Annotated in this window: 51 protein-coding genes and 1 riboswitch (1 of these 52 cut by a window edge); of the genes, 28 read left to right on the top strand and 23 right to left on the bottom strand. The window is 74.5% G+C overall.

The features are described from left to right. From ACIQOW_RS35755 to ACIQOW_RS35745, 3 genes are all read left to right on the top strand, one after another. Positions 1 to 618: the 3' portion of an ABC transporter substrate-binding protein gene (locus tag ACIQOW_RS35755; RefSeq protein ID WP_401092025.1), read on the top strand. It extends 459 nt beyond the left edge of the window; the window shows 618 of its 1,077 coding nt (coding positions 460–1,077); its start codon lies beyond the left edge, outside the window; its stop codon occupies positions 616 to 618. A 118-nt stretch (positions 619 to 736) separates the two neighbouring features. After that, complete coding sequence (locus ACIQOW_RS35750) at positions 737 to 2,230, top strand: APC family permease (protein WP_401092024.1); 1,494 nt, start codon at positions 737 to 739, stop codon at positions 2,228 to 2,230. Next, on the top strand, positions 2,227 to 3,246 hold the full coding sequence (locus ACIQOW_RS35745) for an acetamidase/formamidase family protein (protein ID WP_401092023.1): 1,020 nt from the start codon (positions 2,227 to 2,229) through the stop codon (positions 3,244 to 3,246). The genes ACIQOW_RS35750 and ACIQOW_RS35745 overlap by 4 nt, the downstream gene beginning before the upstream one ends. A 170-nt stretch (positions 3,247 to 3,416) precedes the next feature. Here ACIQOW_RS35745 and ACIQOW_RS35740 read toward each other — a convergent pair whose 3' ends face one another. The 3 genes from ACIQOW_RS35740 to ACIQOW_RS35730 all read right to left on the bottom strand — a co-directional run bounded on the left by ACIQOW_RS35740 (position 3,417) and on the right by ACIQOW_RS35730 (position 7,591). Next, the gene (locus ACIQOW_RS35740) at positions 3,417 to 3,788 is read right to left on the bottom strand and encodes a BlaI/MecI/CopY family transcriptional regulator (protein WP_401092022.1); all 372 of its coding nucleotides are present in this window, start codon (positions 3,786 to 3,788) and stop codon (positions 3,417 to 3,419) included. 264 nt (positions 3,789 to 4,052) lie between these two features. Continuing rightward, positions 4,053 to 6,794 carry an FtsX-like permease family protein gene (locus ACIQOW_RS35735; protein WP_401092021.1) on the bottom strand — a complete coding sequence of 914 codons (2,742 nt, stop codon included), beginning with the start codon at positions 6,792 to 6,794 and terminating at the stop codon, positions 4,053 to 4,055. Further along, positions 6,791 to 7,591: an ABC transporter ATP-binding protein gene (locus ACIQOW_RS35730; protein WP_401092020.1), complete on the bottom strand. Its 801-nt coding sequence runs from the start codon at positions 7,589 to 7,591 to the stop codon at positions 6,791 to 6,793. The genes ACIQOW_RS35735 and ACIQOW_RS35730 overlap by 4 nt, the downstream gene beginning before the upstream one ends. Positions 7,592 to 8,021: 430 nt before the next feature. Here ACIQOW_RS35730 and ACIQOW_RS35725 point away from each other — a divergent pair, with 430 nt between their 5' ends. Both ACIQOW_RS35725 and ACIQOW_RS35720 read left to right on the top strand, forming a co-directional pair. Continuing rightward, a complete protein-coding gene (locus tag ACIQOW_RS35725; protein WP_401092019.1) occupies positions 8,022 to 8,759 on the top strand; it encodes an MgtC/SapB family protein in 738 nt (245 codons plus the stop codon). Positions 8,760 to 8,914: 155 nt separating this feature from the next. Next, positions 8,915 to 9,595, top strand: coding sequence for a YoaK family protein (locus ACIQOW_RS35720; protein WP_401092065.1), 681 nt, complete (start codon positions 8,915 to 8,917; stop codon positions 9,593 to 9,595). Between the two features lie 193 nt (positions 9,596 to 9,788). On the opposite strand, the gene ACIQOW_RS35715 is transcribed toward ACIQOW_RS35720, so the two are convergent. The 3 genes from ACIQOW_RS35715 to ACIQOW_RS35705 all read right to left on the bottom strand — a co-directional run bounded on the left by ACIQOW_RS35715 (position 9,789) and on the right by ACIQOW_RS35705 (position 12,918). After that, a complete protein-coding gene (locus ACIQOW_RS35715; protein WP_401092018.1) occupies positions 9,789 to 10,445 on the bottom strand; it encodes a hypothetical protein in 657 nt (218 codons plus the stop codon). A gap of 487 nt (positions 10,446 to 10,932) precedes the next feature. After that, on the bottom strand, positions 10,933 to 11,394 hold the full coding sequence (locus ACIQOW_RS35710; RefSeq protein ID WP_401092017.1) for an NUDIX hydrolase: 462 nt from the start codon (positions 11,392 to 11,394) through the stop codon (positions 10,933 to 10,935). Positions 11,395 to 11,415: 21 nt separating this feature from the next. Next, the gene (locus ACIQOW_RS35705) at positions 11,416 to 12,918 is read right to left on the bottom strand and encodes an SDR family NAD(P)-dependent oxidoreductase (RefSeq protein ID WP_401092064.1); all 1,503 of its coding nucleotides are present in this window, start codon (positions 12,916 to 12,918) and stop codon (positions 11,416 to 11,418) included. 318 nt (positions 12,919 to 13,236) lie between these two features. On the opposite strand from ACIQOW_RS35705, the gene ACIQOW_RS35700 reads away from it, so the two are divergent. Continuing rightward, a complete protein-coding gene (locus tag ACIQOW_RS35700) occupies positions 13,237 to 14,676 on the top strand; it encodes a GuaB1 family IMP dehydrogenase-related protein (RefSeq protein WP_401092016.1) in 1,440 nt (479 codons plus the stop codon). Here the strand turns inward: ACIQOW_RS35700 and ACIQOW_RS35695 are convergent. The 3 genes from ACIQOW_RS35695 to ACIQOW_RS35685 all read right to left on the bottom strand — a co-directional run bounded on the left by ACIQOW_RS35695 (position 14,637) and on the right by ACIQOW_RS35685 (position 17,368). Further along, positions 14,637 to 15,590, bottom strand: a complete 954-nt coding sequence (locus ACIQOW_RS35695) for a DUF5995 family protein (RefSeq protein ID WP_401092015.1) — start codon at positions 15,588 to 15,590, stop codon at positions 14,637 to 14,639. The genes ACIQOW_RS35700 and ACIQOW_RS35695 overlap by 40 nt on opposite strands. Positions 15,591 to 15,762: 172 nt before the next feature. Continuing rightward, positions 15,763 to 16,152, bottom strand: coding sequence for a DUF3224 domain-containing protein (locus tag ACIQOW_RS35690; protein WP_401092014.1), 390 nt, complete (start codon positions 16,150 to 16,152; stop codon positions 15,763 to 15,765). A gap of 124 nt (positions 16,153 to 16,276) precedes the next feature. Then, positions 16,277 to 17,368 (bottom strand): PP2C family protein-serine/threonine phosphatase, encoded by a 1,092-nt coding sequence (locus tag ACIQOW_RS35685; protein ID WP_401092013.1) that lies wholly within the window; start codon positions 17,366 to 17,368, stop codon positions 16,277 to 16,279. A gap of 248 nt (positions 17,369 to 17,616) precedes the next feature. On the opposite strand from ACIQOW_RS35685, the gene ACIQOW_RS35680 reads away from it, so the two are divergent. Beyond that, positions 17,617 to 18,576 (top strand): pseudouridine synthase, encoded by a 960-nt coding sequence (locus ACIQOW_RS35680; protein ID WP_401092012.1) that lies wholly within the window; start codon positions 17,617 to 17,619, stop codon positions 18,574 to 18,576. A 131-nt stretch (positions 18,577 to 18,707) separates the two neighbouring features. Here ACIQOW_RS35680 and ACIQOW_RS35675 read toward each other — a convergent pair whose 3' ends face one another. After that, complete coding sequence (locus tag ACIQOW_RS35675; RefSeq protein ID WP_401092011.1) at positions 18,708 to 22,391, bottom strand: SpoIIE family protein phosphatase; 3,684 nt, start codon at positions 22,389 to 22,391, stop codon at positions 18,708 to 18,710. Between the two features lie 220 nt (positions 22,392 to 22,611). Next, on the bottom strand, positions 22,612 to 24,105 hold the full coding sequence (locus tag ACIQOW_RS35670; protein ID WP_401092010.1) for an MFS transporter: 1,494 nt from the start codon (positions 24,103 to 24,105) through the stop codon (positions 22,612 to 22,614). A 120-nt stretch (positions 24,106 to 24,225) separates the two neighbouring features. Here ACIQOW_RS35670 and ACIQOW_RS35665 point away from each other — a divergent pair, with 120 nt between their 5' ends. Further along, positions 24,226 to 24,771, top strand: coding sequence for a winged helix-turn-helix transcriptional regulator (locus tag ACIQOW_RS35665; RefSeq protein WP_401092009.1), 546 nt, complete (start codon positions 24,226 to 24,228; stop codon positions 24,769 to 24,771). Positions 24,772 to 24,879: 108 nt separating this feature from the next. Here ACIQOW_RS35665 and ACIQOW_RS35660 read toward each other — a convergent pair whose 3' ends face one another. The 4 genes from ACIQOW_RS35660 to ACIQOW_RS35645 form a co-directional block, all read right to left on the bottom strand. Next, positions 24,880 to 26,064, bottom strand: a complete 1,185-nt coding sequence (locus ACIQOW_RS35660) for an alpha/beta hydrolase family protein (RefSeq protein ID WP_401092008.1) — start codon at positions 26,062 to 26,064, stop codon at positions 24,880 to 24,882. A 21-nt stretch (positions 26,065 to 26,085) separates the two neighbouring features. Beyond that, the gene (locus tag ACIQOW_RS35655) at positions 26,086 to 26,958 is read right to left on the bottom strand and encodes a hypothetical protein (RefSeq protein ID WP_401092007.1); all 873 of its coding nucleotides are present in this window, start codon (positions 26,956 to 26,958) and stop codon (positions 26,086 to 26,088) included. Between the two features lie 429 nt (positions 26,959 to 27,387). Continuing rightward, on the bottom strand, positions 27,388 to 28,452 hold the full coding sequence (locus ACIQOW_RS35650) for a serine hydrolase domain-containing protein (protein ID WP_401092006.1): 1,065 nt from the start codon (positions 28,450 to 28,452) through the stop codon (positions 27,388 to 27,390). Positions 28,453 to 28,563: 111 nt separating this feature from the next. Next, positions 28,564 to 28,977 carry an HIT family protein gene (locus ACIQOW_RS35645; RefSeq protein WP_401092005.1) on the bottom strand — a complete coding sequence of 138 codons (414 nt, stop codon included), beginning with the start codon at positions 28,975 to 28,977 and terminating at the stop codon, positions 28,564 to 28,566. A 168-nt stretch (positions 28,978 to 29,145) separates the two neighbouring features. Here ACIQOW_RS35645 and ACIQOW_RS35640 point away from each other — a divergent pair, with 168 nt between their 5' ends. Beyond that, on the top strand, positions 29,146 to 29,334 hold the full coding sequence (locus tag ACIQOW_RS35640; RefSeq protein ID WP_188299765.1) for a DUF1508 domain-containing protein: 189 nt from the start codon (positions 29,146 to 29,148) through the stop codon (positions 29,332 to 29,334). A 133-nt stretch (positions 29,335 to 29,467) separates the two neighbouring features. On the opposite strand, the gene ACIQOW_RS35635 is transcribed toward ACIQOW_RS35640, so the two are convergent. Continuing rightward, a complete protein-coding gene (locus ACIQOW_RS35635; RefSeq protein WP_401092004.1) occupies positions 29,468 to 30,163 on the bottom strand; it encodes an MSMEG_1061 family FMN-dependent PPOX-type flavoprotein in 696 nt (231 codons plus the stop codon). Between the two features lie 146 nt (positions 30,164 to 30,309). Between ACIQOW_RS35635 and ACIQOW_RS35630 the strand changes: the two genes are divergently transcribed. The 11 genes from ACIQOW_RS35630 (at position 30,310) to ACIQOW_RS35580 (ending at position 39,998) form a co-directional block, all read left to right on the top strand. Then, positions 30,310 to 30,624, top strand: coding sequence for an antibiotic biosynthesis monooxygenase (locus tag ACIQOW_RS35630; protein ID WP_188299763.1), 315 nt, complete (start codon positions 30,310 to 30,312; stop codon positions 30,622 to 30,624). A gap of 151 nt (positions 30,625 to 30,775) precedes the next feature. Further along, positions 30,776 to 30,903, top strand: a riboswitch (FMN riboswitch). A gap of 226 nt (positions 30,904 to 31,129) precedes the next feature. Continuing rightward, positions 31,130 to 31,885, top strand: coding sequence for a riboflavin synthase (locus ACIQOW_RS35625; RefSeq protein ID WP_401092003.1), 756 nt, complete (start codon positions 31,130 to 31,132; stop codon positions 31,883 to 31,885). Beyond that, positions 31,882 to 32,529, top strand: coding sequence for a nicotinamide riboside transporter PnuC (locus tag ACIQOW_RS35620; protein WP_401092002.1), 648 nt, complete (start codon positions 31,882 to 31,884; stop codon positions 32,527 to 32,529). The genes ACIQOW_RS35625 and ACIQOW_RS35620 overlap by 4 nt, the downstream gene beginning before the upstream one ends. Beyond that, positions 32,526 to 33,818, top strand: coding sequence for a bifunctional 3,4-dihydroxy-2-butanone-4-phosphate synthase/GTP cyclohydrolase II (locus ACIQOW_RS35615; RefSeq protein ID WP_401092001.1), 1,293 nt, complete (start codon positions 32,526 to 32,528; stop codon positions 33,816 to 33,818). The genes ACIQOW_RS35620 and ACIQOW_RS35615 overlap by 4 nt, the downstream gene beginning before the upstream one ends. Before the next feature lie 52 nt (positions 33,819 to 33,870). Next, a complete protein-coding gene (ribH, locus tag ACIQOW_RS35610) occupies positions 33,871 to 34,344 on the top strand; it encodes a 6,7-dimethyl-8-ribityllumazine synthase (RefSeq protein ID WP_401092000.1) in 474 nt (157 codons plus the stop codon). A 101-nt stretch (positions 34,345 to 34,445) separates the two neighbouring features. Next, positions 34,446 to 34,718, top strand: a complete 273-nt coding sequence (locus ACIQOW_RS35605) for a phosphoribosyl-ATP diphosphatase (protein WP_097238956.1) — start codon at positions 34,446 to 34,448, stop codon at positions 34,716 to 34,718. A 56-nt stretch (positions 34,719 to 34,774) separates the two neighbouring features. Next, positions 34,775 to 35,623, top strand: a complete 849-nt coding sequence (gene hisG / locus ACIQOW_RS35600) for an ATP phosphoribosyltransferase (RefSeq protein WP_188299759.1) — start codon at positions 34,775 to 34,777, stop codon at positions 35,621 to 35,623. 184 nt (positions 35,624 to 35,807) lie between these two features. Beyond that, positions 35,808 to 36,248, top strand: coding sequence for a PH domain-containing protein (locus ACIQOW_RS35595; protein ID WP_317620354.1), 441 nt, complete (start codon positions 35,808 to 35,810; stop codon positions 36,246 to 36,248). A 266-nt stretch (positions 36,249 to 36,514) separates the two neighbouring features. Further along, complete coding sequence (locus tag ACIQOW_RS35590; RefSeq protein WP_401091999.1) at positions 36,515 to 37,858, top strand: hemolysin family protein; 1,344 nt, start codon at positions 36,515 to 36,517, stop codon at positions 37,856 to 37,858. After that, positions 37,855 to 38,901 carry a hemolysin family protein gene (locus ACIQOW_RS35585; protein ID WP_401091998.1) on the top strand — a complete coding sequence of 349 codons (1,047 nt, stop codon included), beginning with the start codon at positions 37,855 to 37,857 and terminating at the stop codon, positions 38,899 to 38,901. The genes ACIQOW_RS35590 and ACIQOW_RS35585 overlap by 4 nt, the downstream gene beginning before the upstream one ends. 110 nt (positions 38,902 to 39,011) lie before the next feature. Next, complete coding sequence (locus tag ACIQOW_RS35580) at positions 39,012 to 39,998, top strand: NAD-dependent epimerase/dehydratase family protein (protein ID WP_401091997.1); 987 nt, start codon at positions 39,012 to 39,014, stop codon at positions 39,996 to 39,998. Positions 39,999 to 40,063: 65 nt separating this feature from the next. On the opposite strand, the gene ACIQOW_RS35575 is transcribed toward ACIQOW_RS35580, so the two are convergent. The 3 genes from ACIQOW_RS35575 to ACIQOW_RS35565 form a co-directional block, all read right to left on the bottom strand. Further along, positions 40,064 to 42,103: an AAA family ATPase gene (locus tag ACIQOW_RS35575; protein WP_401092063.1), complete on the bottom strand. Its 2,040-nt coding sequence runs from the start codon at positions 42,101 to 42,103 to the stop codon at positions 40,064 to 40,066. 463 nt (positions 42,104 to 42,566) lie between these two features. Beyond that, positions 42,567 to 43,148: a uridine kinase gene (locus ACIQOW_RS35570; RefSeq protein WP_401091996.1), complete on the bottom strand. Its 582-nt coding sequence runs from the start codon at positions 43,146 to 43,148 to the stop codon at positions 42,567 to 42,569. Next, on the bottom strand, positions 43,091 to 43,360 hold the full coding sequence (locus tag ACIQOW_RS35565; protein WP_401091995.1) for a hypothetical protein: 270 nt from the start codon (positions 43,358 to 43,360) through the stop codon (positions 43,091 to 43,093). The genes ACIQOW_RS35570 and ACIQOW_RS35565 overlap by 58 nt, the downstream gene beginning before the upstream one ends. On the opposite strand from ACIQOW_RS35565, the gene ACIQOW_RS35560 reads away from it, so the two are divergent. Continuing rightward, positions 43,359 to 44,522 carry an acyl-CoA dehydrogenase family protein gene (locus tag ACIQOW_RS35560; RefSeq protein ID WP_188300510.1) on the top strand — a complete coding sequence of 388 codons (1,164 nt, stop codon included), beginning with the start codon at positions 43,359 to 43,361 and terminating at the stop codon, positions 44,520 to 44,522. The genes ACIQOW_RS35565 and ACIQOW_RS35560 overlap by 2 nt on opposite strands. A gap of 74 nt (positions 44,523 to 44,596) precedes the next feature. Here the strand turns inward: ACIQOW_RS35560 and ACIQOW_RS35555 are convergent, their stop codons facing one another. Next, a complete protein-coding gene (locus ACIQOW_RS35555; protein ID WP_401091994.1) occupies positions 44,597 to 45,118 on the bottom strand; it encodes a hypothetical protein in 522 nt (173 codons plus the stop codon). Positions 45,119 to 45,346: 228 nt separating this feature from the next. On the opposite strand from ACIQOW_RS35555, the gene ACIQOW_RS35550 reads away from it, so the two are divergent. The 4 genes from ACIQOW_RS35550 (at position 45,347) to fxsA (ending at position 50,324) form a co-directional block, all read left to right on the top strand. Next, positions 45,347 to 45,787, top strand: a complete 441-nt coding sequence (locus ACIQOW_RS35550) for an Lrp/AsnC family transcriptional regulator (protein WP_045694655.1) — start codon at positions 45,347 to 45,349, stop codon at positions 45,785 to 45,787. Between the two features lie 31 nt (positions 45,788 to 45,818). Next, on the top strand, positions 45,819 to 47,459 hold the full coding sequence (locus ACIQOW_RS35545; protein WP_401091993.1) for an amidohydrolase: 1,641 nt from the start codon (positions 45,819 to 45,821) through the stop codon (positions 47,457 to 47,459). Positions 47,460 to 48,049: 590 nt separating this feature from the next. Next, positions 48,050 to 49,696, top strand: coding sequence for an apolipoprotein N-acyltransferase (lnt, locus tag ACIQOW_RS35540; RefSeq protein ID WP_401091992.1), 1,647 nt, complete (start codon positions 48,050 to 48,052; stop codon positions 49,694 to 49,696). A gap of 55 nt (positions 49,697 to 49,751) precedes the next feature. Further along, complete coding sequence (gene fxsA / locus ACIQOW_RS35535; protein ID WP_401091991.1) at positions 49,752 to 50,324, top strand: FxsA family membrane protein; 573 nt, start codon at positions 49,752 to 49,754, stop codon at positions 50,322 to 50,324. Positions 50,325 to 50,517: 193 nt separating this feature from the next. Here fxsA and ACIQOW_RS35530 read toward each other — a convergent pair whose 3' ends face one another. The 3 genes from ACIQOW_RS35530 to ACIQOW_RS35520 all read right to left on the bottom strand — a co-directional run bounded on the left by ACIQOW_RS35530 (position 50,518) and on the right by ACIQOW_RS35520 (position 53,128). Beyond that, positions 50,518 to 50,892, bottom strand: a complete 375-nt coding sequence (locus ACIQOW_RS35530; RefSeq protein ID WP_188300504.1) for an RNA polymerase-binding protein RbpA — start codon at positions 50,890 to 50,892, stop codon at positions 50,518 to 50,520. 311 nt (positions 50,893 to 51,203) lie between these two features. Continuing rightward, positions 51,204 to 52,817, bottom strand: a complete 1,614-nt coding sequence (locus ACIQOW_RS35525; protein ID WP_401091990.1) for a hypothetical protein — start codon at positions 52,815 to 52,817, stop codon at positions 51,204 to 51,206. Positions 52,818 to 52,933: 116 nt separating this feature from the next. After that, positions 52,934 to 53,128, bottom strand: coding sequence for a hypothetical protein (locus ACIQOW_RS35520; protein ID WP_188300502.1), 195 nt, complete (start codon positions 53,126 to 53,128; stop codon positions 52,934 to 52,936). A gap of 467 nt (positions 53,129 to 53,595) precedes the next feature. Here ACIQOW_RS35520 and ACIQOW_RS35515 point away from each other — a divergent pair, with 467 nt between their 5' ends. From ACIQOW_RS35515 to ACIQOW_RS35505, 3 genes are read left to right on the top strand one after another with little or no spacing between them, the layout of a single operon-like run. Further along, positions 53,596 to 54,021: an ankyrin repeat domain-containing protein gene (locus ACIQOW_RS35515; RefSeq protein ID WP_401091989.1), complete on the top strand. Its 426-nt coding sequence runs from the start codon at positions 53,596 to 53,598 to the stop codon at positions 54,019 to 54,021. 24 nt (positions 54,022 to 54,045) lie between these two features. Then, on the top strand, positions 54,046 to 54,561 hold the full coding sequence (locus tag ACIQOW_RS35510) for a GNAT family N-acetyltransferase (protein ID WP_401091988.1): 516 nt from the start codon (positions 54,046 to 54,048) through the stop codon (positions 54,559 to 54,561). A gap of 48 nt (positions 54,562 to 54,609) precedes the next feature. Next, complete coding sequence (locus ACIQOW_RS35505) at positions 54,610 to 55,674, top strand: serine hydrolase domain-containing protein (RefSeq protein ID WP_401091987.1); 1,065 nt, start codon at positions 54,610 to 54,612, stop codon at positions 55,672 to 55,674. The last annotated feature ends 91 nt before the right edge of the window (positions 55,675 to 55,765 follow it).

Below are 55,765 nucleotides of genomic sequence, written 5' to 3'. Positions count from 1 at the left end.
CGGATCGCGCGGTGGGCGCTGATCGGCAACGACTACATCTGGCCGCGCTCCGTCCACCGGGCGGCCGAGGGGCTCGCCGCCCGGGCCGGTGCCCGGGTGGTGCTGGAGCGGCGGATCCCGTTCGGGTCGGTCAGGGTGGAGCTCGAACCGCTGCTGGACGCGCTGCGCGCCGCCCGCGCGGACGCCCTGCTGCTCAGCCTGATCGGGCGCGACCTGGTGGACTTCAACCGGGCGCTGCGGCGCAGCGGACTGGACCGGAAGCTGGTCCGGCTCTCCGGCGCGCTGGAGGAGAACGGCCTGCTCGCCCTCGGTGGCGACGACACCGGGACGCTGTACGCCGCGATGCCCTCCTTCGCGACGCTGGCCGAGGAGCGCCGGCAGAGCCTCGCCGAGCGGCACCGGGCCCTGTGCGGGCCGTGGGCGCCGGTCCTGGACGCCTACGCGGTGGGCCTGTACGAGGGCCTCCACCTGCTCGCCGGCCTGGCGGCCCTCGGGTCGCTGGCCCCGGACGGCCTGCTGGCCGCCGCGGGCCGGCTGCTGCACCGGGAGGGCGCGGTCCGGGCGCCGATCCACCTGGCCAGGGCCGAGGGCCTCGGCTTCGCCGTCCTGTCGCGGTAACCCCGCGTGACCGCCTTCTCGCCAGGTGGAATGCCGGGACAAAGCCCTTCCATCTGGAAATAGTTGCCTCTACAGTCTCCCCACACACCCCTGAGGGTCGTCACGGAGAGAGAGCACCATGGCCGACACACCCGCGCCCAAGGGCATCGAGAGCTACGGCTACCAGCAGGAACTGCGCCGTTCGCTCAGCTTCACCGACCTGCTCGTCTACGGGCTGGTGTTCATGGTGCCGATCGCACCGTTCGGCATCTTCGGCGGCGTCTTCCAGGGCTCCGGGGGCATGGTCGCCCTGGCCTACGTCCTCGGCATGGTGGCGATGATGTTCACCGCCCTGTCCTACGCCCAGATGTCCAGGGCCTTCCCGATGGCCGGCTCGGTCTGCACCTACGCGGGCCGCGGCATCGCGCCCCCGGTGGGCTTCCTGTCCGGCTGGATGATCCTGCTCGACTACGTGCTGGTGCCCGGACTGCTCTACCTGATCGCCGGCGTCGCGATGCACTCGCTGGTGCCGTCCATCCCGGTCTGGCTCTGGCTGATCGGCTTCGTGCTGCTCAACACCGTGGTCAACTACCTCGGCATCGAGACCACCAACAAGGTCAACAAGGCGATGCTGATCGGCGAACTGGTGGTGCTGGCCCTGTTCGTGGCGATCGGCATCGTCGCCCTGATCAACGGCAAGGGCCGCGGCTTCGACTTCACGCCGCTGTACAACCCGGACACCTTCTCGTGGAGCCTGGCCTTCGGCGCGGTCTCGATCGCGGTGCTCAGCTTCCTGGGTTTCGACGGCATCTCCACCCTCTCGGAGGAGAACCGGGACTCCACCAAGGCCATCGGCCGGTCCATGGTCGCCGCGCTGCTGCTGGCGGGCACACTGTTCATCGTGCAGACCTGGGTCGCCTCGCTGCTGGTCGCCGACCCCGACGCGCTGCTCAGGGACGGCGATCCGGACGGCGTCGCCTTCTACGACACGGCCCGTACGGCCGGTGGCGCCTGGCTCGCCACGCTGACCGCCGCCTCCACCGCCGTGGCCTGGGGGTTCGCCAACTCGCTGGTCGCCCAGGCGGCCACCTCCCGGCTGCTGTACGCGATGGCCCGCGACCGCCAGCTGCCCTCCTTCCTGGCCCGGATCCACCCCACCCGCCGGGTGCCGGTCAACGCGACCCTGCTGGTCGCCGGGGTCTCGCTGGTGCTCGGCCTCTACATGGCCTCCCGCGAGGACGGCATCGCGCTGCTCAGCACCCTGGTCAACTTCGGCGCGCTGACCACCTTCCTGGTGCTCCACGTCGCGGTGGTCGTCCACTACCTGATCCGTCAGCGGAGCAAGGACTACTGGCGGCACCTGATCGCCCCGGTGCTCGGCTTCGCGATCCTCGGGTACGTGGTCGTCAACGCCGACATCGCGGCCCAGCGGCTCGGCTTCGTCTGGCTGCTCGTCGGCGGGATCGTGCTCACCGGGCTGATGGTGACCGGCCGCAAGCCCCGACTGGCGGTCGTCGAGGCCGAGTCCGCGATCGGGGCCGAATCCGGCACCGGCACCGCCGTCGGCACCGGAACCGGCACCGGCACCGCCGCCGCCACGAACGCCACCACCACCGCTCAGGAGAAGAAGTGAGCCTGCCCGAGACCGTCACGCTGTCCCCGACTCCGGAGGACTACTCCTACACGTTCGGCGGCCGCGCCCCGCTGGTCACCGTCCAGCCCGGCACCGTCATCGAGCTGACCACCGAGGACTGCTTCGGCGGCAAGGTGCGCGGCACCGGCGACCTGCCCAGCCAGGTGTGCGTCTTCCCGTACCTCAACCCGGTCACCGGCCCGATCGCGGTGGCGGGCGCCGAGCCGGGGGACGTCGTCGCCGTGCACTTCGTGGAGATCACCCCGGCCAGGGACTACGGGATCTCCAGCACCTTCCCGCACTTCGGCGCGCTGACCGCGACCCACAGCACCGCGATGCTGCACGCGCCGCTGGAGGAGCGGGTCTGGCTCTACGACCTGGACGTCAAGGCCGGCACCTGCCGGTTCCGGGCCCGCAACAGCGAGTTCACGGTGGACCTGCCGCTCGACCCGATGCACGGCACGGTCGGCGTCGCCCCGGCGGCCGGCGAGGTGCTGGCCTCGATCACCCCGGGCGCCCACGGCGGCAACCTGGACACCCCCGAGATGCGGGCGGGCACCACCGCCTACTTCGGGGTCAACGTCGAGGGCGGCCTGATCGCCATCGGTGACGGCCACGCCCGCCAGGGCGAGGGCGAGGTGTGCGGCACGGCGGTGGAGGCGGCGATGCGCACCACCGTGATCGTCGACCTGGTCAAGGGCGGCGGCCCGGCCTGGCCCCGGCTGGAGAACGACGACTTCCTGATCAGCACCGGCTCGGCCCGCCCGCTGGAGGACGCGTTCCGGATCAGCCAGCACGACCTGGTCGGCTGGACCGGCGAACTGCTCGGCCTGGACCAGCTCGACGCCTACCAGCTGGTCAGCCAGGCCGGGCTGGCCCCGGCGGCGAACGTCTGCGACACCAACTACACGATGGTCGCCAAGCTGCCGAAGAACCTGCTCGGCCGGGCCCGCGCCTACGACGGGCTGCACGACCGCCTGCGCGAGACGGCGGGGGCGTACCTGCGGCACCGGTAGCGGGGCCACGCCGGTCGCGCGGGTCCGCCTGGGTCGACCGCGCGGGTCGACCACGTGGGTTCAACCGCGCGGGTCAAGGTACCGGCAAATCTCACGGACCCTCCAGGGTCGGCCCGTCGGCACCGTTCGCCGACGGGCCCGCCGGGGTGTCCGGGGGAGCGGCGTGAGGGTCACCGCGCTTCCGTGGACCTCGGCTGGGCTAGGGCGGCGAGCAGGGCCGAGGCCTCGTCCCCGCTGATCCGGTCGACGAAGTGGAGCAGCGCGCCCGCCCGGTCCTGGCTGGTCTCCAGTGCCTGGTGCATCAGCCGTGCGGTGTACTCCTCGCGGGTGCAGGTCGGTTCGTACATCCAGGCGCGGCCGACCTTGTCCCGGCGCAGCCAGCCCTTGGTGTGCAGGATGTCGGCGACCGTGGTGACGGTGGTGTACGCGACGGCCCGCTCGCGCCGGAGGTCGTCCACGACCTGGCGGACGGTGGCGGGCCGGCCCCAGGCCCAGAACCGGTCCATGATCTCGGCTTCCAGATCGCCGAATCCCCGTAGCACCGCCCTGGTCTCCCTCGCCGAACCGACCACCGGCGCCCTTCGTCGCCGGACCGCGGCCCATGGTACGGCGAGCGCCGGGCACCCGCCCCCGGGTGAAGGGGGCGGGCGCCCGGCGTGTTCCGGATGGTGCCCGGGTGGTGCCCAAGCGGTGTCATCCGGTGGGCGGCGAGTGTCCAAGCCGTGTCCGGGGCCGGCACCGGGCACTCGTACGGGTGTCCTTCCGAGTGCCCGTGTGGCGCCCCGGGCGCGGGCGGCCTCCGCCGGTCAGGACAGCCGTCGCCCGAGCGGGATGCGGGACCGGGTGAACAGCGCCGCGAGCAGCCCCGCGACCACCGGCAGCAGCAGCACGATCAGCAGCAGCTCGCCCCAGGGCGCGGTGATCAGCGCCGGCTTGGCCCCGAACCCGCTCGACCGGGACTTCAGCAGCCCCACCGCCGGCACGAACCCGTTGACCGCCCCGAGCAGCGCGCCCAGCAGGGCGATCAGCGTGCACTGGAGGCCCGCCATGGTCCGCCGGATCCGCGGCGGAGCGCCGACCGCGGCCAGGGTGGCCTGGTCCTGCCGGGAGTCGGCGGCCGCCAGGCCGGTGGCGATCCCGGCCGCGCCGAGCACCACCAGCGCGGCGAAGCCGGTGAGCGCCAGGGTGAGCGCGTCGCTCTTCGGCTGGTACCCGCGCTCCACGTCGAGCATGGCGAAGCGGTCCAGCTGGACGGCGGCGGCCGCGGCGCGCTGCTGCGCCTTGCGGTCGGGCGGGGTGGCGGGCAGCCAGACCGAGCCGGTCGACTGGGAGGAGAGCCCGAGCCGGGGCAGGGCGGCGGGCAGCACCAGGCCCTGGGCGAAGTCCGCGGCGGTCGGGTTGTCCACCAGCACCGCGTCGACCGGGACCTCCTGGACGTCAGGCTTGGGCACCTCGCCCGGCTGCAGCGGGGCGCCGCCGCCGCCGCGCAGGACCATCACGGCCTTCCCGTCGGCCCCCACCAGGGCCCGGTCGAAGACCAGCAGCTTCCCGGCGGCCAGCGCCTGTTCGACGGCCGGGTCGTGGATGGCGAACAGGTTGCGCAGCACGGTCGCGTCGCCCGAGGCCAGGTGCGGCGGGGCGCCGAGGCCGCGCCGCTCCACCGGGCCCTTGAGCTGGACGGTGCTGGAGCAGTTGTCGCAGAAGCGGTAGATCACCTGCCCGAGGTCGCCGCGCGGGCCGAGCCCGGTCAGCTGCTTCTCCAGCTCGGCGCGCTCCTCGGCGAGCCGGGGCCCGTCGGCGTGGCTGGTGAGCTGGACGGCTCCGTACGGCGCCTGCGGCCGGTAGTCGCGCCGGTTCTCGGCGTCGGTGCTGGTGGTGTACACGCCGATGGCGACCGCGCCGGCCACCGCGGCCATCACCGCGGCCACCGCGGGAGCGGTGCGCGAGCGGTGCCGGGCGGAGTCGCGCAGCGCGAGCCTGGGCCCGAGCGGCAGCCGGCCGGCGGCCCGGCCGATCAGGGCGATCAGCATCGGGGTGCAGAGCAGCAGGCCGAACTCGGCGACCACCGAGCCGCCGAGCACGGTGAGCGTCCGGGTGTCGTAGCCGCCGGCGACGGGCCGGTCATGCTGCATCGCGCCCGCTCCGTACATCGCGAGCACGCCGCCGACGGCGACCAGGACCGCCCCGCCCACGGTGACCCAGCGGCTGGGCCCGCGGACGGTGTCCCGGCCGGTGAGCCCGGCGGTGACGCTGCGGCGGGCGGCCTGCACGGCGGGCAGCGCGGCCGCGAGCAGCGCGGTGAACACGCCGATCCCGGCGATCGCGGCCAGCTCCAGCGGGGGCATCGCGAGGTGCCCGAAGCGCACGCCGCCGAACTGCTCGATCCTCGGCCGCAGCGCGACGACCACCGCGGTGCCGAGCACCACGCCGGCCAACGCCCCGGTCAGGCCGAGGACCACGCCGCCGCCGAGCACCACCGCACCGACGTGGGTGCGGCTGCCGCCGGCCGCGCCGAGCAGGGCGAGCTGACGGCGCGAGCGGCGGGCGCCGACCGCGAAGGCCGGCCCGGCGAGCAGGGCGATCTCCAGCAGTGCCATGCCGGTGACGGTGGCGACGACCATCTTGGTGTTGTTGGCGGCCGTCGGGTCGCTGTAGCGGTACGAGTCGCGGTAGTAGGGGACGGCCTGCTCCGGCGGCGGGGCGAGCGCCACCGAGCGTGCGGTGAGGGTGTAGCCGTGGGCGTTGAACCGCTGGACCGCGGCCCAGTCGAGGGTGGCCCCGGCCGGCAGCCGGACCAGCCAGGCGGACCGTCCGGCCGGGCCCTTCTCCGCGGCGGGCCCGCCGGCGGCCAGGGCGGCGGCCAGCGGGTCGAGCAACTCGCCCGGCCTGGCGACGAGTTCGACCCGGCCGAGTTCGCTCGGGTGCTCCACCACACCGGTGATGGTGTAGGTGGTGCGTTCCAGGCCCTGGAGGGTGGTGGCGGTGCCGGGCCTGAGCCCGGAGCGGTCCAGGAAGGCCCGGGTGACGGCCACTTCGTGCGGGGCGCTCGGGGCGCGGCCCTCGACCAGGTCGAGCCGGCCGCGCCAGATCGGGTCGCCGAGGTCGGCCTCGGTGGTGAGGGTGCGGACCAGGCCCTCGGGCGAGGTCGCGCCGGCCTCCGGGCCGGGCCTGGCGGGGGTGAGCACGCTGCCGGGCGGCAGCAGCGAACCGATCAGGGTGGCCGGGTCGGTGCTCGCGCCCTTCTGCTGCTCGGCCGTCGGCTGCTCGCCCGGGCGGGCCTGGACGGAGAAGGCGCCGTCCTGGGCGATCGGGGCCTGCTCGACGAGCTGGCCCGGATCGAGCGAGGTGACCAGGGCGTCCGCGCCGCCCACCACCCGCTCCACCCGTTCGGCCGGGGTGAGCTGTCCGCTGCGGTGGACCACGTCGGCGCCGGTGACGCCGAGGACGGGCAGCGCGATCATGGCGGCGATCAGCGCGCTGCGGCCCTTGGCCCGCAGTGCGTCGCGGCGGGCGATCCGCAGGGTGACCCGCCAGGCTCCGAGCCTCACTGCGCCACCTCGCCGGCCACGCCGGACAGCTGCGCACCCGCCGGGTAGGCGGAGGAACGCCGGCCACGGCTCTCCGAGGCGACCGCGCCGTCCCGCAGGTGGACCACCCGGTCCGCCCAACTGGCGTGCGCCGCCTCGTGGGTGACCATCATCGCGGCGGCCCCCGCGTCGCAGCGGGCGCGCAGCACGGCGAGCACGGCCTCGCCGGTGGCCGAGTCGAGGGCGCCGGTCGGCTCGTCGGCGAGCACCAGCCGGCGCTCGCCGATCAGCGCGCGGGCGATCGCGACGCGCTGCTGCTGGCCGCCGGACATGTCGTCGGGGAAGCGGTCGGCGAGTTCGCCGATGCCCAGCTCCTCCAGCGCGGCCACCGCCTCCCGGCGGGCCCGGCGGCCCGGGACGCCGTCGAGTTCGCGGGGCAGGGCGATGTTCTCGGCGGCGGTGAGCGCCGGGATCAGGTTGTAGTCCTGGAAGACGTACCCGATCGAGCGCCGCCGCAGGTCGGCGAGCTTGCCGCGGCCGAGGCCGCCGAGTGCGACGCCCTCCACCAGGACCTCGCCGTCGCTGGGCTGGTCCAGTCCGCCGGCCAGGGTCAGCAGGGTGGACTTCCCGGAGCCGGACGGGCCCATGACGGCGACGAACTCGCCCGGGTGGACGGCCAGGTCGATGCCGCGCAGGGCGTGCACCTCGGCGGCGCCCCGTCCGTGCACCCGGGTGACGTTGGCCAGGCGCAGGACGGGCGCGGGCCGGGTCGGATCGGCGTGGGACACACTTCCCCCTCGTGAGCTGCTCAACTGCATATGTCGGTGAACTATATATGCCGGAGGACGTGACGCAAGCCGGGATGGTTCCCGGTGGGCGGGGGAGTGGCCGGCGGGCGGGGGAGTGGCCGGTTCGGTCAAACTTCTACAAAGCTGTCGAGGAAAGGGAGCCAACCCGGTCCGGGCCGTTCGGGGGCGGTCTATGCTCGGGACGGCTCGCGGAACCGGGTGGGCGCCCCGCGCGCACGCCGGGTCGCGGAGCGGAGCGGGGGCGGACCCTCGGCCCCGCACCGCCAGGCCGCCTGGCGTCACGTCATGTCGTCGCGCGGCCGCACGGGCCGGCCGGCGCCCTGCGCGCCTCCCCGCCGGTCGCGACGGCGGTGGCCATCATCGAGGTCGTCCGGGCCGGGTGGGACCACCGGCCGCGCGTCACCGTCCGTACCCCTCCTCCCGTGAAGGAGGTGCCGTCGTGCACACCCTGACCACCGTAGACTTCCTGGTCCGGCTCGCCACCGGCGTGGCCTGCGGCGCGCTGATCGGCGTCGAGCGCCAGTGGCGGGCCCGGATGGCCGGCCTGCGCACCAACGCCCTGGTCGCGGCGGGCGCCACCCTGTTCGTGCTGTACAGCGAGGCCGTCGGCGACGCGGCCAGCCCCACCCGGGTCGCCTCGTACGTCGTCTCCGGCATCGGATTCCTCGGCGGTGGCGTCATCCTGCGCGACGGCGCCGGGGTGCGCGGCCTCAACACCGCGGCCACGCTGTGGTGTTCGGCCGCGGTCGGGGTGCTGGCCGCCTCCGGCAAGCTGGAGTTCGCCGTCCTCGGCACGCTCGCCGTGCTCGTCGTCCACCTGGTGCTGCGCCCGGCCGGCCGGCTGCTCGACCGGGCCCCGCAGTCCGGCAGCGACCCGGACTCCACCAGCCGCGCCACCGTCCACCTGGAGTGCGACCGCAAGGCCGAGAGCCACATCCGGGCCCTGCTGCTCCAGGCCCTCGCCGCCTCCGGGCTCGCCCCGACCGGTCTGCGCGCCCGCCGCACCGACCAGGGCGACGCCACCAGCCTGCGGGCCACCGTCGCGATCACCGGGCAGGTCGCCCCGGCGCTCGAACAGGTCGTCACCAGGCTGTCGTTGGAGCCGGGCGTGCGCGACCTGCACTGGCACCTGGAGGACGAATCGGAGGACGACGGCGGCAGCCCGGCGCTCGCCTGACGGCGCGGAGCGGCGGGATGCCGTCGCCCGAGACCCCGCCCGAGACCCCGCCCGAGACCCCGCCCGAGACCCCGCCCGAGACCCCGCCCGAGACCCCGCCCGAGACCCCGCCCGAGACCCCGCCCGAACCGTTCCGCGAGCCGCCTGGAGGGCCGATGTCCACCCCCGATCCCGAGCACGGGCCGCTGGTGCCGATGCTGCTGGTGCTGACCGTGGTCACCGGAGTGGTGGACGCGGTCAGCTACCTCGAACTCGGCCACGTCTTCGTCGCCAACATGACCGGCAACGTGGTGTTCCTCGGCTTCGCCCTGGCCGGCGCGGCCAACCTCTCCGCCACCGCCTCGCTGGCCGCCCTCGCCGCCTTCCTGCTCGGCGCCCTGGCGGGCGGCCACCTGGCCCGCCGACTGCCCGGCCACCGCGGGCACCTGCTGACCGCCGCGGTCGCCGTCCAGTCGGCCCTGGTCGCGGCGGCCACCGTGCTGGCGGCCGTGGCCGGCCACGTCTCCGACCCGGCCCGTTACACCCTGATCGGGCTGCTCGGCTTCGCGATGGGCGGTCAGAACGCGGTGGTCCGGGCGCTGAAGGTGCCCGATCTCACCACCACCGTGCTCACCATGACCATCACCGCCCTCGCCGCCGACCGCACCGGCCCCCGTCGCCTCGCCTCCGCGGTCTGGATGTTCGCCGGAGCCCTCGTCGGCGCCCTCCTCGTCCTTCACGCCGACGTCCCCGTCGCCCTCGCCCTGACCCTCGCGCTGCTCCTCGCCGTCGCCGCCCTCACCCACCGCGCCGCCGGATCCGCCGTCCCCGCCCCGGCCTGGACCCGGCCGCGCTGACGGGGCCGGGAGGCGGCGCCCCGCCGCGGTTCCGTCGTGGTGCCCGCAGGATTCCGGTGTCCCGGGCCCGCTCAGTCCTCGCGGCGGCGGCCGGCGCGGTGTCGGGCGTTGGGGCAGGCGCATCGCAAGGCGGAGACAGGGGCCCCGGCTGAGGCTGGGGAGCGTCGCCGGGAGTCTGACGACAGGTCCTGGCTCAGTCCTCGTGGCGGTGGCCGGCGCGGCCGCTCCAGAGGGGTTCGAGGCGGGCCCAGTCGGCCGTCCAGGCGGCCTGGGCGCGGCGGTCGAGAGCGTGCAGGCGCAGACGCAGAGCGAGGGCGAGCAGGGCGAGCGCGGTGAAGAGGGCGCCGGCGCCGGTGCAGGCGGCGGAGACGGCGAGGGCGGCCCGGTCGGCCGGGGGAGCGGAGACGTCACCGTCCGGGTCGACCCAGATGAGGATGTGACTGCCGGTGACGGTGGAACGCGGGGCCTGGACGGTGCCCAGGTGCTGGGTGCCGTCGGGGGTGGTCCAGGCGGCGTCGACGTCGATCCGGGTGCTGTAGCCGCCGGCGAAGCGGCTGGTCGCGAGGGCCGCGCTGTCCGGGGTGCTGCGGACCACCGCGTCCACCCGGTGCAGCCGTACCCGGTCGGTGGCGGCCTGGGGCGCGGTGGAGCGGTAGAGGAGCAGGGCGCCGCCCGCGGCGAGGGCGACGGCGAGCACCGCGCCGAGCACGGCGGACAGCCAGGCCCTGGCCCGGGCGCGGTCGACCGGGCGGGCGAGCGGTTCGTGCCGGGCACCGAGGGCCCGCCGCAGCCTTCGGCCGGTGCGCCGCGGGAGCGACGCGGGCCGGGCCGGGCGGGGTGTGCTGGACACGGTGAGGACTCCTCAGGGGTGCGGAGGCGCAGGGCGGTTCCGCCCCCAATGTCCACCCGGCGGCCCCTCCCGCACAAGAGTCGTGCGCGGTCGGAGGACCGCCAGGGCCGCTCGGCCCCGCGGCCGGGACGTTCGGCCCTCGGCAGCCACCGCCCGTCGGGGGCAGGCTGGGAACCGGCGGCGCCCCCGTGCCTGGGCGCGGCCGTGGCCCGGTTCGACCGTGGGGGTGCCGGGCCGAGGTACGGGGCGGGGGGTGGTCGTGGGGCCACCCCCCCACCTGTGCCGCGCGGGGCCGAGGTCCCTCTCAAGCGCGACCACGTCGCCCCCGTCTTCGGCGAGAGCCCCGCCCTGCGCGGGGACGGCCTTCGGGCCGGCCGCCTCGCTCGGGATCATCGTCTCGACGCTGCCGCTGCTGAGGCGGATCACCGGGCCGAAGGCGGCCCGCAACGGCTGAGCGCCCGTCGGGAGCCGGCCCCGTCGTCCGCCGTCAGCGGGCGACGGGGTAGCCGTGCGTCCCGTCCGTCCGCAGCACGTCCAGCCCCGGCAGCCAGCTGCCGAGCACCAGCGCGGACGGGTAGAACATCGGCTCCGGCAGCGCGTCCACCGGGAAGCGCTCCCAGCCGGCGCAGGCGTGCGGCTCGGTGACCACGGCCTCGGCCAGGCTCGGCGGGGCCAGCACGGCGGCGGTCAGCCGGGGCCGGCCGAGCTCGTGGTCGAGGTGGACGGCGAGCACCCGCATCAGCTCGGCGGGCAGCACGATGCCGGTCTCCTCGGCGAGTTCGCGGGCCGCGGTCCGCTCGAAGGACTCGCCGAGGTCGACCTTGCCGCCGGGCAGGCTCCAGGTGGGCGGCTCGCCGGCGGTGATCCGGCGGCCGACCAGGACCCGGCCGTCGCCGGTGGGCACGATGATCCCCGCGCCGAGCAGCGGTGCGGTCGGTGCTGTGCTCAACTCGCCATCTCCTTCAGCCCGTTACCAGTTCGAACGCTCGTAGTCCTTGAGGAAGACGCCGTACAGGTCCTCGCCCGCCTCGCCGCGCACGATCGGGTCGTACACCCGGGCCGCGCCGTCGACCAGGTCGAGCGGGGCGTGGAAGCCCTCGTCGGCGAGCCGCATCTTGTCCGGGTGCGGGCGCTCGTCGGTGATCCAGCCGGTGTCGACGGCGGTCATCAGGATGCCGTCGGACTGGAACATCTCCTGCGCGCTGGTGCGGGTGAGCATGTTGAGCGCGGCCTTGGCCATGTTGGTGTGCGGGTGGCCGGCGCCCTTGTAGCCGCGCGAGAACACGCCCTCCATCGCGGAGACGTTGACCACGTACTTGCGGCGGGACGTGGAGGCGGCCATCGCCGGGCGCAGCCGGCTGATCAGGATGAACGGCGCGGTGGAGTTGCAGAGCTGGACCTCCAGCAGCTCCATCGGGCCGACCTCGCTGACGGTCTGCACCCAGCTGTTGGTGTCCGCGAGGTCGGGCACCAGGCCGCCGGCGTCGATCGCGGTGCCGGCCGCGATCCGGGCGGGCGTGGCGGAGCCGGTGACCAGGGCGAGCGAGGTGACGTCCTCGGCGGTGATCCGCTGCTCGTCGCCGGCCGACTGGTGGGGGAGGGCGGGCAGGTCGACGCTGCCGCTGCCGAAGCGGCCGATGGTGGTGGACTGCGGCAGCTCGCCGGCCGGCAGCGGCGCGGACTCGGCGTTGACCAGCTCGCGGTAGGACTCCGGCGGGCGGCGCACGGTCTGCGCGGCGTTGTTGATCAGGATGTCCAGCGGGCCGTCGGCGGCGACCTCGTCGGCCAGCGCCATCACCTGGGCCGGGTCGCGCAGGTCGATGCCGACGATCTTGAGGCGGTGGATCCACTGGGCGCTGTCCGGCATCGCGGTGAAGCGGCGGATCGCGTCGTTGGGGAAACGGGTGGTGATGGTGGTGTGGGCGCCGTCGCGCAGCAGCATCAGCGCGATGTACATCCCGATCTTGGCCCGGCCGCCGGTGAGCAGCGCGCGCTTGCCGGTGAGGTCGGCGCGGGCGTCCCGGTGGGTGCGGTTCTTGACGGCGCAGTTCTGGCAGAGGTTGTGGTAGAACGCGTCGACCTCGACGTACCGCTGCTTGCAGGTGTAGCAGGAGCGCGGACGCTCCAGGACGCCGGCGATCTCGGTGGTGGTGACGGTGGTCAGGCCGAAGGCCCCGGCCGTCTCGTCGTCGATCCGGGTGGGCGCACCGGTGGCGGTGCGGGCGGTGACCTCGCGGTCGTTGGCGGTCTTGCGGGCCCGGGTCTCCTGGCGGCGGCGCTGCTTGAGGGTCCGGAATATGCCGCCGACGGCCTGGCGGACGGTGATCGCGTCCGGGTGGTCGACGTGCAGCTCGTCGAGCTCGGCGATCACCTCCAGGCAGAGCTTCAGCCGCTCGGGGTCGAGGCCGGGACCGTAGTCGATCTCCTCCTCGGTGTCCTCGCCCTGGCCCTGCTGGATGTCCGTCTGCCCGATGCTCACGCCTGCTGCCGCTTCCCGTTCGCCACGCCCGTTACCGCGTGAAGCCGTGCCCGTTACCGCGTGAATGCTACGGGAGCGGTCCGGACCGAGGCGAAAGCCGGACGTCGGAGGGGGTCTTTGGATGATCCTCCATGTCTACGCGCGGAGCATTGATCACCGTTTGTGCACAGCCCCAGCAATGCCCCTCGAACTGGCTTTTGCCCCCCGACCTCACGGAGAATCGAACGCTGGGTGCCGGGCGCCCGAGTGCGCCCCGGCGGCTTCGCCGCAACCGCACCCGAGGTGTATCCCCCAGCCAGAGAGCCCTTCTTCATGCGCTTCCTGAACGACCTCAAGCCTTCGTACGATCTGACGTACGACGACGTCTTCATGGTCCCCAGCCGTTCCGCCGTGGGCTCCCGGCAGGGCGTCGACCTCTCCTCGAACGACGGCACCGGCACCACCATCCCGCTGGTCGTGGCCAACATGACCGCCATCGCCGGCCGCCGGATGGCCGAGACCATCGCCCGCCGCGGCGGCCTGGTCGCCATCCCGCAGGACATCCCCACCGAGGTCATCGCCGAGGTCGTCTCCTGGGTGAAGCAGCGCCACCTGGTCTTCGACACCCCGATCACGCTCGCCCCCGGCGCCACCGTGGCCGAGGCGCTCTCGCTGCTGCCCAAGCGCGCGCACGGCGCCCTCGTGGTGGTCGAGGACGGCAGGCCGGTCGGCGTGGTCACCGAGTCCGACTGCCAGGGCGTGGACCGCTTCACCAGCCTGGCCGACGTCATGTCCCGCGAGCTGCTGGTGCTGGACGAGGACGTCGACCCGCGGGCCGCCTTCGAGAAGCTCACCGAGGCGCACCGCAAGCTCGCCCCGGTGGTGGACGGCGACGGCCGGCTGGTCGGCATCCTCACCCGCAAGGGCGCGCTGCGCGCCACCCTGTACACCCCGGCCGTGGACGCGGCCGGCAAGCTGCGGATCGCCGCCACCGTCGGCATCAACGGCGACGTGGCGGGCAAGGCCGGGGCGCTGATCGAGGCCGGCGCCGACGTGCTGGTGGTGGACACCGCGCACGGCCACCAGGAGTCCATGATCAAGGCGCTGCGCGCGGTGCGCGGGCTGGACCCGCGGGTCCCGATCGTGGCCGGCAACGTGGTCTCCGCCGTCGGTGTCCGCGACCTGGTCGAGGCCGGTGCCGACATCCTCAAGGTCGGGGTCGGCCCGGGCGCCATGTGCACCACCCGGATGATGACCGGCGTCGGCCGGCCGCAGTTCTCCGCCGTCCTGGAGTGCGCCGCCGAGGCGCGCCGGCTCGGCAAGCACGTCTGGGCCGACGGCGGCGTGCGCCACCCGCGCGACGTCGCGATGGCGCTGGCCGCCGGCGCCTCCAACGTGATGATCGGCTCCTGGTTCGCCGGGACCTACGAGTCCCCGGGCGACCTCAGGACCGCGGCCGACGGCCGCCAGTACAAGGAGAGCTTCGGCATGGCCTCGGCCCGTGCGGTCAGCAACCGCACCGCCCAGGACTCCTCGTACGACCGGGCCCGCAAGGCGCTGTTCGAGGAGGGCATCTCGCACTCCCGGATGTTCCTCGACCCGGCCCGCCCGGGCGTCGAGGACCTGGTCGACTCGATCATCGCGGGTGTCCGCAGCTCCTGCACCTACGCGGGTGCGGGCAGCCTGGAGGAATTCCACGAGAAGGCGATCGTGGGCGTCCAGAGCGCGGCCGGCTACGCCGAGGGCAAGCCGCTGCACTCCAGCTGGGCCTGATCGCCCGCTGTCGCTGCCGCGGCGGCGCCGTCGGTCCGGTCGGCCGTCCGGTCCCTCGCTTCGGGGAGCCGGGCGGCCGGCCGGTCGCGCCGTCCGTCGTCGCGCCGTCCGTCGTACCCGCTGGTGTCATGCCCGTCGCCGAGCCGGTCGCCGTGCTTGTCGTCCGGCCCGGGCGGGAGCGGGGAGCCGAGCGGGAGCAGCAGGGCGCGGCCGAGCAGCCCGACCGAGCCGTCCAGCGCGGTGGCGAAGGCCCGGGCGGCGCCCGGGAGGTGCCGCAGCTCCCACAGCGCCTCGACGGCGCCCCAGGCACCCTCGCGGGCGGCCCCGACCGACCAGGCGCCGAGCAGGTGGGTGAGCGGCTCGGCGTGCTCCAGCAGGTCGGGCCCGGGCATCAGCTGTTCCCGGACGGCCGTCTCCACCTCGGCCAGCACCCCGTTGATCCGGTGGTAGTCCTCCTCGATGTCGGCCGGCTCGCAGTGCCGGCGCCGGCAGGTGGCCACGACGGCGAGCGGCAGGTCGTGCTGGATGTGGGCGTTCATCCCGGCCAGCGCGAACTGGAGCGGGTGCACCCCCGGGTGGGCGCGCAGCGCGAACAGCGGCCGCCAGCAGACCGGTGGCCGCCGTCCGGCCGCGTCCGCGGCCACCGCCCGCAGGTACCGTCCGGCGAACACCACGTCCAGCTCGGCCACCGCCGGCGGGTCGGCGAAGTACCGGCGGCCCAGCCGGTCGCGGACCGCCTCCGTCACGGTGAGGTAGAGCCGGTTGAAGACCGCCACCCCGTCGGCCGGGGGCAGCCCCGCCCCGATCTCCCGCAGCCGGCCGACCACCTGCCCGACCGTGGCAGGGGTCGTCCTCGCGCGGGTCTCCGCGTGCGCGATCACTGCCGCCGTACGATCCACCGCCGTGCTGGGCATGTGCCACCCTCCGATGCCGATCGTGTACTGATCGCATCATCGTGGCAGCGTTGCCGAGCGCTCGGCGGCCGCGGCGCGCTGGTCGAGGGCGTGGGGGTGGCCGGACGCCGAGGTGGCCGGACGCGGACCCGACCGGGCGTGGAGGAGACCGGACGCGCCGGCCGATGGGCCGTCAGCCCAGCTCGTACTCCAGGACGTAGGTGTGGGCGCCGGACTCGTCGACGGTCAGGTGGAGCTCCCCGGTGATCCCGGCCAGCTCGCCCGCGCCCGTGCCCGGCACCACGCGTATCGTCGTGCCGGTGGTGTCCCAGGCCGTGTGCTGGAACACGAACGAGCCCTTGTGCCCGTCCAGTTCACCCGTCACGTGCTCCACCGCGACGTAGGAGGCCGGACCGTCGGAGGGGCCCGCGACGGAGAGCATCCGCACCTCGCCCGTCCCGCTCAGCCCGCCCGTGAAGACCTTGGCGATCCGGACCCGGCCGAAGGCCGCGCCCTCCAGCTCCTCCGTCTCCACCGGCTCGAACGCCGTCAGCTCGAACGACCCGCTTGCCCTGCTCCCCATGGCGCTGTCCCCTCGTCTCGTCGATCGTCGGCCGTCCGGCGGCGGACTCCCCGCCGACCGCGAACCGAGCCTTGCACACACCACTGACACTGTCCGTCCGTCCGGGCCGTCGCCGGGGGCCCGGTCAGGGCTCCCAGCGGATCGCCAGCACCGCCGCGTCGTCGGCCGGCCCGGCGTCCCCGACCCAGCCGCGGACGTCCGTCAGCACGGCGTCCAGCAGGTCCGCCGGGGTGCCGCCGTGCAGGCCGGGCAGCCGTTCCACGATCGGGTAGAAGCCGCCCCCGGGATCCCTGGCCTCCGACACGCCGTCGGTGTGCAGGAGCAGCAGGTCGCCCGGCTCCGGGTCGAACCGCCGGGCCGGGTACGTGTCGTCGGTGAGCCCGAGCAGTCCCAGCGGCGGCGCCGGGAACGGGGGCTCCAGCTCGCTCACCCGGCCGGCCCGGCGCAGCAGCGGGGACGGGTGGCCGCAGTTCACCAGCCGCACCGGCCCCCGGTCCGGCGCCACGTCGAGCAGCAGCGCGGTGGCGAACCGCCCCTCCTCGGACTGCCGGGCGGCGAGCGCCGCGTCCAGTCGCTCGGCGAGCCGCCCGGGGTCGGGCTCGGTCCGGGCGGCCTCCCGGAACACTCCGAGGACGTCCGCCGCCGTCTCCACCGCGGGGAGCCCGTGCCCCTGGACGTCCCCCAGCAGGATGCGCACCCCGAACCGGGTCTCCACCACGGCGTACAGGTCCCCGCCGATCCTGGCCTCGGCGGCCGCCGCCACGTACCGCACCGCCAGCCGCAGCGGCCCGATCCGCTCCGGCGGCGGGCGCAGCAGGGCCCGCTGCGCGGCCTCGGCGACCGTCCTGACCTGGAACAGCTCCCGCTCGCGGGCCGCGACCAGGACGACGCTGGCGGCGCTGGCCAGGGTCGAGGTCAGGACGGTGACCGGCACGCTGATCCGGACGGAGAGCGGCAGCTGCGCGTTGGCCGACTCGAGGAGCCCGACGGAGAGCAACGCTGCCGCGCCGACCAGCAGCGGCACCCGGGCCCGCCGGGTGGTGGCCCCGGCCAGCACCGGGGCCACCGCGAGCAGCGGGGCCAGGGTGGTCCCCGGGCCGATGGCCAGGGCGGCCACCACGGCGGCGACCAGCAGCAGGAACGCGCCGTAGAGCAGCAGCCGGGTCCGCCTCGGCAGGTGCAGCGGCGGCACCCCGTCCGGGCCGTCGGCGGTCACGCGTCCTCCAGGGGGCCGGCAGCGTGGTCCGGGCGGGTCGGCTCGGCAGCTCGGCGGGTCGGTGCGGCGGTCGGTCCGGCCGGTGGGGCTGGTGGGTCGGCGGGCCGGAAGCCGGTCCGCCGGAAGCCCCGGCGGACGGTCGGAGGCCCCCGGCGGAACGAGGGCCTCCGACCCACTGTCCCCGCCCGGCCCCGGGTCGGCACCTCGGCGCGGGCCGTACGCCGGCGCGCACTACCCTGGGCCGGGACATGAGACGCAAGAGCCGCCGCCCGGCCTCCCCCCTCCCGCAGCGCCACGGCGTGGACCCGGCGCACCTGAAGCTGCCGCCCGAGGGCCCCTGGCCGACGGTGCGCGACCACCTGGTGGACCGGCTGCCAGCCGTCCCGGCCGAGCGGATCGACGCGGCGCTGCGGGACGGCGAGATCGTCGGCGAGCACGGCCCGATCTCCCCGGCGGAACCGTTTCGCCCCAGCGCGCACCTGTGGTTCTACCGGGACCTCCCCGAGGAGGTGCGCGTCCCCTTCGAGCTGGTCGTGCTGCACCACGACGAGCACCTGGTGGTGGTCGACAAGCCGCACTTCCTGGCCACCACCCCGCGCGGCCGGCACGTCACCGAGACGGCGCTGTCCCGGCTGCGGCACACCCTCGGCCTGCCCGCGCTCAGCCCCGCGCACCGCCTGGACCGGCTCACCGCCGGCCTGGCCATGTTCGTCGTCCGCCCCGAGGAGCGCGGCGCCTACCAGACGCTGTTCCGCGACCGCCTGGTGCGCAAGGAGTACCAGGCGATCGCCGGGTACGACCCGGAGCTGAGCCTGCCGCGCACCGTGCGCAGCCACATCGTCAAGGAGCGCGGGGTGATCGCCGCGCGGGAGACCGACGCACCGCCGAACAGCGAGAGCACGGTCGACCTGCTGGAGCGCCGCGACGGCCTCGCCCGCTACCGGCTGCGGCCGCTGAGCGGGCGCACCCACCAGCTGCGGCTGCACATGTGCGGGCTCGGACTGCCGATCCTCGGCGACCCGGTCTACCCGGTGGTGCTGCCCGAACCGGCCCCCGACGACTTCCGCCGCCCGCTGCAACTGCTGGCCTCGACGGTCGAGTTCACCGACCCGCTGACCGGCCGCGAGCGCCGCTTCGAGAGCCGCCGCACCCTGGCCGCCTGGACCGACCCGCAGGGCTGGGCCGACGGCGCCGCCACCGGGGCCTAGCCGGCCGGACCGGGAATCCCGGCGCGGGGGCCGCGTCGCTTCCGCGGTGGCCGGCGAGCGCCTTGCCGGTTGTGGTCCAGGCCTTCGGTCACGATGCCTGTTCGTGACGGCCGCCGACCGCCGGCCGTTGGTCAGGCGGTCGGTGAGGCTCCCGGGGGCAGTTCCAGTTCGAACCAGACCACCTTGCCGTCCTTGGTCCGGCGGCTGCCCCAGCGGTGCGCGAGCTCGTTGACCAGGTGGATGCCGCGGCCGCCCTCGTCCTCGCTGTGGGCGCGGCGGATCCGGGGCACCTCGGTGTCCCGGTCGGCGACCTCGACGGTGAGCACCCTGTTGCAGTAGAGCCGCAGTTGGGTGGGCGATCCGGCGTGCACCAGGGCGTTGGTGATCAGCTCGCTGGTGAGCAGCTCGGCCCAGTCGGCGAGCGCGTCGAGGCCCCAGGCGATCAGCGTCTCGCGGGTGAAGCGGCGGGAGTGGGCGACCATCGCGTGGTCGCCGCCGAGCGGCAGGATGGCGATCCGGTCCGCGCCCCGCGGGCGGACCTGCGCCATGATGACGGCGATGTCGTCCTCGCCGGTGCTCTCGGTGAGCCGGCTCAGGACGGCGTCGCAGGTCTGCTCCAGCGAGCCGCGCCGGTCGGCGACGGTGCGGCAGAGCAACTGGAGCCCCTCGTCCAGGTCCTGGCCCCTGCGCTCGACCAGCCCGTCCGTGTAGAGGGTCAGGATGCCCTCCTCGGGGAGGGTGAACTCGGCGCTCTCGAAGGCGACTCCGCCGACCCCGAGCGGGGTGCCGGTGGGCAGCTCGACCAGGTGCGCCCGCCCCTCGGTGTCGGCGACCACGGGCGGCAGGTGGCCGGCGCAGGCCGCGGTGCAGCGGCGCTCCACCGGGTCGTACACCACGCAGACGCAGGTCGCGAACTGGCCCTCGCCGATCGCCGCGGTGGCCTCGTCCAGCCGGTACAGCACCCGTGCCGGGTCCAGGTCGAGGGTGATCAGCGTCCGTGCCGCCGTGCGGAGTTGGCCCATGGTCGCGGCGGCCCTGATGCCGTGGCCCATCACGTCGCCGACGATCAGCGCGACCCGCCCCGCGGAGAGCGGCACCACGTCGAACCAGTCGCCGCCGACCTCGCTGACCACGCTGCTGGGCAGGTAGCGGTAGGCGAGGTCCAGTCCGAGCGTGCGGTGCACCTCCTGCGGCAGCAGGCTGCGCTGGAGGGTGAGCGCGGTGTCCCGTTCGCGGCGGTAGAGCCGGCCGTTGTCGATCGCCAGCGCGGTGCGGGCGGCCAGCTCCTCGGCCAGCGAGCGGTCCGCGGGGCCGAACGGCACCGGGTTGCGGGTGCGGACGAACTCCGCGCCGCCCAGCACCTGTCCGCGCGCCACCAGGGGCACCATCAGGTACGAGTGCACTCCGGCGTCCAGGCTCGGCTGCACCCGGTCGGGCGAGGCGACGATCCGGCGCAGCTCCTCCTCGGTCACCTCGGCGACCAGGATCGAGCGCCGGGTGCGCAGGCTCTGCGCGTACAGGCCGGCCGACTGCGAGGTCTCGCCCACCTGGTCGGAGGCCTCGTGCATGCCGCCCTCCGAGTCCGAGTCGCCGACCGCCACCGCCCGCATCAGCACCGCGCCCTCCGCCGGGACCGGCCCCGGCTCCTCGCCGCTGAGCACCGCGTCGCGCAGGTCCACGGTGACGAAGTCGGCGAACCGCGGGATCACCACCTCCACCAGCTCCCGGGCGGTGCGGTACAGGTCGAGCGTGGTGCCGATCCGGTTGCTGGCCTCGTTCAGCAGCGACAGCCGCTGCTGGGCCGCCCAGGCCTCGTCCAGCGCCCGCTGCCGGGCGGCCGCCGCGTCGCGCTCGCGGGTGAACAGCAGCGCGTTGTCGATCGAGACGGCCGCCCGCACCGCCAACTCCCCGGCCAGCGCCACGTCGTCGTCCACGTACGGGCGATCGGCCACGGTGCGGTAGAAGCCCGCCACGCCGACCGGGGTGCCGCGCGCGATCAGCGGGACCACCATGAACGACCGTACGTTCTGCTCCAGTGCGGCGGCCGTGCGCACCGGGTCGTCGGCGAACCAGGCCATGCCCTCCTCGTCCATCCGCGGCACCAGCACCGGCCTGCGGTGTGCCAGGCACCACGCGTACGGCGAACCGGGCAGGAAGCGGTGCAGGTTGCCGGTGCGGGCGATCGGCGCCAGCGTCGAGCCGCGCACCGAGTGGAACGCCATCCGCCGCAGCAGCGCCGAACCGTCCGCCGGGGCGGTCGCCTCGCGCTCGCCGCGGACCAGCTCCTCCAGCACCTCCACCACCACCGTGTCGGCCAGCCGGGGCGCCGCGACCTCGGCCAACTCCTGGGCGGTCTGGGCGAGATCGAGCGTGGTGCCGATCCGGGTGGAGGCCACGTTGACCAGCGCCAGCCGCTCCTGCGCGGCCTTCGCCTCGCGCAGCGCCTGCTGCCTGGCCAGCACGGTCTGGTGCTGGCGCAGGTACAGCCGGGCGTTGTCGATCGCGACGGCCGCGCGCGAGGACAGCTCGTCGCCGAGCGTGATGTCCGCCTCAGCGAAGGACTCCCGCGAGCCGCGCCGCGAGTACACGACCATGCCGAGCGTCGTGCCGCGGGCCACCAGCGGGGTGATCCGCACCGAGCGCGGGCGGTCGCCGAGGTAGGCCAGGCGGCGGCTCTCGTTGAGGCCCTCGGTCAGCATCGGCAGCTCCCAGGACGGCACGACCACCGTCCGCCCGCTGGTCAGTGCCCGGGAGTACGGGGAGTCCGGCGGCAGCTCGTACACGGCGTCCACCGGCAGGGCCTCGGCCGGGTAGAGCGCGTCGGCGGTGGAGATCGCCAGGCGGCGCACCAGCAGCGGGGCGTCCGGGGCGGGCGGCTCGACGCTCCGGCCGGCCTCCAGCTCCTCCAGTCCGAACACCGCGCTGATGTCGGCGACCCTGGGCACCATCGCGTCGGTCAGCTCCCGGGCGGTCTGCCGCAGGTCCAGCGTGGTGCCGATCGAGGCGGTCGCGTCGACCAGCAGGGCGAGGCGTTCCTGGGCGCGCACCGCTCTGGCGTCGGCGTGGAACCGTTCGGTGATGTCGATGACCGTGGCGCACACCCCGAGCACCCGGCCGCCGCGGTCCTTCAGCCGGAAGTAGGACGCGGACCAGGCGTGGTCGTGGTTCGGGTCGCCCGGGGTGCGGCCGTGCGCGAGGTCGTCCACCACCGGCTCGCCGCCCTCCAGCACCCGGCGCATCACCTCCTCGGACTCGGCGGCGTTGATCCTGGGCAGCACCTCGGTGAGCCGTCGGCCCAGCGGCTCATCGCCGTGCAGGCCGTTCGCGTCCGCGAGCGCCTCGTTCAGCCGGACGAAGCGCAGGTCGGTGTCGAAGACCGCCATGCCGACCGGGGACTGGGTGAAGAACCCGTCGAGGAGGGCCAGGTCCGCCTGGAGCCGGTGCAGTGTGGTCACCTCGGAGGCGACCGCCAGCACCATCGGGGCGCCGCCGGGCCCGCGGATCGGATGGGTGCGGAACTCCAGGTCCACCAGGTGCCCGTCCCGGTGCCGGACCGGGAAGACCCCGGACCAGGACCGGCCCGCCAGGATCTGCCGGAACAGCCGGAGCACCTCGGGCCGGCGCTCGTCCGAGCTCAGCAGCGTCGCCGCCCGTGCCCCGACCGCCTCCCGCACGGAGTGTCCGAGGAGTGCCTCCGCGTCACTGCTCCAGTGCAGGATCCGCCCGTCGGCGTCGATCAGCGCCGTCGCGATCGGCACCATCAGCAGGGCGTCACGCCGAGGCTGCCCCGCGCGCTGCGCGTAGTCGTCCACCATGGCCAGAGAACCGTCCCAGATGACGTCCGGAGATCGTTCCCACCAGCCCTGCCATCTTCGCACGCGGCCCCGGGCGGCCGCTCACCGTGGCAGCGGGCACCGCGGGTGGGCGCCCGGCCACGATCGGCGCCCGGCGCCCGGCCCGGGGGCGCCAGGGCGGTGGCGCCGACGGGAGCGTGGCCCGGTGGGCAGGACATCGGCCGGGCCGACGTCCCGGGCTTCACCGCACGACCGTGGGCCGGCGGGCCGGCCGTGCGGCGTCCGGCTCCGTGCCCGAGCGGGCTTCGGCGGCCCGGGCGGCGAGGGCGAGCAGCGCGCCGACCAGGCAGAGGGCGGCCGCGACCAGGACCGCCCGGTCGGTGCCCGCCGCCAGGGCCCGGGCCGCCGCCGCGGGGCCGGGCGAGCCGGGCCGGGCGGACCCGGCGACGGCGACCGTGACCGCCACGCCGAGGGCCGAACCCAGGTAGCGGGAGGTGTTGTTGGCGCCGGAGCCCATCGCCGCCCGGTGCGCCGGGACGCTGCCGATCGCCAGCCGGGCCAGGGCCGCGTTGAGCACCCCGCTGCCGACGCCCGCGACCGCGAGCCCCGGCGCCAGGCGCAGCCAGGACGAGCCGGGCGCGAGCCCGTACAGGCCCAGCTCGCCCGCTCCGCAGACCAGCAGACCGAGGGCGACCTGGGTGGTGGCGGTCAGCCGGGTGGCCAGCCGGCGGGCCTGGAGCGCGGAGACCACCGACAGGCCCGACCACAGGACCAGCACGCCGGCCGCGGCCGGACCGGACAGGCCGAGCACCCCCTGGAGCAGGGTGGGCAGGTAGCTCATGAAGCCGACCAGCGACAGCCCGGTGAACAGCGCCCCGCCGGTGGCTGCGACGAAGCCGGGCTCGTGGAACAGGGCGAGGTCCAGCATCGGCTCCCGGACCCTCGCCTCGACCACCGCGAACGCCGCCAGCAGCAGCACCCCGCCGGTCAGCAGCGCCACGGCGGTGGGCCGCCCCCAGCCGTCGCGGCCCTCGGCCAGTCCGGCGATCAGGCAGGAGGTGCCGGCGGCGAGGGTGAGCACCCCGTACGGGTCGAGCGCTCGCGGCCGCTCGGCCCGCGACTCGGTGAGGACGGCGACGGCGCAGCCGGCCACCACGGCCGAGCCCACCGCGATGCCGCCGCTGACCGCGCGCCACCCGGCCCACTGCTGGACCAGGGCGCCGTACACCGGCCCGATCGCGATGCCGAGGCCGAGTGCCGCGCCCCAGACTCCGAGTGCCCGGATCCGGTCGGGCCCGGGAGGGTGGGCGTGGCCGATCAGGCCGAGCGCGGGTGCCAGGACGGCCGCCGAGGCGGCGCCGAGGAGCACCCGGGAGACCAGGTAGACGGCGCCGCCGGGGGCGAGTGCGGCCAGCGCCTCGGCGGCCGTGAACAGCAGCACGCCGAAGGTGAAGACCCGCTTGCGGCCGTGGTCGTCGGCGGCGCTTCCGGCGGTGAGCAGGAGCGCGGAGATGCCGACCAGGGTGCCGGTGAGGATCCAGGTGCGGCCGGTGGCGCCCAGATGGGCGGCCTGGGCGGTGGCGGCGAGCGAGGCGGTGGGGGAGGTGTACGCGAGGGTGGTCAGGGCGGTCGCCGTCGCGGTGGTCGCCAGCGTGGCGGCGGGCCGGACGCGCGGGCCCGGGGCGGCGGGGGAGACGGGTGAGCTGGGTGAAGAGCCAGGTGGTGCGGGGGACATGGGTGTTCCCTCCGGGGGCCGGACCTATGGTCTGGTGAACGAACCTTCATCTCGGGCGGCACGCTACCACTGTCGGTCTGTTCATTGAACCCTTGAGGAGGGTGGACTAGGCTGACGCCCATGGCCCTGGGAACCGACTACGAGCTGCAGGAGTGCGCACTGGCCCGCGCGCTGGAGGTGGTCGGCGAGCGCTGGAGCCTGCTGATCGTGCGCGACGCGTTCTACGGGGTGCAGCGTTTCAACGACTTCCTCGCCCACCTCGGCATCCCGCGCGCCGTCCTCGCCTCGCGCCTCAACGCCCTGGTCGCGGCCGGGGTGCTGCGCAAGGAGGCGTACCGGCAGGCGCCGCTGCGCCACGGTTACCGGCTCACCGGGACCGGCCTCGAACTCTGGGGACCGCTCTACCAGCTGAGCCGCTGGGGTGGCCGGCACGCCACCGACGGCGGCTCGTACCACCTCTTCGCGCACGCCGGCTGCGGCACCGACCTCGACCCGGTCGGCGTCTGTCCCGCCTGTGGCGGCGGGCCCGTCCCGCCGGCCGCGGTCGTCATGCGCCCCAACCCCGCCCGCGCCGGCTCGCACCGGGAGGACCCGGTTTCCCGGGCCCTGCTCCGCCCTCACCTGCTGCTCGAACCGATCGCCTCGGCGGCGCCGCCGACCGGCTGACCGTCGGCCCGCACGCCGTCGGGGCCGCACGCCGAGGGGCCGCCGGCGGCGTGCCGACGGCCCCGCCCGGGACCGCTGTCACCCGGGAGCGGTGACCAGGGGTGGCCCTCAGTGGGTGAACCGCACCTCCGGGTCGGTGGCGGTCGGTCCGTCGAGCAGTGGCTGCGGGACGCCCTTCAGCTGGAGGTCGAAGAAGGCCCGGACGTACCGGCGGGTGAGGTCGAGGCCGCGCAGGCTCGACGTGGTGGTCCCGGACGGTTGGGGGATGCCGTACGCGTCGAAGAACAGCGGGAAGTCGGTGAAGCTGCCGTGGTTGGTGCCGTCGAAGGTCAGCCAGCGCTTGCAGCCGTCCAGCCGCGACCAGCTCTCGGTCCAGTTGGCCGCCTTGTCGTCGCCGGAGTTGTTGATCATCAGGAAGGGCTTGCCGTCGATGCCCGACTCCGGCACCGGGAGGTCCATGAAGCCGTCGAGGTTCACTCCGGCGCGGATGCGGTCGTCGGTGAGCAGGGCGGGGACGGTGGCGGCGCCGCCGGCGGAGTGTCCGGCCATGGCGATCCGGTCGCGGTCGATCAGCCGGGCGTGGCGCCAGGCCGGGTGGGGCCGGTCGGTCAGGCGGTCGAGGACGAAGGAGGCGTCCTTCGCCCGGCTCCGGTCCAGGCCCTGCCACGCCTCCCGCGTCCGTAGCTGGCCGCACATCACGCAGGGGAGGGTCTGGCCGTCGGGGAAGGTGGTGCCGGTGTTCTCGTAGGTGTGGTCGATCAGGGCGACGACGTAGCCGTGGCTGGTCAGGTCCTCGGCGAGGCTGCTCAGCGAGGCCCGGGGCATGGTGAAGCCGGGGGACAGGAGGATCAGGGGGTAGTGGCCGCCCTTCGGCCGGGCGCCGGACTCGGCCCAGGTCCGGGCGCCGGCCGCCGCCTCGGCCGGGATGGGGCCGCCGGGCAGTTTCGCGTCCAGCAGCGCCTGGGCGGCGGCGGTGGTCAGGTAGGGGGCCGGGGTACCCGTTCCGGCGTGCGCGGGGTAGTACATCGAGACCATCAGCTGCCGTGGGCCGGCGGAGGGCACCCACGGGTCCGGGCGGTCCTGGTCCACCAGGTGCAGGACTTCCTGCCCGACCGAGTACGGGCCCGTCGGGCGCGGCAGTTCGACCCGGGCTGTGGCGGGGGCGGGCGTCCCGGCCAGGGTGGTGGCCGAGGCGATGGGCGGCGCGGCCAGGGCGGGTACGGCGGTGGCCACGGACAGCGGCAGCGCGAGCAGCAGGGCCGCCGCGGCGGCGGTCGTACGGAGTCGGCTCATGTCCGAGACCGTAGGCCGCTGTCAAGGGAACTGACGTCGACTCAGCGGCGTAGTGATCCCTTCCGGGAAGGGCTCGTGGCCCCTTAGGGGATGGTCGTCCGAGGGCGGCCACCCTACGGCGGCGGCCCTGAGGTCCTCCAGGAAGTCCGCCGCCGCACGGGCGTTGGGCACCGGAAAGGTGAGCGGGAGGCCGGCCGGGCGCGTCCGGATCTCCAGCTCGCCGAGGTCGGACGCCCGGGCCGAGTGCACCTCCGCCCACCGGTGGGCCTCCGTCGCGGCGAGTGGGTGCGGCGGCCGGTGCACCAGCCCGCGGGCCGTCACCGTCAGCCGCCCCCGGGCGAAGCGGACGCTCCCCTCGGTGCGCAGCGTCTCGTGCAGGGCGGCCCGGAGCCCGGGGGAGAGGCGCTCCTCCGACTCCCGGAACAGCCCGGCCAGCCCGCGCAGGTGTGCCAGCACCAGCGGCTCCTCCGCGCCGGCCGGCCATATTCGTCCGTGCTCGTGCTCTCCGCACGGCCCGCCGGGGGAGTACTCGGTGGCCTCCACGGCGCTCCAGGGCAGGGACTCCTCGCCGCCGCCCGCCGAGACGAGCACCAGCCCGCCCTCGTGGACCCGTACGGACCGCAGCCCGGGCGCCGGCCACAGCCGCTCGTACTCGCTCACCGCCACCACCGTGGCGGCCGCCAGCACGGGCGCGGGCCACCACTCCCCGAGCACGAGACAGGCGGCCAGGGCGACGGCCGCCGCGAAGAAGTGAACCCACAGCCGCGCCCGCCGCGGCAGCGGCCGGAAGCGCCGGTACAGCCGCACCACCGGGCCGAGCCGTCCGGCCTGGTCAGGGGAGCCGACCAGGCCGGCCGAACCAGCCGGGCCGGTCACACCGGGCGCACCGGTCACACCGACCGCACCAGCCGACCGCACCCGCGTCGGCGGCCACGTCACCGCCATGTCGGCCCCCTCTCACCCGGTGGGCTCCCCAAGCGGAACCGCGACTGCCGAATCCCCAGCATCGACCGTTCGTCGCCTGAGACGACAGTGCCAATCGACACCCTTTGGCCCGAATCGGCCCCGCTATCATCGCGCCCCGGCCGGAGCCCCTCGCCACGGGGGTGGGTGCGGACGAGGCGAACGCCTCCCGGGCCGTGCGGCAGCACGCGCGCCGCGGACCGATCCACTGCCATGCCGAGCTCCTTCCACTCCGCGGCCCCTCGGGAGAGCCGCAACCGTCGGATGCTCAGGATCGACCGCCCGCCACCTCCGACAACAGTGCCGATCAGCACATTCGGGTCGAAATCCCCCGGCCGCGGCGGAGTGGCGTCCGAGCCCTCAGGCCGTCGTCGCGAACTCGTTCTGCAGCCTGCGCAGCAGCGCGGTGCCGGCCGGATCGGCCGGGCGGCGGGTGTTGGCCAGCACCACCACGCCCACCTGCTTCTCCGGGTCGAAGGCCACGAAGGACCTGAACCCGCCCGTGCCCCCGTTGTGCCAGATCTGGAGGTGCCCGCCCTGCTGGGTGTGCAGCCGGTGGCCGAGCCAGCCCAGGTGCGTCCAGGCGAACGGGTTGACCCGGTGGCGGGTCTCCCTGGTGAGGGCGATCGCGGGCGCCAGCGGCGCGTCCGGCTCGCGCCCGGCGGTGAGTTGGGCCCGCAGGAACACCGCGAGGTCGGCGGCCGTCGACCGGAGCCCGCCCATCCCGGGCACGGCCGCGAACTCCCAGTGCGGCACCGGCCGCCCGCCCCCCGTGTGCCCGTGGGCCAGCCGTGCGGACCGCTCCGCGTCCGATCGCACACAGGTGTCCACCAGGCCCAGCGGTTCGCAGACCTCGCGGGCCACCAACTCCTCGTACCCGGTGCCGGACCGCTGCGCGAGTGCCAGGCCGAGCAGCCCGGCGCCGAGGTTGGAGTAGCGGAAGCTGCGCCCCGGTGTGGCCCGCAGCCGCGTCCGGGCCAGCCCGTCGAGTATTCGCTCGGCGGTGCAACCGGCGTACGGGTCGGGATCGTTGGGGGACAGCAGCGACCGCACCGCCATGCCGCGCGGCAGCCGGGGGAGCCCCGAGGTGTGGGTGGCGAGGTGGCGGAGGGTGATCGGCTGCCGGCCCTTGGCCGGGACCGCGGCGGGCCCGCCCGGCGCCCCGGTGAGCACCTCGGCGAGCGGCTCGTCCACCTGGACGCCTCCGTCGAGGACCAGCCGGGCGAGCACGAGCGAGGTGAACACCTTGGTGACGGACCCTATTTCGAACAGCGTGTGCGGTCCGGGCACCCCGCCGTCCGGCCCGGTCCGTCCGGCACCACGGATCTCCACGTCGCCACCGGCCAGCCCGGCGACCACCGCACCGACGTGCCGCTCCGCGAGCCGGTCGACCGTCTGTTGCACGAGGGAGGCGAGTTCGTTCATGAGCCGAGGGTAGGCTCCCCCGCCGACCGAAGTCGTCCGCCCGGAAAACGATTTCGACCCCCTCCGATGCACCTGTGGAGGTACGCCCCGCGCTGCACGCGGCAGCGGACCTCAGCCCTCCAGTGCCTCCCGCAGCCGGGCCGCGACCTCGGCCGCCCCCGCCTCGTCCGGATACCGCCGCCGAGGCCAGAAGAACCCGCGCAGCCCGTCCTTCGGATTCCGCGGCACCACGTGGACGTGCAGGTGCGGCACCGACTGGCTGATCCGGTTGTTCGCCGCCACGAAGCTGCCCGCCGCGCCCAGCCCCCGCTCGACGGCCGCGGCCACCCGCTGCACCCGCAGGAAGAACGGTCCCACCTCGGCCGGCGGCAGGTCGGCGAGCGTCGGGTGGTGGGCACGCGGCACGACCAGGACGTGCCCGGGGAACAGCGGCCGGCGGTCCAGGAAGGCCACCGCCGCCTCGTCGTCCAGCACCAGGTGCGCCGGTTCGTCGCCCGCCACCACCGCACAGAAGACGCAGTCCATCCGTCCATTCAAACCAGCGGCGGCCGTCCCGGCACCCCCGCAAACCGTCACGGACCCGGCTTCACCCGACCGGCCGCCGACCGGGTGCGGCCGCCCCGCCGCCGGGCGCACGGTGCTGCCGGGGGCCGGAGAGCGGGCGCGTCGAGCGCCCACGAGGAGGTGGCCCGGATGTCGGGCAAGTTCGAGGTCTATCAGGACGCCGGCGGCAAGTACCGGTTCCGGCTCAAGGCGGGCAACGGCGAGATCGTCGCCACCGGCCAGGGCTACGTCAGCAAGGACGCCGCGCACAAGGGCGTCGAAGCGGTCCAGCGGGCCGCCGACGGCGCGCCCGTGGTGGACGTGCCCAAGGCCGCCTGAGCGCGCCCCGCCCGGCGCCCGGCCCGCCAGGACCGGCCGCCGGGCGGGGCGGGAACGGCAGGGGCCCCGCAAACGCCAGGGGCCCCCGTAAACGCCAGGGACCCCCGCGAACGGCACGGGGTGCCCCGGCAGCTCACTCGTACCGGTACAGCAGCGCCTCCCGCTCGTTCTGCTCGATCATCTCCACGGTCAGCGACTCGTCCCGCAGGTGCGAGAGCGTGACCTCCGCCGAACTCGGCTGGGCGTCCTGGGCGAGCCAGTTCTCCGGCTTCCACGCCGAGGAGCGCAGGAAGGCCTTCGGGCAGTGCCCGTACACCTCCTCGACGGCGACCACGATCGCGCTGCGCGGCGGCTTGCCGACGGCGGTCAGCTGCCGCAGCAGCTCCGGGTCGGTCGAGACGCAGGCCCGCCCGTTGACCCGCAGCGTGGCGTCCCGGCCGGGCACGACGAAGAGCAGCCCGACCCGGCCGGTCTCCAGGACGTTGTGCAGGGTGTCCAGCCGCTTGTTGCCGGTGGCGTCCGGGAGGGCCAGGGTGTACTCGTCGAGCACCGAGACCAGCCCGGCCGGCCCGCCGCGCGGGGAGACGTCGCAGCGCCCGGCGGCGTCCGAGCTGGCCACGAACACCAGCGGGGAGCAGGCGATCAGGCGCTGGGCGACCTCGTGCAGCCGGTCGACCTGCTTGCCGCGGGCCTGGGCGCCGGGCTGCTCGTAGATCTCGCGCAACTGGGCGGGATCGCTGAGCGCACCCGCGCTGAGAGCCCCGAACAGGCCGCTCGGGCGGTCCTGACCGGTACTTGACGGAACGGTGGCTTCCGGTGTGATGGTCATGCCGGAAATCTAACCGAGGCCCCTCGGCGCCCCACCGGCCGGCAGTCCCGGACCCCTCGGTGAAGGACCACCCGGACCCCTGTTCACCAGCGGATTTCCGCTGATAATGGGGCCAGGGGCACCAGCCGCAGCCGGAGGTGGTGGTCGTGATCGTCAGAATCTGGGCCGGGCAGGTGCTGGCCGGTCGCATCGAGGAGTTCTGCGCGCACCTGGCCGCCCAGGTGATCCCGCAGCTGGGCCGGACGGACGGCTGCCTGGGCGGTGAGCTGCTGCGCTCGGTCTCCGAGGACGGGCACCGCGTCCTGGTGGTGAGCCGCTGGCGCGACGAGGAGGCGCTGCGCGGGTACGCCGGCCCGATGTGGCGGATCAGGCCGGTCTGGTCGGAGGGCGAGCTGCGCTACCTCGCCCACCCCCCGGAGGTCACCCACTTCACCTCGATCGCCGCCCCGGCCGCGCCCTGAGGCCGTGGCCCGCCGTTTCGCGGGGCCGGGCAGGGGGCGGGTAGCAGGCTGCCGCGCATTCCCCGCAAGCCCGTGAAACAGGCCACAGTCGGAGACTCTCCCTGCGCCTGCGTCGACCGTGGCAGAATGACGGCATCAAGCAGTGACGTTCAGCGCACTCCGGGGTCGGTGAAAATCCGAACCGGCGGTTACAGTCCGCGACCCGTCCGCAGCCAGCGGCCGGTTGACCAGGTGAAATTCCTGGACCGACGGTTAAAGTCCGGATGGGAGGCGTGCGCGGGCGGACGAAGAGCAGTACCCGTGGTCCATCGGCAGGCGACAGCCGGCCTTCCGGGCCTCGGTGAGGTGCGACGACGGGAGCGGTGTTTCCCGGGCCGGGCGAGCGATCTCCCGGCGGCTTCGGCATCCCGGCGACGGGTGTGCCCGGGGTCCGTGCGCCGCTGCCCGTCCGCGTCATCTCCCCTGCCGCCCCGGAGTCCGCGCCCCAAGCGCGAGGAGAACCCGGGTGTTCACCGGCATCATCGAAGAGCTCGGCGAGGTCGTGTCGATCGAGGAGATCGGCGACTCCTCGCGGATCCGCCTGCGTGGCCCGGTGGTCTGTACGGGTGCCCGGCACGGAGACTCCATCGCGGTCAACGGCGTGTGCCTGACCGTCGTCGACAGCCCGGCGGAACTGGCCGCCGGCACCGGCGAGTTCAGCGCCGACGTGATGGCCGAGACGCTGCACCGCTCCAGCCTCGGCGAGCTGGCGCCCGGCTCCCGGGTCAACCTGGAGCGCGCCATGGCGCTCGGCGCCCGGCTGGGCGGCCACCTCGTCCAGGGCCATGTCGACGCCACCGGGCGGCTGTTGAGCCGCGAGCCCGGCGAGCGCGGCGCGGACGGAACGCTGCGCTGGGAGGTGCTGCGCTTCTCGCTGCCGGACACCGTCTCCCGCTACCTGGTGGAGAAGGGCTCGATCACGGTCGACGGCGTCAGCCTCACCGTGGTGGAGGCCGCCCGGGACAGCTTCACCGTCAGCCTCATCCCGGCCACCCTCGCGCTGACCACGCTCGGCACCAGGTCCGTGGGGGAGAGCGTCAACCTGGAGGTGGACGTGCTCGCGAAGTACGTCGAGCGCCTCCTGGAGTCCCGCACCCTGCCCGCCCTGCCGGGCCTTTCCGGCCCGACCGACCCGACAGACCTGACCGATTTGATCAACCCCACAGACCCGACCGACCCGACCGGCCTGCCGGTCGACGCAGCCCCGGGGGAGTCCCAGTGAGCTGGCTCAGCGGCGAGGCGTTCACCGTCCTCGGCGAACACGTCAAGTGGGCCGACATGATCGGCAACATCCTCGGCCTCGGCGGGCTCGCGCTCGGCTGGCGCCGTTCGGTCTGGAGCTGGCCGGTCCAGCTGCTGTCCGGCGCGGTGCTGATCACCGCCTACCTGGGCGGCCACGTTCCCGGCCTGATCGGCAAGCAGCTGATCGTGATCGCCACCGCCTCCTGGGGCTGGGCGCAGTGGCAGCGGGGCCGTCGCAACGGCGGCGGGATCGACGTACGGTTCGCGCGCTGGCCCGAGCGGATCGCGCTCGCGGCGGGCACCGCGGCCGGCACGGTCGCCCTCGCCCTGCTCTTCACGTCCTACCCCAGCCTGTCCTGGAGCCCCTGGTCGGACGCCTACATCTTCGTCGGCACGCTGGCCGCGATGGTCGCCCAGGCCCGCGGCTGGGTGGAGTTCTGGTTCGCCTGGATCGCGGTCGACGCGGTCGGCGTGCCGTTCGCCTTCAACAGCGGCTACACCTTCTCCGGCCTCACCTACTCCGTCTACTTCGTCCTGGTGCTGCTCGGCCTGCGTTCCTGGTGGCTGAGCACCCGTGAGCCGCGCGCCAAGTCCGCCACCGTCCCGCAGGGAGCCACGGTATGACCGAGCAGACCGAGAACCAGTCCGGCAACGGCGCCACCGAGTCCGAGTCCGAGTCCGAGTTCGTCCTCGACCCGGTGGAGCGGGCGATCGCCGACATCGCCCTCGGCCGTGCCGTGATCGTGGTCGACGACGAGGACCGCGAGAACGAGGGCGACATCGTCTTCGCCGCCTCCGCCGCCACCCCCGAGCTGATGGCCTTCACCATCCGCTACAGCTCCGGCGTGATCTGCGCGCCGATGACCGGCGAGGAGCTGGACCGCCTCAGGCTTCCGCCGATGACCCAGGTCAACGAGGACCGCAAGGGCACCGCGTACACCGTCTCGGTGGACGCCAGGGAGGGGGTCGACACCGGCATCTCCGCCGCCGACCGCGCCCGCACCGTACGGCTGCTCTCCTCGTCCGGCACCGAGCCCGGCGACCTCACCCGCCCCGGGCACGTCTTCCCGCTGCGCGCCGTCGAGGGCGGCGTGCTGGTCCGCCCCGGCCACACCGAGGCGGCGGTCGACCTGGCCAGGCTGGCCGGACTCGCGCCGGCCGGCGCGATCGCCGAGGTGGTCAACGACGACGGCACCATGGCCCGGCTGCCCGAGCTGGTCGCCTTCGCCAGGGAGCACGGCCTCGCGATCATCTCGATCGAGGACCTGATCGCCTACCGCCGCCGCACCGAGCTGCACGTCGACCGGGCGGCCACCACCGCCCTGCCCACCGCGTACGGCGAGTTCACCGCGGTCGGCTACAAGGGCACCCTCGACGGGGTCGAGCACCTCGCGCTGGTGGCCGGCGGACTGGACGAGCAGGGGCGGCTGCCGGCGGGCGAGGACGTCCTGGTGCGGGTCCACTCCGAGTGCCTGACCGGTGACGTCTTCGGCTCGTTGCGCTGCGACTGCGGCCCCCAGCTGGAGGCCTCGCTGCGGCGGGTCGTCGAGGCCGGGCGCGGCGTGGTGCTGTACCTGCGCGGCCACGAGGGGCGGGGGATCGGCCTGGCCCACAAGCTGCGCGCCTACCAGCTCCAGGAGCAGGGGCGGGACACCGTCGACGCCAACCTGGACCTCGGCCTGCCCGCGGACGCCCGCGACTACAGCATCGCGGCCCAGATGCTGGTGGACCTCGGCGTCCGCTCGCTCGCCCTGCTCACCAACAACCCGCAGAAGCTGACCGCGCTGACCGAGCACGGGCTCAAGGTCAAGGGGCGCGAAGCGGTGGAGATCGCGCCCGGCGAGCACAACCTGCGCTACCTGCGCACCAAGCGCGACCGGATGGGACACGACCTGCCCGGCCTCGACTCCTGAACCACCCCTCCCGGCAGAGACACCAGCAGAGACACCACAGGAAGCAGGAACCATGAGCGGCCACGGAGCCCCCGAACTGACCATCGACGGCGCCGCCGGCCTCAAGGTCGCCGTCGTCGCCGCCCAGTGGCACGACACGGTGATGAACGGCCTGCTGGACGGCGCCCACCGCGCGTTCGAGGAACTGGGCGTCACCGGGCCGACCGTGCTGCGGGTGCCCGGCACCTTCGAGCTGCCGGTCGCCGCCAAGCACCTCGCCGAGCGCGGCTACGACGCCGTGGTGGCCCTCGGCGTGGTCATCCGCGGCGGCACCCCCCACTTCGACTACGTCTGCCAGGCGGCCACCGCCGGCCTCGCCCAGGTCAGCGTGGACACCGGTGTCCCGGTCGGCTTCGGCGTGCTGACCTGCGACAACGAGGAGCAGGCGATCGACCGCGCGGGCCTGCCGGGCTCCGCCGAGGACAAGGGCCACGAGGCCGCCACGGCCGCCGTCGCCACCGCCGTGGTGCTGCGCGCCGCGCTCTGACGACGGCCGGGACGGTCCCGGAGCGCGGACGTCCACTCGACTGTCCACGGTCCGGGACCGTTTACCGTCCGTCCGCCCGTACGCCGTAAGGTGGGCCCATCATGGCTTCGAAGACATTCGAGGAGCTCTTCGCCGAGCTCCAGCAGAAGGCCGCCACCGGCGACCCCTCGTCCTCCCGTACCGCGCAGCTCGTCCAGCAGGGCGTCCATGCGATCGGCAAGAAGGTCGTCGAGGAGGCCGCCGAGGTCTGGATGGCCGCCGAGTTCCAGTCGGACGAGCAGACCGCGGAGGAGATCTCGCAGCTCCTCTATCACCTTCAGGTGATGATGATCGCCCGCGGCCTGACCCTCGACGACGTCTACAAGTACCTCTAGAGACCCCGCTCTCCCGAGCACACCCATCCTCCCAACAGGTAAGGAAGCAACCTCCCATGCTGCGCATCGCCGTCCCCAACAAGGGTTCGCTCTCGGGTCCCGCGGCGGAGATGCTCCATGAGGCCGGCTACCGCCAGCGGAAGGACCCCAAGGAGCTCGTCCTCGTCGACCCGGCCAACGAGGTGGAGTTCTTCTTCCTCCGCCCGCGGGACATCGCCGTCTACGTCGGCTCCGGCCGTCTCGACGTCGGCATCACCGGCCGTGACCTGCTGCTGGACTCGCACTCCAACGCCGAGGAGGTGCTCGCGCTCGGCTTCGCCGGGTCGACCTTCCGCTTCGCCCGCCCCGAGGGCGTGGACGTCGATGACGTCAAGGGCCTGGAGGGCCTGCGGATCGCCACCTCGTACACCGGTCTGGTCGAGCAGCACCTGGCCGACCACGGGGTGAAGGCGACGGTCACCAAGCTGGACGGCGCGGTCGAGACCGCGGTGCAGCTGGGCGTCGCCGACGTGATCGCCGACGTGGTGGAGACCGGAACGAGCCTGCGCAACGCCGGCCTCGAGGTGTTCGGCGAGCCGATCCTGGTCTCCGACTCGGTGGTGATCCGGCCCAAGGGCGCCGGCGAGGACGCCCGGGTCGACCAGTTCCTGCGCCGCCTCCAGGGCGTGCTGGTGGCCCGCCGCTACGTGCTGATGGACTACGACATCCGCGCCGAGAAGGTCGGCGCCGCCGTCGCGCTCACCCCGGGCCTGGAGTCGCCGACCGTCTCGCCGCTGCACACCGAGGGCTGGGTCGCGGTGCGTTCGATGGTGCTCCGCAAGGAGGCCCAGCAGATCATGGACGACCTGTGGAGCATCGGCGCCCGGGCCATCCTGGTCACCAACATCCACGCCTGCCGCCTCTGACCCGAGCGGTCCGCCCGGCCCGCGCACCCGCCCGGTCCGCGCACCCGAGCGACCCGCGTGACCGCGCCGCCCGGGTGACCTGGCCGCCCGTCCGCGAGTAAAGAACGGTTCAATGGGGCGGGGACGCCGACCGCGTCCCCGCCCCTCGCGCTGCCGCCACCAGAACCACCCCCGGAGTCCCCACGTGTCCACGCCGTCCGTCCAGTTCCCCGTCACCTGGGCGCCGCGCCGCACCCGCGCCGTGCTGCTGCCGGTCTGCGTGCTGCTGGTGGCGCTGTTCTCCGCGATGGCCGTGATGCTCCCGGAGAACTGGCAGCTCAACGACCGGATCATGATGACGGCCAGCGGCGTCCTGTTCGCCGCCGTCGGCCTGATGCTGGCCCGCCCCCGGGTGAGCGCCGACGCGGACGGCGTGACGGTGGTCAACTTCGTCCGCCGCCGCCGGCTCGCCTGGGCCGAGATCGTCCGGGTCAACCTCCGCCAGGGCGACCCGTGGGCGACCCTCGACCTGGCCGACGGCACCTCACTCGCCGCGGTCGGCATCCAGCCCGGGGTCGGCAGGGCCCAGGCCATCGCGGACGCCCGCGCGCTGCGCGACCTGGTCGAGCGGCACGCCCGGGGCTGAGCCGCCACCTGCCCGTCCACCCCCTCCACTCGACTCCGGCACCGCTCCCGGCAGCCCGCTCCGGGCACCGTGCCCCCGGCGGGCCGAAGGGTGCCCTTACCTCCGTCCGGGTATGGTCTACGCTGGTAAAAGCAGGGCAAAGTGCGCCCTGCTCCCGATCGAGTGCCCGACATCCGACCAGAGGAGTGACACTCCCCCTCGATGGACGATCCGTCCGGTAGTACCTGCGCCGCCTCGCTTCCGATCCCCGGAAGGCAGGCGGCACTGTGATCACCGCCTGGCTGCTGTTGCTCGCAGCCGTTCTCCTGATCCTCGCCAACGGCCTGTTCGTGGCCGCCGAGTTCGCCTTCGTGACCGTCGAGCGCGGGGCGGTGCAACGCTCCGCGGGGGCGGGCGACGCCAAGTCCCAGCGGGTCGCCAGGGCCCTGCGGCACCTCTCCTTCGAACTCTCCGGCGCCCAGCTCGGCATCACCGTCACCTCGCTGGTGGTCGGCATGCTCGCCGAGCCGGCCCTGTCGACCCTGCTCGCACCCGTCATGTCCGGCATCGGCGTGCCCGACTCGGCCGCGCGCGGCGTCTCCGTGGTCGTCGGCATGGTGCTGGCCACCGTCGTCCAGATGGTGATCGGCGAGCTGGTGCCGAAGAACTGGGCGATCTCCCACCCGCTCCAGGTGGCCCGCGCGGTCGCCGCCCCGCACATGGCCTTCTCCTTCGTCTGCCGCCCGCTGATCAGCTTTCTGAACGGCACCGCCGACCGGACGGTCCGGGCCTTCGGCGTCGAGCCGCAGGAGGAGCTGGGGCACGCCCGCACCCCGGACGAGCTGGTCTCGCTGGCCCGTCACTCGGCCAAGGCCGGCGCGATAGACGAGGAGTCGGCGACGCTGTTCGTCCGCACCCTCGGCCTGCGCGAGCTGACCGCCGAGTCCGTGATGACCCCGCGGGTGGACGTGGCCGCGCTCCAGGGCGACGCCACCGCCTCCGACGTGATCAACCTGACCAGGGCCACCGGCCTGTCCCGCTTCCCGGTCTACACCGACAGCCTGGACGAGGTCACCGGCATCGTCACGCTCAAGGACGCCCTGGCCGTCCCGGCCGCCCGCCGCGGCCTGGTGCGGGTTGGCGCGCTGTCCTCGGCGCCGCTGCTGGTGCCCGAGACGCTGCCCGCCGAGCGGCTGCTCGACCAGCTGCGCCGCCTCCAGCCGATGGCCATCGTGGTCGACGAGTACGGCGGCACCGCCGGCGTCGTCACCGTCGAGGACATCGTCGAGGAGATCGTCGGCGAGGTGCAGGACGAGCACGACCCTGACGACCACCCCGAGCTGTTCCCGCTGCCGCCGGTCGACGGCCTGCCGGTCTGGGAGGCCGACGGCCGCGCCCGGATCGACCAGTTGGAGCGGATCGGCCTGAACGCCCCGGACGGCCCGTACGAGACCCTGGCCGGTCTGGTCACCGACCTGCTCGGCAAGCTCCCCGAGGTGGGCGAGCAGACCGAGCTGCCCGGCTGGCGCTTCACGGTGACCGGTGTCGACCGCCACCGCACCACCGAGGTCCGAGTGGAGCGCACCACCGCGCCCGCGCAGTTCGACGAGGACCGGGAGGAGGGCCGATGACCGCCCTGCAACTGGCCGTCGCGCTGCTGCTCCTGCTCGGCAACGCCTTCTTCGTCGGCGCCGAGTTCGCCGTGGTGTCGGTGCGCCGCAGCCAGATCGAGCCGCTCGCCGAGGCCGGGCACAAGCGCGCCCGCACCGTGCTGCACGCGCTCTCCAACGTCTCCGCGATGCTGGCCGCCGCCCAGCTCGGCATCACCGTCTGCTCGCTGGGCCTCGGCGCCCTGGCCGAGCCGACCATCGCCTCCCTGCTGGAGGGCCCGTTCCACGCGATCGGCGTCCCGTCCGGCCTGATGCACCCGCTCTCGTACGGGATCTCGCTCGCCGTCGTGGTCTTCCTGCACATGGTGATGGGCGAGATGGTGCCGAAGAACATGGCCATGGCCGCCCCGGAGAAGGCCGCGCTCTGGCTCGGCCCGCCGCTGGACCGGCTGGCCCGCTGGCTCGCCCCGGTGATCCGGGTGCTGAACGCCTTCGCCAACGGCATCCTGAGGCTCTTCAGGGTGGAGGCCAAGGACGAGGTCGAGTCGGTCTTCACCACCGAGCAGCTGATGTACCTGCTGGCGGACTCCCGGGACGCCGGCCTGCTCGACGAGGGCCGCCAGGAGCGTCTGGAGGACGCCCTGGAGCTGGGCCGCCGCCCGATCACCGAGGTGCTGCTCAAGCCCGAGCAGCTGGTCACCGTGGACTCCAAGGCGACCGCCGCCGAGGTCGAGGAGCTGGCGCTGCGCACCGGCTTCTCGCGTTTCCCGGTCACCGACGGCGACCCGGCCGGCCACGGCTACCTCGGCTACCTCCACCTCAAGGACATCCTCGACGTGGAGGACATCTCGGCGCCGGTCCCGGCCCGCCTCTGGCGGCCGATCACGGTGCTGCGCGGCAGCCTCCCGCTGGACGACGCCCTCGGCGCGATGCGCCGGGCCACCTGCCACCTGGCCGCCGTGCTGGACCAGGACGGGCGCACGCTCGGCGTGGTGATGCTGGAGGACGTGCTGGAGGAGCTGGTCGGGGAGATGCACGACCCGGACCACCGCGCCACGGCCTGACGTCCGTCCGGAAGGTTCCGGATTCCGCTGACGGCGTGTCCGCTCCCGGCGATTCCGCCCAGAGCAGTCAGCCCTTCCATGCCGGCCACCCTGGGAGCAGGGTGGTCGGCATGAGACTTCTCCTGCTGGGTGGAACCGAGTTCGTCGGACGGGTCGTCGCCGAGGAGGCGCTGGCCAGGGGCTGGGAGGTGACGGCCCTCAACCGCGGCACGCGGCCCGCGCCGGAGGGTGTCCGGGTGCTGAAGGGCGACCGCACCGCCGAGGACGGCCTCGCGGCGCTCGGCGCGGGGGAGTGGGACGCGGTGGTGGACACCTGGTCCTGGGCCCCCGCGGCGGTGCGCGACAGCGCCCGCTTCCTGAACGGCCGGGTCGGCCACTACGCGTACGTCTCCAGCCGGTCGGTCTACGACCACCCGCTGCCCGCCGGGGCCGGCGAGGCCGCCCCGGTGGTCGCCTCCTCCCCGGACCTCACCGGCGAGGTGCCCTACGCCGAGGCCAAGCGCGGCGCGGAACTGGCGCTGGAGGCGGAGTACGGCGGGCAGGCGCTGCTCGCCCGCGCCGGGCTGATCCTCGGCCCGCACGAGAACATCGGCCGGCTGCCCTGGTGGCTCAGCCGGATCGCGGAGGGCGGCCCGGTGCTCGCCCCGGGGCCGCGCGAGCTGGCCCTCCAGTACATCGACGCGCGCGACCTCGCGGCCTGGACCCTGGACGCCGTGGCGGCCCGCCTCGGCGGCCCGTACAACCTGGTCGGCCCTTCCGGCCACGCCACCATGGGCGAGCTGCTGGAGGCCTGCGTACGGGTCACCGGCTCGGACGCCGAACTGCGCTGGACGGACCCGGAGCGGATCCTCGCGGCGGGCATCGAGCCGTGGACCGAGCTGCCGATCTGGCTGGCGCCCGGCGAACTGTACGACTTCCTGCACACCGGCCTGGTCGACCGCGCGCTCGGCGCCGGGCTGCGCTGCCGACCGGTCGCCGAGACCGTCGAGGACACCTGGGCCTGGCTGCGGTCGATCGGCGGCAGCGCGCCGCGGCGGCCGGACCGGGCCAGGGTCGGGCTCGACCGCGAGCGGGAGGCCGCGCTGCTCAACGGCTGAACCGGGGCCGGACCGACGGGCGGCCGGCGGGGAACAAGCGAGGGGGCTGATCCGCGGGGCGGGCCTCAGCCCCGCCCGTCGATCAGCTCCCCGTACGCCTGGACCAGGTCCGGCAGGCGCAGCGTGGCCAGGTCCTCCCGGCCGGGCGGCTCGCGCAGCAGCGACAGCCGCAGGTCCCGGTAGGCGCAGGACTTCTCGTACAGGGTGCGGATGAACCGGCCGTTGCCCAGCTCGTCGATCCAGCCCTCGCGGACCACGTGGACGCAGATGCTGGCCAGCTCCTCGGCGGCGTCCTCGTCCCAGCCGTCGCCGTCCCGGCCGGCCAGCGCGGCGCCGATCGCGGTCAGCTCGCCGGGGCGGTAGCTGGGAAAGTCGACCCTGGTGGTGAAGCGGGAGTTGAGGCCGGGGTTGGTGGCGAGCAGCCGGTTCATGCCCTCGGGGTAGCCGGCCAGGATCACCACCAGCCGGTCGCGGTTGTCCTCGGCGCGCTTGAGCAGCACCTGGAGCGCCTCGTCGCCGTACGCGTCGCCCTTGGTGTAGCCGGAGTTGGAGAGGCTGTACGCCTCGTCGATGAACAGCACGCCGTCCAGCGCGGAGTCGATCAGCTCGTTCGCCTTCACGGCGGTCTGGCCGAGGAACTCGCCCACCAGGTCGGCGCGTTGGGCCTCCACCAGGTGGTCGCCGGAGAGCAGGCCGAGGGCGTGGAAGACCCGGCCGAGGATGCGGGCCACGGTGGTCTTGCCGGTGCCGGAGGGGCCGGAGAAGACGAAGTGGCGTTTCGGCGGCTGGACCGGCAGGCCCTGCTCGGCCCGCAGCCGCGACATGCGCAACTGGGCGGAGAGCGCCCGGACCTGGCGCTTGACCGGCTCCATGCCGACCATCAGGGAGAGTTCGGCCAGGGCCGCGTCCAGCTCCCGTTCGTTGCCGCCGGCCCTGGGCTCGGGCGCGGCGGCGGCCCTGGGCTGCGCCCGGCCGAGGGCGGGCAGCGGCGGCGGTACGGCGGTGCCGGGCGAGGGGGCCGAGCCGGAGCGTTCCCCGGCGGTCTGCGGCGCGCCGTCGGCGGGGGCGCCGGCCGGCGGGGCCCCGCCGGCCGGAACGCCGTCGAACGGTGCGCCGCCCGCTGGGGGGCCGTCCACCAGCCCGGCGTCCACCGAGGGCCCGCCACCCGACGGCACCCCGCCGGTCGGCGCACCGTTCGACACCTCGTCGCCGGGGACGGTCGCGCCGGCGGGCCCGCCGATGTCCCCGAACTCCTCGCCGTACCCCGGCAGTCCGGCGAATCCGGCGTCCTCCGGGTACCCGGAGTCGACGCCGGGCCCGCCCGGTGCGTCCGTCCCGCCCGGGCGCCCGCCGAGCGTGGTGCCGTCCGACAACGCGTCGGTGAGCCCGTCCGCGAGCCCGTCCTCGGCCGAGATGGCCGCCAGCCGGGCCGCGGTGTCCATGAACGCCGGGTCCGCCCGGTGCACCGCCCGGTAGAGCGGGAGCGCCGCCGCGCTGCGCCCGGCGCCGTCGTACGCCCGCGCCAGCCAGTACCGCAGCTCCTTGCGCTGCGGCTGCTCGGAGCGGCAGCGGGCCAGCGAGGCGGCCAGCGGCACCTGCGCCTGGGCGCACATGTCGAGGCGCACCCGTGCCATGCCGGCGAACAGCCCGGCTTCGATGCCGAGCAGCGGGTCGTCCAGCAGCCGGTCGGTGTCCCGGATCAGCTGCTCCCAGTCCTTGAGCAGGTAGGAGCGGCAGGCGTACAGGAAGCGGGCGGCGGAGTCCTCGCCGGGCGCCGGGCACTGCTCCAACGCCCGGTCCAGCTCGGCGAGATGGCGGCCGTCCAGCCAGTGCGAGGCGTGCGCGAGCGCGAGGTCGCGGGCGTCCTCCAGCACGGGCTGCACCCACCAGCCCAGCCAGTACCAGGAGCTGAGCGGCCGTCGGTGCAGCCGCCGTTGCTCGCCGAACCGCTTCTGGTTGCGGTACATGGCCAGCAGCGCGGCCGAGGTGTCGCTGCGCAGCGCGTGCAGGCCGAGCCAGGCGTCGGCCATCCCCGGGTCCAGCCGGACGGCGGCCCGGAACTCCTCCTCGGCCCGGGCGTACGCGCCGGCCGTGTAGGCGTCCATGGCGCGCAGCCAGGCACGGTCGGCGAGCCGGTCCGGTCCGCCCGCCGTGCTGTCGGAACTGTCCACCGTCGTCACTCACGCCCCCCCGCGGTGCGGCCCGGGGCTCGGCCGGCGAGTCGCCTGCGCCCAGCCCGGCTGGTGGTCGTCGACCCCATGCGGCGCGTCTGCGCCTGCCAGGAATCGTACCGGCGCGGGGCTGATCCGGAAGGGTGTGGCACCGAGTCAAATGTGATCGCGCGAGCGGTCGTTGAGCGGCCGGGCGGGGAAACCGGCGGCGGGGGAGCGACTTTCGGAAGGGGACCGGACGGCGTCCCCGGCTCACGGGGGAACAAGCCGGGGGCGCCGGGTCCGGGCGGCCGGAAGCAGGTGTTCCGGCGGCTGGGACGAACCTAGGTCCCGGCGATGTCGCAGGTCAAGGCGATGGTTGAAGATTCACCCACAGTGCCCGGCGCGATCCGGCCGGTCACCCGTCGACCCTCGTCGCGGCGTACGGACGGCTCGGATCGACGGCGAAATGCGCCGATTCGGCCCGGGCCCAACCCGCCCAGAACCCGGCCAGTTCCGGACCGTCCCGCTGCTCGCCGCGCCGCCGGGCCGCGGCCGCCTCCAACTCCATCCAGATCACCCGCGCCAGCCACGGACGCACCGCCCGCCGTCCCGCGCCCACCCCCTCCACCAGCACCACCGGGGCGGCCGGCACCCGGGCCGTGCCCGCGAAACGGCGCAGCGTCCAGTCGTACACCCGGTACTCGGCGTCCCGGCCGGCCGCCAGCGGCTCCAGCACCTGCTCGCGCAGCCGTCCGGTCCACTCGAACAACTCCTCGTGGGTGGCCAGGTCGTCGAGGTGGACCACCGGTGCCCCGCCGAGCGCCGCCGCCAGCCGTCCGGCGAAGGTGGTCTTGCCCGAGCCCGCGTGCCCGTCCACCGCGACCAGCCGCACCGGCCCGCAGGACGGCGGCAGCGCGCGCAGCTCCGCCGCGAGCGCGGTCAGCCGGTCGTCGCGAGCGGACCGGAGCGGGGGCGGGAGAAGTTCGGATGCAGCCACAACGTCAACCCTACGGTGCCGTATCCCGCCACTGCGGACAGTTCAAATGTGCTGGTCGTGACGGCGGCGCGGGTTTCGGGCATACTCGCCTTCGCCACGACTGTGAACGGCCGTTCACCGAAACCCGGTGCCGGTCGGTCCGACTGCCACACCCCCGCCGGACCGGCCGACACCTCGGCCCGGCGCCCGATCGAGGAGGCGACCACCGCCATGACCCCCTCCCCTGTGAAAGCCGTGGAGCGCCAGCTGCCCAGCGAGGAGGCCCGCGAGCTGCTGAGCCTCACCCGGGACCTGGTCCAGCGCGAGATCCAGCCGCGCGCGGCGGAGGACGAGGCCGCCGGACGCTTCCCGCGGGAGGTCTTCCGCACCCTCGGCGAGGCCGGCCTGCTCTCCCTCCCGTACGGCGAGAAGCACGGCGGCGGCGAACAGCCCTACGAGGTGTACCTCCAGGTGCTGGAAGAGCTCGCGGCCGGCTGGCTGGCCATCGGCCTCGGCGTCAGCGTGCACACCCTGTCCTGCCACGCGCTGGCCACCTTCGGCACCGACGAGCAGCGCGACGCCTGGCTGCCCGGCATGCTCTCCGGCGAGCAGCTCGGCGCCTACTGCCTCTCCGAGCCCCAGTCCGGCTCCGACGCGGCCGCGCTGCGCACCCGCGCCGACCTCGACGGCGAGGCGTACGTGGTGAACGGCACCAAGGCCTGGATCACCCACGGCGGCCGGGCCGACTTCTACAGCGCCCTGGTGCGCACCGGCGCCGAGGGCGCCAAGGGCATCAGCTGTCTGCTCGTCCCCGGCACCCAGCAGGGCCTGTCCGCGGCCCCGCCCGAGCACAAGATGGGCATGCGGTCCTCGCCGACCGCGCAGCTCCACTTCGACGGCGCCCGGGTCCCCAGGGAGCGGCTGGTCGGCGAGGAGGGGCAGGGCTTCCAGATCGCGCTCGCCGCCCTGGACTCCGGCCGCCTCGGCATCGCGGCCTGCGCGGTCGGCGTCGCCCAGGCCGCGCTCGACCTCGCGGTCGACTACGCCCGCACCAGGCGCCAGTTCGGCCGCCCGATCGCCGACTTCCAGGGCCTGTCCTTCATGCTCGCCGACATGGCCACCCAGATCGAGGCCGGCCGGGCGCTCTACCTGTCCGCCGCCCGGCTGCGGGACGCCGGCCGGCCGTTCTCCAAGGAGGCGGCGATGGCCAAGCTGTTCTGCACCGACGCGGCGATGCGGGTGACCACCGACGCCGTCCAGGTGCTCGGCGGCTACGGCTACACCCAGGACTTCCCGGCCGAGCGCTACATGCGCGAGGCCAAGGTGCTCCAGATCGTCGAGGGCACCAACCAGATCCAGCGCCTGGTGATCGGCCGGCACCTCACGAAGGCCTGAGGCCTTCCCCCACACGGCCTCCGGCCGTCACTCCAGGGTGCGGAGTGACGGCCGGAGGCATTTCCGATGACGGGTCAACTCGCCTTGGCGGTACGGGCGGTCAGCGCCGGACGACGACGGCGCTGCTCCGGGATGGCGCCCCGCAGGGCCGTGACGGTCGGGCCGGCGGGCACGACCGGAGCGGCCTGGCCGACCGCGGCGAGCCGCACCGGGCGGTGCGCGACGGCGTGCGAGAACGGCTGGGTGCGCCAGTCCAGCCCGCTCGGGAGCTTGAACAGCGCGTCGAACAGGACCGGTTCGGCGTCCTCCGAATCCTCGGCCTCGGCCAGGTCGTCCGTGGGCGTGCCCGAACCCGGGCAGATCGCGGGGGCGAAGGGGTTCCAGGCGGTCGGCAGCAGTGCGTGCAGCGGCAGCCGTTCCTCGTCCGCCACCAGGGCGATCGGGCGGCGGCACTCGGGGCAGTGGACCCGGAAGATGTCCCAGGTGTCCGCCTCGCCGGGGTCGGTGCCCGGCATGTGGTCGACCGCGAGGTCCTCGCGGTCGGTCATATCGTCGGTCTCGTCGGCGCCCAGCACGCGCTGGTCGGTAGCAGGCATGAGGATCCCCCTAGGATCGGGCCCGGCGTGGTCGTCCAGGGCCACAACCAGCACTTCCCTGTGATCCGGACTCATAATCCTGCGCTTCTGCGCACCGTGATGCACCGGGTGTGTCCTTGGCCACACCGGTTGCCACATTCTCCCGGCACATGCCGTCTGGCACCTGGGAAACCGCTCCGTGCCACCTCGTGCGCCCCCCGTGCTCCCGACCGGGTAGGTTTGCGCACTGTGGAGGATCTCGACCAACGCATCGTCCAGCTGCTCCTCGAAGACGGCCGGATGAGCTACACGGACCTGGGCAAGGCCACCGGCCTGTCCACCTCGGCGGTGCACCAGCGGGTGCGCCGCCTCGAACAGCGCGGGGTGATCCGCGGCTACACCGCGATCATCGACCCCGACGCCGTCGACCTGGCGCTGACCGCGTTCATCTCGGTCAAACCCTTCGACCCGAGCGCCCCGGACGACACCCCGGAGCGCCTGGCTGGCCTGCCCGAGATCGAGGCCTGCCACAGCGTCGCCGGCGACGAGAACTACATCCTCAAGGTCCGCGTCGGCGCCCCCGGCGACCTGGAGGACCTGCTCGCCCGCATCCGCAGCGCCGCCGGCGTCTCCACCCGCACCACCGTCGTCCTGTCCACCCCGTACGAGGCGCGACCCCCGAAGCTCTGAGCGCGAACCGGCGGGGTGCAGACTTGGCCGCATGACCGAACGCACCCTCCCTTCCTGCCCGCCCTCGGACGGGAAGGGCCCACGAACCGTCCTGCTGCGCGGCGGCGCCGTGTACAGCCCCGCCGACCCCTTCGCCACCGCGATGCTCGTGGAAGGCGGGCACGTCGCCTGGGTCGGCAGCGACGGCGCCGCCGAGGCGTACGCCGCGACCGCCGACGAGATCGTCGAGCTGGACGGCGCCCTGGTCACCCCGGCCTTCGTGGACGCCCACGTGCACGCCACCGCCACCGGCCTGGCGCTCACCGGTCTCGACCTCACCGGCAGCCCCTCGCTGGCCGCCGCCCTGGCCGCCGTCACCGCCTTCGCCGAGGCCCGGTCCGAGCCCGGCGGGGTGCTGATCGGCCACGGCTGGGACGAGACCGGCTGGCCCGAGGGCCGCCCGCCCACGCTCGCCGAACTCGACGAGGCCGCCCGCGGCGCCGCGCTCTACCTCTCCCGCACCGACGTGCACTCCGCGCTCGCCACCAGCGCGCTGCGCACCCTCACCGAGGGCCTGGCCGAGGCGCCGGGATTCGACCCCGAGGGCCCGCTCACCAAGGACGCCCACCACGCCGTCCGGCAGACCGCGCTGGCCCGCCTCACCCCCGAGCAGCGCCGCCGCGCCCAGGGCGCCACCCTGGCCCGCGCCGCCGAACTCGGCATCGGCGCGGTGCACGAGTGCGCCGGCCCGGAGATCTCCTCCGAGGCCGACCTGACCGCCCTGCTGGCCCTGGCAGCGGAGGGCGAGGGGCCGGAGGTCTTCGGCTACTGGGGCGAGCTGGGCGGCGTCGAGACCGCCCGCAGGCTCGGCGCGGTGGGCGCCGGCGGCGACCTCTTCGTGGACGGCGCGTTCGGCTCGCACACCGCCTGCCTGCACGCCCCCTACGCCGACGCCGGGCACACCGGCACCGCCTACCTGAGCGCCGGGCAGGTCGCCGACCACGTCGCCGCCTGCACCGAGGCCGGGCTCCAGGCCGGGTTCCACGCCATCGGCGACGCCGCCGTGGCAGCGGTCGTCGAGGGCGTCAGGGCGGCCGGCACCCGGGTCGGCGCCGACCGGGTCAGGGCCCTGCGCCACCGCGTCGAGCACGCCGAGGCCCTGGACGACAAGACCGTCGCCGCCTTCGCCGAACTCGGCCTCACCGCCTCCGTCCAGCCCGCCTTCGACGCCGCCTGGGGCGGCCCCGAGGGCATGTACGTCCGGCGCCTCGGCGCCGAGCGGGCGGCGGCCCTCAACCCCTTCGCCGCGCTGCTGCGGGCCGGCGTCCCGCTGGCCTTCGGCTCGGACGCCCCGGTCACCCCGCTCGACCCGTGGGGCACCGTCCGCGCGGCCGCCTTCCACCACACCCCGGAGCACCGGATCTCGGTGCGCGCCGCCTTCACCGCCCACACCCGCGGCGGCTGGCGGGCCGTCGGCCGGGACCAGGACGGCGTGCTGGTGCCCGGCGCGGTCGCCAGCTACGCGATCTGGGCGGCCGGCGAACTCGTCGTCCAGGCGCCCGACTCCCGGGTGGCCGGCTGGTCCACCGACCCGCGCTCCGGCACCCCCGGCCTGCCCGACCTCACCCCCGGCCACCCGCTGCCGGCCTGCCTGCGCACCGTGGTCCGCGGCCGCACGGTGTACCAGCGGTAAATCCCGTGGAACGGCGGGCCGCCGCACCCTGGGTTGACCACCATGACCGCACCGGTGCCCGCCGACTTCACCGTCCCGCGCGAGCTGCTCGCCCCGGAGTTCCGCCTGGAGCCCCTGGGCGAGCGGCACAACGCCTCCGACCACGCCGCCTGGACGAGCAGCATCGCCCACATCCGCGCCACCCCCGGCTGGGCCGGCCGCGGCTGGCCGCCCGCCGAGGGCATGCCGCCGGAGCGGAACCTCGACGACCTGCGCCGGCACGCCGCCGACTTCGAGGCCCGCACCGGCTTCACCTACACCGTCCTGGAGCCGGACCGCGACGAGGTGATCGGCTGCGTCTGCCTCTACCCGGACCGCGAGGACCCGTCCGTGCTCTCGGTCAGCTCCTGGGTCAGGGCCGACCGCGCCCACCTGGACACCCCGCTGTACCGGGCCGTCTCCGACTGGCTCACCGGCCACTGGCCGCTGCGGGAGTTCCGCTACGCCCCGCGCTGCCCCGGCCACCACCCTGACCTCACGGGCCATCGACGTTCCGGGGTACCTTCTTCGCACAGCGTCCGAACAGCAAGCCCCAGGAAGATGGTGCGCCGGTGGCCACTCCCGTCACCCAGGAACGGTCCGAGACCGTGCCGCAGCCCCAGGGGCCGGTGCCAGGACCGGGCCGCGGCGCCCGGGCGCTCGCCAAGGTCCGCGCCGGACTGCCCAGGACCGGCCTCGCCGCCCTGGCCGGCCTGCTGCTCGCCCTCGCCTTCCCGCCGTACGACCTCTGGCCGCTGTCGCTGCTCGGCGTGGCCGCGCTGTCGCTGCTCACCCGGGGCCGCACCTTCCGGCAGGGCCTGTGGACGGGCTTCGCCTTCGGCCTGCCGTTCTTCCTGATGCTGCTCAGCTGGCTGCGGGTGGTCGGCTGGGACGCCACGGTCGGCCTGTCCGTCGTGGAGGCGCTGTTCCTGGCCCTGCTCGGCGGCGCCCTGGCCGTCACCTCCAGGCTGCCCGGCTGGCCGCTCTGGTCGGCCTGCCTGTGGATCACCCAGGAGTGGGCCCGCGACCGGCTGCCGCTCGGCGGCTTCCCCTGGGGCCGGCTCGCCTTCGCCAACACCGCCACCCCGTACACCCCGCTGGCCGCGCTCGGCGGCGCGCCGCTGGTGACCTTCGCGGTCGCCCTCTCCGGCGCCCTGCTGGCCTGGGCCGCGCTGCGCCTGCGCGGGCCCGGCAGGGCCCCGAAGGCGGCCGCGCTGGCGGCGCTCGGCGCGGTGGCCGCGCTGCTGGCCGGCTACCTCGTCCCGGTGCCCACCGCCGCGGCCGACACCGTCAAGGTCGCCATCGTCCAGGGCAACGTGCCCAACCCGGGCATGGACTTCCTGGGCCGCCCGATGATGGTCCTCAACAACCACGCCGCGGCCACCGAGCGCCTCGCCGCCGACATCGAGGCCGGCAGGGTCCAGCGCCCCGACATCGTGATCTGGCCGGAGAACTCCTCCGACCTCGACCCGTTCAGCGACCCGCTCGCCCACCAGCGGATCGACGAGGCCGTGAAGGCGATCGGCGTGCCCACCCTGGTCGGCACCCTGGTGGACGGCCCGGACGCGCAGCACGTCCAGAACGAGGGCATCGTCTGGGACCCGGTCACCGGGCCGGGCGCCTCCTACACCAAGCAGCACCCCGTCCCGTTCGGCGAGTACGTGCCCTTCCGCGCCCAGCTGATGCAGGTGATCACCCGGCTCCAGCGGGTCGCCAGGGACTTCTACCCCGGGGACCACAACGGCGTCATGCAGCTCGGCCCGGCCCGGATCGGCGACGTGATCTGCTTCGAGGTGGCGTACGACGAGATCGTCCGGGACACCGTGGACAGCGGCGCCCGGGTCCTGGTCGTCCAGACCAACAACGCGACCTACGCCAGGACCGGCCAGCCCGAGCAGCAGCTCGCGATGAGCCGGCTGCGGGCCGTCGAGCACGGCCGGGCGGTGCTGATCGCCGCCACCAGTGGCATCAGCGCGGTGATCGCCCCGGACGGCAGCGTCCAGCAGCGCACCGAGGAGCTGACCGCGGCCCAGCTGTCGGCCACAGTCCCGCTGCGCGACGGCACCACGGTCGCCGACCGGGTCGGCGCCGTCCCGGAGTGGACGCTGGCCGTCGGAGGTCTGCTGGCCTGCGGCGCGGCCCTGCTGATCGGCCGCCGGAAGAAGTCCTCCGCCGGAACACCGGCAGGCCGGGAATCGTTGGACCAGGTGGTGCCGTAGCCGGCCCGGACCTCCCGTGCGGCGCGCAGAGCACCGCTTGGAGTGGATTCGTACCGTGACCCAGCAAGCTACCCCCACCCGTCCGGCCCGGCGGAGCAGGCTCCGCCGGGTGCTGCCACTGCTGATCACCGCGTGGCTGGTGCTGGAGATCTGGCTGCTGGTCCAGGTCGGCTCGTGGCTGGGCGGCTTCACCGTCGTGCTGCTGCTCGTCGCGGGCGTCCTGATCGGCGGCTCGCTGATCAAGCGGGCCGGGCTGAAGGCGCTGTCGGCGGCGATCGAGCAGAGCAAGAACCCGCAGTCCCAGCAGCCGGAGACCGGCACCAGCATGACCGTGCTGGCCGGCCTGCTGCTGATCGTCCCCGGCTTCCTGTCGGACCTGGTGGCCCTGACCCTGATCTTCCCGCCCACCCGGGCGCTGTGGCGGGTGGTCGGGCGCCGGGCCGCGGACAAGGCGCTGCGCGGCGCCGCCGCCACCGCGGGCGCCGACCCGTTCGCGGACGCGATGCGGCTCCAGGAGCAGCTGCGCATCCACCGCCCGGACGGCAAGGTGATCCAGGGCGAGGTGGTGGACCCGCAGGCCGGCCCGCAGGGCCCGGACACCACCCACCGTCCGCCGATCGCGGGCTGACCCTCCCGTTCCCGTGGACCGTCCGGTCCGGCGCCCGCCGGACCGGACGGTCCGAGGCCCGGCGGAGGTGCAGCCGGCCGATGCGGAACCGGCCGATGCGGAACCGGGCAGCGCGCACCGGACAACGCGAAAGGGACCCTGGTGACCAGGGTCCCTTTTCGCGTCCTCCCGCCGGAGCGGGAGCGAGGTCGGGTCAGGCGCTCTTACGGGTGTCCCGCGGGTGCACCGCGAGGTTCATCCCGCCGGAGCGGAGCACGGCCAGCCGTTCGGCCAGCACCTCCTCCAACTCCTCGCGCGTCCGGCGCTCCATCAGCATGTCCCAATGGGTGCGCGTCGGCTTGGTCTTCTTCTCCTCCGGCTCGTCACCGTCGAGAAGGGCCGCTTCCTGGCCGCAGAAGCGGCATTCCCAGGTCGAGGGGATCTCCGCCTCGACCGAGAAAGGAACCTCGAAACGGTGTCCGTTCTGACATGCGTACTCGACGGTCTGGCGGGGAGCCAGATCGATACCACGGTCGGTCTCGTAGCTAGTGGCCCCGAGTCGCGTGCCGCGGAGAGCTCGCTCGCTCATGAATCGTGCCTCCCGGGCTTATGGCCCACAGGACTAGTGGTCGCTGTTCTTCGTCGTTCGGTCAACGCTCGGCTTCCGACGAAGATTCCCGTCCCGGGACATGCGTCGTCTGTAGTGCCGCCCCTGTTTGTACCCACCTGCGCCCGATTTGTCACATCTGGCCGGTGATATCACCCCAGGTGTCACCTATTTCACATCTGGTGATCGGGTGGACTTTCTGCGACGAGCGTACCGGGACGGGATTCGCCGGTGGGCGCCGACCCCCGCGGGGACCGGAAAACCGGGCCCGGAAGGGCCGGCTGGGCCCGCGGTCAGGAGATCGGTCGGGAACGGACCATCGGCTCGCCCTTCACCAGGTCGACCGGACGGGCCGACGCGGGCGTCCCGGCCGCCGGGAGCGTGGGCGGGTGCTCCGGGCGCGGCGGCGCGGCGGCGGCCTCGACGCGGCCGTCCCGGTGCGGCAGCAGGGCGATCACCGCGTCCCGCAGCCGGTCCGGGGCCTCGTCGTCCAGCGGGTCGACGGTGGCGGGCACCTGGAGCCGGACCGGGGCGCCGTTGCCGATCCGGGCGTAGCCGCGGCCGACCGGGACGTGCGAGGCGGGCACGATGTCCAGCGCGGCCCCGAGCGCGGCGCGCCCCTCGTCGGGGCCGGCCGGGCCGAGCACCACCCGGGCCCTGGTGGTGGCGCGGACGGTGGCGGTGATCCGGTCCCCGGCCTCGACGTCGTCGGCGACCACCACGGTGACCCGGGCGGCCCGGCCGTGCCGCAGCGGGAGCTCCAGCAGGTCCTGCGGGTCCGGGCGGCCCTCGGCCTGGGCGAGCTCGCTCAGCTCGGTCGGGTGGTCCAGCAGCAGCCACAGCGGCCGGGTGACGTCCTCGGGCGGGGCGGTGCCGGCGTGCCGGGCGGCGTTGAGCGCGGCGAGCCGGCGCTCGGTCTCCCCGGCGGCCCACTCCAGGGCGGCCAGCGCGCCGTGCAGGCTGGTCTCCACGGTGTGCACGCCGGGCCGGTTCACCAGGCAGGCGTGCTCCCCGGTGCCCGCGCCGTCGACCACCACCAGGTCGCCGTACGGGAGGGCCTGGAGCGCGATCGAGCGCAGCAGGCTGGAGGTGCCGTAGCCGGTGACGCCGAGCGCCAGCAGGTGCGGCTCGGAGGAGCGCGGGCCGGTGCGCCAGACCACCGGCGGCTGCTGGACGGTCGTGCCGCCCTGGGTGACCGGGATGGTCCTGGCGGTGCCGTCCTCGTCGGTGAAGCCCAGCACGATCTCGCCGGGGGCGGCCACGAAGCGCTGGGCGACGACGTCGGTGGGCAGCGGGGCCAGCGCGGAGATCCGCAGCCGGTTGGACTCCTCGTCCCAGTCGAAGCGGAACTCCCTGGCCCGGCCGGCCTTGCCCTGGACCACCTGCTCGATCCTGGCCCTGGAGGCGGGCTCGGTGTCGGTGAAGTACGCGGGGTAGCTCAGTTCCAGCCGGGCGAGCCGGCCCTCGCCGTCGAACTCCCAGGCGCTGAAGGCGCTCCGGTAGCCGCCCTCGAAGTGGTACAGCGGGTTGGCGTCCTCGGGGCCGCACAGGTACGGGGTGAGCGCCGCGTAGAGGGCGCCGAGCTTGACGTCGGCGACGTCCGGGGCGGGCGGCGCCGGCGCCGCCTTGGGGGCCCGGCCGGTCCAGGCGGCGCTGGCCATCAGGGCGATCAGGGCGAACAGCAGGCCGTGCGGCAGCAGGTAGACGCCGATCCCCATGGCGGCGGTCAGGAAGAGCGTCGGGCCGCGGCGTTCCTTCGGGGTGGCCTGCCAGCGCTCCTTGGCCCAGTCGGCGTGGTGGCGCAGGCCGCGGCCGATGACGGAGAGCGGGGTGAACATGTCGGAGGCGTGGTCCCCGGCGGTCCGGGCGATCGCGCGGCCCCTGCTGAGGTGGCGATGGAGCGGCATTCCTTGACTCCCCGGGCGGCGGGACGGGTGGGGGTTCGCGGGTGGGGTGCGACGGGGCCCGGGGCGGTGGGATCCGCGCCCGGGCCGGTACGGGGATGCGGGGAGGCCGGGGCCGGCTAGAACCTGATGCCGCTCAGCAGGCTGGCGAGGCTCGCGCCGCCCGCGGTGATGCTCGGGGCGATCGAGGAGCCGGCGATGTAGAAGCCCAGGAGGGCGCAGACGATGGCGTGGGAGACCTTTAGTCCGTCCCGGCGGAAGAAGAGAAAGGCGATGGTGCCGAACAGGACGATGCCGGAAATCGAGAGGATCACGTTCCGCTCCTCGGAAGGGGAACCAGCAGGGGTGTTACGGAAAGTGCACCAATCGTGACAAAAAGTAATAGATGATGGAACGGCGCAAATGGGTGGTTCTGCCATTCAATGCCCTTCCGGCGACCGGACGGCGGTATGGGAACCGGTCGGTGCGGGGGCCGGGCGGCGCGGGGATTCCGTGCGCCGAGGCATTCCCTGACGGCGGGCGGGAAGTTTCCGGGGGGTCGGGGAAGTTCGCTCGAATGGCTGCGCAACGCACGTGGTCGTGTGTCGAGGCGGCGGCGGGCCGTCATCCGGATTCCGGATGCCCGCTGGTCCGCCGCGGCACCGGCCGCTACCGTGCCCTGGCACAGCCGGTGACCGTCTCGAAGCACCGCCCGAAGCACCGCCCGAAGCACCGCCCCGGGAGCCGTCCCGGGAACCGACCGAAGATCCGCCCGAAGACCCGACCGGAAAGGCCGCCCGCCATGACCGACGCCGCCAGCCAGCAGCCCGCCGACGCCCCCGACGCCCCCGACGCCGAGGTGATCGCGCTCGCCGGGAAGCTCTTCGACGCCGCCAGGGCGGGGGAGACCGACACCCTGGGCGCCTACCTGGACGCCGGCGCCCCGGCCGACCTCACCAACGACCGCGGCGACACCCTGGTCATGCTCGCCGCCTACCACGGCCACGCCGCCACGGTGGCGGAGCTGCTCCGGCACGGCGCCGACCCGGACCTCGCCAACGACCGCGGGCAGACCCCGCTGGCCGGTGCCGTCTTCAAGGGCGCCACCGACGTGCTCGACGTGCTGCTGGCCGGCGGCGCCGACCCGCGGGCGGGCACCCCCAGTGCCGTGGACACCGCCCGGATGTTCGGCAAGGACGAGCTGGTCGCCCGGTTCGAGGTCCGCTGAGCGGGGACCGTAGGCTCTTTTCCCATGAGCACCAGCACCGCCCAGGACACCGGCACCGTCGAGTTCCGCGTCACCGGCTACGCCCACCCCGACGCCCAGGCCCTCTCGGCGGAGGTGCAGCAGGAGTACGTGCGCCGCTACGGGGACCCGGACGAGACCGTCATGCACCCCGAGGACTTCGAGGCGCCGGCCGGCCTGTTCATGATCGTCTACCTGGACGGCCGTCCGGTCGCCTGCGGCGGCTGGCGGGCCAAGCAGGCCGGCCCGGACGACCTGCGCGACGGTGACGTCGAGCTGAAGCGGATGTTCGTGGTCCCCGACGCCCGCGGCCGCGGCCTGGCCCGTGCGGTGCTGCACCGCCTGGAGCGGAGCGCGATCGAGGCCGGGCGGACCCGCGTCATCCTGGAGACCGGCACCGAGCAGCCCGAGGCCGTCGCGCTGTACGAGTCCGAGGGCTACGCCGCGATCCGGAAGTTCGGCATCTACAGGGACCACGAGCAGAGCATCTGCCTCGGCAAGGAGCTGACTCCGGCGGTCTGAGCGGCGGCCGCGCGGGGAAGGCTCACGTCGCCTCGAAGGGGGGACGGGATGAGTCATCGCCGACCGGCGTCCGGCGCCGACGGGCTCGGAATGTCCGGAGTCGACCGGCTGGTCGGGGAGGGCGCGCGCACCGTCGGGGCGGGTGCCGTCTGGGCCGTCGGCGACGCCGGCGGCACACTCGGCGGCGGCAGCCACGGCCTGCTCGGCCAGGGGCCGTACGCACGGCTGCGGCCCGGGCCCGACACCCTCCACGACCTCGCCAGCCTCACCAAGATCGTCGCGCTCTGGCCCTGCGCCGGGGTGCTGTGGCAGTCCGGGCGGCTGCCACCGGACGAGCCGCTCGGCCACTGGTGGCCGCCCGCCGCCGGGCACCCCGCAGGCGAGGTGACGGTTCGTCAACTCCTCGCCCACACCGCCGGGATGCTCCCGTACACCCGGTTCGAGCAGCTCTACGGGCGGGACCTCGCGGCGATCAGGGCCGGGGTGGTCACCGCCCCGCTGCACCGCCCGCCGGGTACGGCCGTCGAGTACACCGACCGGGCCGCCGTGCTGCTGACCTACCTGGTCGAGGACCTCGGCGGCGCGCCGCTGGACGAGCTCGCCGCGCGCTGGGTCTGGGAGCCGCTCGGCATGGCCGACACCCGGTACGGCCCGCTCGGCACGGTGCTCGCCGCCCGTACCGCGCCCACCGAGTACGACGAGCGGACCGGCACCCACCTGCGCGGAGTCGTCCACGACCCCTCCGCCCGGCTGCTCGGCGGGGTCTCCGGCAACGCCGGGGCGTTCTCCACCGCCCGCGACCTCGCCCGCTTCCTGACCGCGCTGCTCGCCCCGCCGCCCGGACTGCCCTGGGGCGGGGCGTGGATCGACGAGTCGCTGCGCGAGCAGACCGGCGGCCTCGTCCCCGCCCGCGGCCTGTCCTGGCTCTGCGCCCCCGGCACCGATCCGGCGGAGGGCACCTTCGTCCACTACGGCTTCACCGGCACCGGCTTCTGGATCTCCCGGCAGCTCGGCCGCTGGGCCCTGCTGCTCACCAACAAGGTGCACTACGACCGGGGCGTCCGACAGCTCACCGAGCTGCGCAACGCCTTCCGGCAGGCCGTCTTCGGCTAGTGACCCGGTCTTGAGATCTGCGGTCGCCACGTGAGGTGCGTTGCGTTTCAGTTTCGGCGTGGTTGTTGTCGCGGGTGGTGACGCATCGACA

Source organism: Kitasatospora sp. NPDC091335, assembly GCF_044757205.1.
In the GTDB taxonomy this organism is placed as follows: domain Bacteria; phylum Actinomycetota; class Actinomycetes; order Streptomycetales; family Streptomycetaceae; genus Kitasatospora.
Note: the sequence above shows the minus strand (reverse complement) of the source record. Positions and strands in the feature narration are given on the sequence as shown.

Excerpts from the sequence above, each read along its gene's own strand:
- ACIQOW_RS35750 (WP_401092024.1), top strand. The coding sequence starts at position 737 with ATGGCCGACACACCCGCGCCCAAGGGCATCGAGAGCTACGGCTACCAG.
- ACIQOW_RS35730 (WP_401092020.1), bottom strand. The coding sequence starts at position 7,591 with ATGCAGTTGAGCAGCTCACGAGGGGGAAGTGTGTCCCACGCCGATCCG.
- ACIQOW_RS35720 (WP_401092065.1), top strand. The coding sequence starts at position 8,915 with ATGTCCACCCCCGATCCCGAGCACGGGCCGCTGGTGCCGATGCTGCTG.
- ACIQOW_RS35700 (WP_401092016.1), top strand. The coding sequence starts at position 13,237 with ATGCGCTTCCTGAACGACCTCAAGCCTTCGTACGATCTGACGTACGAC.
- ACIQOW_RS35695 (WP_401092015.1), bottom strand. The coding sequence starts at position 15,590 with ATGCCCAGCACGGCGGTGGATCGTACGGCGGCAGTGATCGCGCACGCG.
- ACIQOW_RS35690 (WP_401092014.1), bottom strand. The coding sequence starts at position 16,152 with ATGGGGAGCAGGGCAAGCGGGTCGTTCGAGCTGACGGCGTTCGAGCCG.
- ACIQOW_RS35680 (WP_401092012.1), top strand. The coding sequence starts at position 17,617 with ATGAGACGCAAGAGCCGCCGCCCGGCCTCCCCCCTCCCGCAGCGCCAC.
- ACIQOW_RS35675 (WP_401092011.1), bottom strand. The coding sequence starts at position 22,391 with ATGGTGGACGACTACGCGCAGCGCGCGGGGCAGCCTCGGCGTGACGCC.
- ACIQOW_RS35670 (WP_401092010.1), bottom strand. The coding sequence starts at position 24,105 with ATGTCCCCCGCACCACCTGGCTCTTCACCCAGCTCACCCGTCTCCCCC.
- ACIQOW_RS35665 (WP_401092009.1), top strand. The coding sequence starts at position 24,226 with ATGGCCCTGGGAACCGACTACGAGCTGCAGGAGTGCGCACTGGCCCGC.
- ACIQOW_RS35660 (WP_401092008.1), bottom strand. The coding sequence starts at position 26,064 with ATGAGCCGACTCCGTACGACCGCCGCCGCGGCGGCCCTGCTGCTCGCG.
- ACIQOW_RS35650 (WP_401092006.1), bottom strand. The coding sequence starts at position 28,452 with ATGAACGAACTCGCCTCCCTCGTGCAACAGACGGTCGACCGGCTCGCG.
- ACIQOW_RS35645 (WP_401092005.1), bottom strand. The coding sequence starts at position 28,977 with ATGGACTGCGTCTTCTGTGCGGTGGTGGCGGGCGACGAACCGGCGCAC.
- ACIQOW_RS35640 (WP_188299765.1), top strand. The coding sequence starts at position 29,146 with ATGTCGGGCAAGTTCGAGGTCTATCAGGACGCCGGCGGCAAGTACCGG.
- ACIQOW_RS35635 (WP_401092004.1), bottom strand. The coding sequence starts at position 30,163 with ATGACCATCACACCGGAAGCCACCGTTCCGTCAAGTACCGGTCAGGAC.
- ACIQOW_RS35615 (WP_401092001.1), top strand. The coding sequence starts at position 32,526 with ATGACCGAGCAGACCGAGAACCAGTCCGGCAACGGCGCCACCGAGTCC.
- ribH (WP_401092000.1), top strand. The coding sequence starts at position 33,871 with ATGAGCGGCCACGGAGCCCCCGAACTGACCATCGACGGCGCCGCCGGC.
- ACIQOW_RS35605 (WP_097238956.1), top strand. The coding sequence starts at position 34,446 with ATGGCTTCGAAGACATTCGAGGAGCTCTTCGCCGAGCTCCAGCAGAAG.
- hisG (WP_188299759.1), top strand. The coding sequence starts at position 34,775 with ATGCTGCGCATCGCCGTCCCCAACAAGGGTTCGCTCTCGGGTCCCGCG.
- ACIQOW_RS35585 (WP_401091998.1), top strand. The coding sequence starts at position 37,855 with ATGACCGCCCTGCAACTGGCCGTCGCGCTGCTGCTCCTGCTCGGCAAC.
- ACIQOW_RS35580 (WP_401091997.1), top strand. The coding sequence starts at position 39,012 with ATGAGACTTCTCCTGCTGGGTGGAACCGAGTTCGTCGGACGGGTCGTC.
- ACIQOW_RS35575 (WP_401092063.1), bottom strand. The coding sequence starts at position 42,103 with ATGGACGCCTACACGGCCGGCGCGTACGCCCGGGCCGAGGAGGAGTTC.
- ACIQOW_RS35560 (WP_188300510.1), top strand. The coding sequence starts at position 43,359 with ATGACCCCCTCCCCTGTGAAAGCCGTGGAGCGCCAGCTGCCCAGCGAG.
- ACIQOW_RS35565 (WP_401091995.1), bottom strand. The coding sequence starts at position 43,360 with ATGGCGGTGGTCGCCTCCTCGATCGGGCGCCGGGCCGAGGTGTCGGCC.
- ACIQOW_RS35555 (WP_401091994.1), bottom strand. The coding sequence starts at position 45,118 with ATGCCTGCTACCGACCAGCGCGTGCTGGGCGCCGACGAGACCGACGAT.
- ACIQOW_RS35545 (WP_401091993.1), top strand. The coding sequence starts at position 45,819 with ATGACCGAACGCACCCTCCCTTCCTGCCCGCCCTCGGACGGGAAGGGC.
- ACIQOW_RS35530 (WP_188300504.1), bottom strand. The coding sequence starts at position 50,892 with ATGAGCGAGCGAGCTCTCCGCGGCACGCGACTCGGGGCCACTAGCTAC.
- ACIQOW_RS35525 (WP_401091990.1), bottom strand. The coding sequence starts at position 52,817 with ATGCCGCTCCATCGCCACCTCAGCAGGGGCCGCGCGATCGCCCGGACC.
- ACIQOW_RS35515 (WP_401091989.1), top strand. The coding sequence starts at position 53,596 with ATGACCGACGCCGCCAGCCAGCAGCCCGCCGACGCCCCCGACGCCCCC.
- ACIQOW_RS35510 (WP_401091988.1), top strand. The coding sequence starts at position 54,046 with ATGAGCACCAGCACCGCCCAGGACACCGGCACCGTCGAGTTCCGCGTC.
- ACIQOW_RS35505 (WP_401091987.1), top strand. The coding sequence starts at position 54,610 with ATGAGTCATCGCCGACCGGCGTCCGGCGCCGACGGGCTCGGAATGTCC.